A 55,650-nucleotide genomic window follows, 5' to 3' on the forward strand; every position below is an offset into this window, starting at 1 on the left:
GTCGACCGCATGCGCGAGTACGCGGAGTCGTCGCCGTCGATCGTCACCCCGCTCAACCCGTACGTCGGGTACGAGGAGGCCCCGGCACGGCATGTCATGCGAGGTGGTGGCGGGGATCGGTCAGCGACCCCAACCCGGCGTGGTGCCGCACTTGGCCTTCGCGTTGAGGCAGACCTTCACGAGCGCGCCGAGCGTCTCCGGCGTCCACGCGTTCATGAAGTCCCCGTGGATCGAGGACGGCAGGCCCGACGACAGCGCCAGGCCGTCACCGCCGAGGGAGTCGTAGCCGAGCATGAACGAGAGGTTGGGGACCGCGACCGGGTAGTCACCGGAGCACGTGCCGTTCTTGGCCGGCCCCATGTGCGACTTGTGGTCGGGCGAGTCGATGTGCTTGCCGTCCCAGCAATCCTGGAACGTCAGCTGGTAGATCAGGTTGCCGCCCGGGGCGCAGACGGGCCAGTTGCCGTCGGCGCTGCGGCCGGTCTCCGCGCTGCCGGCGCACCAGAACTGGCCGGAGGCACCCTTCGGCGTCGCCACCTGCCGCTTCGCGTCGCCCTGCACCACGCGCAGGCCAGGCGGGAACGGTACGACCTCCGACGGGTCCTTGAGCCGGGAGCCGTAGTACACGCGGAAGTTCTTCATCGGGACCGGCTTGCCGTTCTTCAGCAGGGTCGGTGCCCAGTAGGCGCTGTTGTCCCCAGGAGCGTCACAGGTCGTGGCGCTCTTGAGCAGGTCCTCCGTCGTGGTGTTCGCCGACACCTTCGGGCCGAAGAAGGTGTGCAGGTGGGAGGCGCCGACCAGGCCGGGCAGCACGATCGGGTCGTCCTTGGCCTCGTTGGCCACCGTGCAGTTGGTGTGGAACTCGGGGACCCTCACGATTCCCGCGGGGACCGCCTGGGGCGCGACCTTGTTGTAGACGTCCAGGGCCTTCTTCCACGCGGCCTGGTTCACCGGCACCCAGCCGACGGCGGGCGCGGTGGTGGTCGGGGTGGCGCTGGACGTCGGCTTGGGCGTCGCGGTGGTGGTCGGCTTCGGGGTCGAGGTGGGAGTCGGGGTCGGGTTCGTGGTGCCCGAGCCGGTGCCGAAGACCTGGAACTCCCACAGCGAGACGCCGTACCGGCCGGACCGCTTGGTCGCGTACAGCCGCACGAACCTGCCGGTGGCCGACAGGTTGATGGTCTGGACGCCGCCCTTGCCCGCCGTGGTGCTGTGCACCGTCTTCCAGGGGCCGTCACCGGCGGCGGCGGTCTGGATCTGGAACGCCGTCGCGTAGGCGTTCTCCCAGTTGATGACGATCTTCTTGATGGCGGTGGACCTGCCGAGGTCGACCGCGAGCCACTGTGGGTCGCTGAACTTGCTGCCCCAGCGGGTGCCGGCCTTGCCGTCGACGGCGGCCGCGGCCGACAGGTCACCGCGCTCCGCCGAGGAGGCGGTGGCGGTACGGCCCTGCGAGAGGGGCACCTCGGCCGCGGCGGCCGGAGAGGTGACGCTCACCATGGAGGCGCCCAGGAGGCCGACGAGAACACCGGCCAGCGACAGGCGGCGGACCTGGCGTACGACGGACCCGCGTCCGGCTCGGATGCCGCGCGAGGCGGTTGTGCTCATAGTGAATGAAGTCCTTGTCCTGTTGGGGAATCTCGGAGGGGACGTCTGGCGGCGCTCGCATGTGCCGCCATACAGGAGACCCCCAGGCCACGAGCGGATAACGGAAACTTCGGGAAGGCCCGAAACTTTTGTTGCCCGCCCCGTGCCAGGCCCGTCTACGGAGTACGCCTGGTCCGCGGCCTGGGGTCCGATCCCGCAGGGCAAGGTCGATCGATCTCAACGAGATCACCGCAGGTCGGAAGCCTGGCAGCTCAGAACATCGAGATATGAACGTGGTCGATGTGGTTGGCGGTGTTGCCGCCTCGGTTGGACATCATCTTCCATCCGGCGCCCGTACGGACGTCGTAGTACCTCTGCTGCCAGATGATGTACATGACCCCGAGGCGGTTACCGTTGTCGATGGCCCACTGGGCGAGGCGGTTGCCGCGCGCCAGGGCGTCGGCCGCGGGGACGCTGCCGCCGGAGCTCATCATGAAGTCGCAGGCCCGGCCGCTGCCGTGTTCGCCGGGGTCGCCGGGGCGCAGGCAGCCGTAGCCGTAGGGCATCGGGAAGTTCTGCAGCACGAGGTTGCGCATGGTGACCGTACGGGGGGTGAGGCCGCCGTTGCCCGAGGGGGTCTGGAAGCCGTACTTGGCCAGGAGTCTCTCGATCCTGACCCGCTGCCGCTTGAGGTCGGCGATGTCCTTCTTGAGCTTGACGATCTTCGCGTCGGCGGACTTCTCCGCGGTCTTGGCCTTCTTGACGAGGTCCCTGACCTTGTTGAGCTGGCTGGCTCGGCGGCTGGCCAGGTGGGACATGGTGGCGGCCTGGCTGAGGGCCTGGTTGGCGTCGCCCTGGAAGCTCAGCAGGCTGCCGTCGTCGAGGGCGCCGCCCATGTAGGCGGTCTGGGCGAAGCGCACGACGTCGGTCTCGGCCCTGGCCAGGGCGCGCCTGAGGCTTTTGGCGGTGGTCGTGGCCTTGCCGGCCTGGACCCGGGTCTCCTCCAGGCTCTGCACCTGACCGCGGTAGCTCTTGTTGATCGCGGCGGCCTCTTGGGTGAGCCTCTTGAGTTCGGCCTCGGGGTCGGGCCTGGCGGTCTGGAGGGGCGCGGCTCCGGCGACGGCGGGCGACAGGAGCATCACGGTGAGTGTTACAGCCAATGCGGCTGCGCGAGCCGTCCTCACGCTTCGTTCACCTCCGAAGCCCCCTCATAGACGGAGCGAAACTATAGAAGGCGATCTTGACGCTCGCCACCGGAACGAAGGAACTCGCGCACCATTGGTGAACTATATGCCCCTTTAGGGTGATTTAAATAAGCACTGCATGACATGCCACTCCTGTCACTCCGGCCAATCCTCGCACAGAACACACCACGCCGTCCGCGCCGGGAAGAGCATCACGAAGACCACCGTCAAGACCCCGCGAATGCCATCGCCGGGACCGTCACGAAGAGCGCCCCACGAGCGTCACGAAGAGCGCGACGAAGAGTCCGACCAAGAGCGTGACGAGGAGTCCGACGAGGACACGGCGAGAGCGCGGGAAGGGCTCCGAAGACGTCCGGCGACTCTTGTCATCAGCGGTAGAACATGATTCGGTCTCAAACAGCGTCTCAAGCACCGGCAGGGCGCGTCGCGTCCTCCCCAGCCGATGAGACCATCCGAGAATCGCGACTCTGGCCCGCCCACCAGGAGGCAACACATCATGCGCCAGCACGACACGCTCTTCATCGGAGGCGACTGGGTGGCCCCCGCGGGAACCGGCGTCATCGACGTCGTCTCCCCTCACACCGAGGAGGTCGTCGGCCGGGTCCCCGACGGCACCCCGGCCGACATGGACCGGGCGGTGGCCGCCGCCCGCCAGGCGTTCGACCACGGCCCGTGGCCCCGGATGACGATGGCCGAGCGCGCGGCCGTCGTCGGCAGGCTCGCCGAGATCTACGCGGCCCGCCAGGGCGAGATCGCCGAGCTCATCACCCTGGAGATGGGCTCCCCGATCACCTTCTCCCAGCTGGCGCAGGCCCCGCAGCCGCTCGGCATGCTCCAGTACTACGCCGAGCTGGGCAAGACCTTCCCCGTCGAGGAGGAGCGCCCGGGAACGTTCGGCAGCGTGACCGTCCGCCGCGAGCCGGTGGGCGTGGTCGCCGCGGTGGTCCCGTGGAACGTCCCGCAGTTCGTCATCATGATCAAGCTGGCCCCGGCCCTCGTCGCGGGATGCACGGTCGTGGTCAAGCCCGCACCGGAGACCCCGCTCGACTCCTACCTGCTGGCCGAGATGATCAAGGAGGCGGGCATCCCCGACGGCGTGGTCAACATCGTCGCCGCCGGGCGCGAGACGAGCGAGTACCTGATCTCCCACCCCGGTGTGGACAAGGTCGCCTTCACCGGCTCCACCGCCGCCGGGCGGCGCATCGCGGCGATCTGCGGCGAGCAGCTCAAGCGGTGCACCCTGGAGCTGGGCGGCAAGTCCGCGGCGATCATCCTCGACGACTGCGACCTGCCCTCCGCGATGGGCTTCCTCTCGATCGCCTCGCTGATGAACAACGGCCAGGCGTGCGTCGCCCAGACCCGCATCCTCGCCTCGCGCAACCGCTACGACGAGGTCGTGGACGCGGTCGCGGCGATGATACGGGGCATGCCGGTCGGCGACCCCGCCGACCCGGCCACCGGCATCGGCCCGATGGTCGCCAAGCGGCAGCAGGAGCGGGTCGAGAACTACATCAGGATCGGCATCGACGAGGGCGCCAAGCCGGTCGTCGGCGGCCTGGAGCGCCCCTACGACCGCGGCTGGTACGTGGCGCCGACCGTCTTCGCGGGGGCCACCAACGAGATGCGCATCGCCCGCGAGGAGATCTTCGGGCCGGTCCTGGCCGTGATCCCGTACGAGGACGAGAAGGACGCGGTCCGCATCGCCAACGACAGCGACTACGGCCTGGCGGGGACGGTGTGGACCGCCGACACCGAGCGCGGCATGGACATCGCCCGCCAGGTGCGCACCGGCACCTACGGCGTGAACCTCTTCATGATCGAGAACAGCTCGCCCTTCGGCGGTTTCAAGGGCAGCGGCCTCGGCCGCGAGCTGGGCCCGGAGGGGCTGTCCGCCTATCTGGAGTACAAGTCGATCGCCCGTCTGGGCTGAGGGGACCGCCCTCAGGTGTGCCCGTACGGCTCGCACCGTTCCGCAGCCACCCCCAGGTGTGCCCGTACGGCTCGCGACGAGCCGTACGGGCACACCGCCGGACGGCCGCCCAACGCACCCCCGCGACGCTGGGCGACCGTCCGGCCACGAGAAGTATGGCCCACGACGATCACCGAACGATGATTCGGTTTCGCGCACTTCTCCCGGCGGATTCCATCCGCTGCCGTGATAGACGTCTTTCAGCCGCGAAAGGTTCGGGAAACGACGGAAAGAGTTTGGCGGGCGATCTCGAACTCCTCGTCCGTGGGGATCACCGCGACCTTCACGGCCCCGCCGTCGGCGGAGACGAGCGTGTCGCCGCGGGCGTTGCGCACCGGGTCGACGACGATGCCGAGCGCCCCGAGACCCGCGAGCGCCCGCTCCCTGACCAGGGCGGAGTTCTCCCCGACACCGCCGGTGAAGGCGATGACGTCGACCGTGCCGAGGACGGCGTAGTAGGCGCCGACGTACTTGCGGAGCCGGTGGCAGTAGACCGAGAGGGCCAGTTCGGCGTCGGGGTCGCCCGCGGCCACCCGCTCCGTCACCGCGCGCATGTCGTTGTCCCCGCACAGACCGAGCATGCCGCTGCGCCGGTTGAGCAGCGCGTCGATCTCGTCGAGGGACATGCCCCCCGTACGCGCCAGGTAGAGGACCACCGCCGGGTCCAGGTCGCCGCTGCGGGTCCCCATCACGAGCCCTTCGAGCGGGGTCATGCCCATGGACGTGTCCACGCACCGCCCCGCGGACACCGCCGAGGCGCTGGCCCCGTTGCCGAGGTGCAGGACGATCACGTTGGCCTCGGGCCCGTCGGCGAGGAGTGCGGCCTGGCGCGAGACGTACGCGTGTGAGGTGCCGTGGAAGCCGTAACGCCGCACGCCCAGCCGCGCGGCCACCTCGCGGTCGATCGCGTACGTCGAGGCGGCCGGGGGGATCGTGGCGTGGAAGGCGGTGTCGAAGACGGCGACCTGCGGCAGGTCGGGGCGGAGCCGCCGGGCGACCTCGATGCCCGCCAGGTTCGCGGGGTTGTGCAGCGGCGCGAGCGGGATGAGCCGCTCGATCCCTCTCACCACCTCGTCGGTGACGAGGGTGGGCCGGGTGAAGTCCGTCCCCCCGTGCACCACCCGGTGCCCGATCGCGGTGAGTTCCGGTGAGTCGAGTCCCAGTCCTTCGGCGGCGAGCCGCTCGGCGACGGCCTTCAGCGCCGCCCGGTGGTCGGGTACCGGGGAGCCGGGCTCGCCGATGCGCTCCACCGTTCCCGAGGCGAGCCGCTCGGCGCCGGACAGGAGCCGGTACTTCAGCGAGGAGGACCCCGAGTTGAGGACGAGCACGTGGTCGGCACCCCCGTCCAGGCCGGAGACCTCGGTCGTCCGCGCGGCTCGTTCGCTCATTCGGTGACCTCCTGCGCCTGTACGGCGGTGATGGCGACGGTGCTCACGATGTCGGTGACCAGGGCTCCGCGCGACAGGTCGTTGACCGGCCTGCGCAGTCCCTGCAGGACGGGTCCGACCGCGACGGCTCCGGCCGAGCGTTGCACGGCCTTGTAGGTGTTGTTGCCGGTGTTCAGGTCCGGGAAGATCAGCACGGTCGCCCGGCCGGCGACCCGCGACCCGGGCAGCTTGGCGGCGGCGACCCTGGCGTCCACCGCCGCGTCGTACTGGATCGGCCCCTCGACCAGCAGGTCGGGTGCCCGTTCCGCGACCAGGGCGGTGGCGGCGCGGACCTTGTCGACGTCGGCGCCGCTGCCCGACTCGCCGGTGGAGTAGGAGAGCATCGCGATCCTCGGCTCGACGCCGAACCGCCTCGCCGTACGTGCCGAGGAGATCGCGATGTCGGCGAGCATCTCGGCGCCGGGGTCGGGGTTGATCGCGCAGTCGCCGTAGACGAGCACCCGGTCGGCCAGGCACATGAAGAAGACCGAGGAGACGATCGAGGTGTCGGGCACCGTCTTGATGATCTGGAAGGCGGGCAGGATCGTGGCGGCCGTGGTGTGCGCGGCCCCGGAGACCATGCCGTGCACCAGGCCCCGGTGCAGCATCATCGTGCCGAAGAAGTTGACGTCGGCGACCACGTCCATCGCCGGCTCGAAGGTCATCCCCTTGTGGGCCCTCAGCGCCGCGTACTCCTCGGCGAACGACTCCCGTAGCGGCGAGGTGAGCGGGTCGACGACGGTCACGCCGGACAGGTCGAGACCGAGGTCGCCGATCCGCCGCCGCACCACGTCCTCCCTGCCCAGGAGGGTGAGGTCGACGATGCCGCGCCGCAGGAGGATGTCGGCCGCCCGCAGGATGCGGTCCTCCTCGCCCTCGGGCAGCACGATGTGGCGCCGGTCGGCCCGCGCCCGTTCCAGCAGGGTGTGCTCGAACATCATCGGGGTGACCCGTTCCGAGCGGGTCAGCTCGATCCTGTCGGCGAGACCGGTCGCGTCCACGTGCGCCTCGAAGTGGCCGAGGGCCGTCTCGATCTTGCGGGGGTTGTCCGCGGTGAGCCGCCCCTCCAACTCGGCGAGGGTGGTCGCCACGGTGAAGCTGTCCTTCTTCGCCGCGAGCACCGGCACGCCGGGCGCGAGGCGGGCCGTGAGCTCCATCACGGCCTCGCTGGGCCGCTCCCCCACGGTGAGGACGACCCCGGCCGGTCTCGCCGTACCGGCGGCCTCGACGGCGAGCGAGACCAGCAGCAGGTCCGCGCGGTCGCCCGGCGTGATCACGAGCGCGCCGTCGACGAGGTGCTCAAGGAAGACCGGGAGCGTGGCCCCGCCGAAGACGAAGCCGAGCACGTCGCGGAGCAGGCCGTCCTCGGCGCCCTGGATGAGCTCGGCGTCCACGGCCCGCATGACCTGTCCGACGGTCGGCGCCGACAGTGAGGGGTGCTCCGGTACGGCGTAGTGGGGCACCGGCAGGTCGCACTCGATGACCGTGCCCTCGGGCACCCGGTTGGCGATCACCGCGAGCACGGTGCAGCCCAGGTCGGAGAAGACCTGGTAGCCGGTGCGCATCTCCGTCGCGATCTCCTCGGCGTCGTCGCCGTGCGCGCCCACCACCACGATCACCGGGGCGCCGAACTCGGCGGCGAGGCGGGCGTTGAAGGCGAGCTCGCGCGGCAGGTCGTCGGTGTCGAAGAAGCTGCCGAGCACCAGCATGGCGTCGCACTCGCGCTCCAGGGTGTGGAAGCGGGCGACCAGGCGGCCGATGAGCTCCTCGGCGCCCCGCTCCGCGTAGATCTCCGCGGCCTCCTCGGCGCTCACCCCGGTCGCCGAGGCCGCGGGGCGGTATCTGGCCCGGAGCAGCTCCATCACCCGGTCCTCACCGCCACCGGTGATCGGCCGGAACACTCCCGTGCGGTCGGCCCGCCCGCTCAGCAGCTCCATCATGCCGAGCTCGACGATCTGCCTGCCGTCTCCCCGCCCAAGACCCGCAACGTAGATGCTTCGCATGCGTCCTGTTCCGTCCCCTCGCCGCCGCCTCGTCGCTGCCCGTGCCGCCGCCTCGGGCCGGTGTCCGTACCGCTGCCTGGGCCACTACCCGCGGCCGTCGCCGCTGCCCGCCGCCGTCACGTCACCTTCGTCACGTCACCTTTGCCGCGTCGCCTCGTCACGTCGCCTTCGCCATACGGTCAATCTTCACGAGGATAGACATTCCGGAGGGCCGGAACGGGTCGCGACCCACCTCCCGACGCGACGGACCAGATCCGGTGTGGCCGCCGTCTCCGCGTGGCCGAAGCCGGGCTCGATCCACAGCTCCTTCGGCTCGTTCGCGGCCTCGTAGATCTGGTGCGCGTGGTCGAGGGGGAAGAACCGGTCCGCGTCGCCGTGCACGACCAGGAGCGGCACCGGTGAGATCTTCGCCGCCGCCTCGTACGGCGCCAGCGGGAGCGGGTCCCACACGCCCTTCATGATCCGGGTGCGCTTGCCGAGCCGCGCGGCGAGCCGCCCGGCCGGTCTCTCGATCGCCCAGTGCACCTGGCGCATCGGCCTGGTCCCCCGGTAGTACCACCGGGCGGGCGCGCTCACCGACACCACCGCCTCCACGCCGCCCAGCACCCCCGCGTGCCGTACGGCGACCGCACCGCCCATGGAGAACCCGACGGTCACCACTCTGCGGTAGCCGATCGCCCGCGCGTGCCGTACCGCCGCCTCCATGTCGAAGATCTCCCTGTCTCCCACGGTCGACATACCTGCGGAACGACCGTGTCCCCTGAAGTCGAACGCCACCACCCCGCCGAACCCGCTGAGCACGTGGGCGATACGGCGTGTGGCGCGTTCCCTGAACGATCCGGTGAAGCCGTGGGCGAGGACGATCCCGAGATCGTCCGCGCCGCGTGAGGGGGTGTGGGCGGCGTCTATCCGCAGGTTGTCCCGGGTTCTGAGCATCGCGGGAAACGAGGGTGCGAGAGGCATGGATCCGAGCTTAGGCAGTGCCTGTCGCGAACCCGCCGCGGCAAGGCCGAAACCGCGATCCGCGCTACCTCCCGCCGCCCTCCGCCGGGGGCCGGAGGGTGTCCTGCGGGCGAATTGACGCACTTCATCTGCCGGACGCGTGAGAGCGATTGTCCGGATCAACTAAAATGGGAGGGCCGCACAGTCCGCGGTCAGCCTCCACGATCACAGAGTGAGACTCCATCATGCCTTTGAACAGCCGCGACGACCTGCGGAACATCGCGATCATCGCGCACGTCGACCACGGCAAGACCACTCTCGTGGATGCCATGCTCTGGCAGTCGGGCGCCTTCCGCGTCAACCAGGACGTGGACGACCGCGTCATGGACTCCAACGACCTTGAGCGCGAGAAGGGGATCACCATTCTCGCGAAGAACACCGCCGTCAAGCACGGCGGCATGACGCTCAACATCATCGACACCCCCGGCCACGCCGACTTCGGCGGTGAGGTCGAGCGGGGCCTGTCCATGGTCGACGGTGTCGTGCTGCTGGTCGACGCCTCCGAGGGGCCGCTGCCGCAGACCCGGTTCGTGCTGCGCAAGGCGTTCGCCGCCAAGATGCCGGTCATCCTGTGCATCAACAAGGTCGACCGCCCCGACGCCCGGATCAAGGAGGTCGTGGACGAGGTCTACGAGCTCTTCATCGACCTGGACGCCACCGAGGAGCAGATCGACTTCCCGATCGTCTACGCCTCGGCCAAGGCCGGGCGCGCCTCGCTCAACCGTCCCGAGGACGCGGCGATGCCGGACTCCGAGGACCTGGAGCCGCTGTTCGAGGTCATCAAGAACACGATCCCGGCCCCGGTGTACGACCCGACGGCCCCGCTGCAGGCGCACGTCACCAACCTCGACGCCTCCTCCTACCTGGGCAGGATCGCGCTCTGCCGCATCCACCAGGGCACCATCAAGAAGGGCCAGCAGGTCGCCTGGTGCCGCACCGACGGCAGCATCCAGCGGGTGAAGATCACCGAGCTGCTGATGACCGACGCGCTGGAGCGCAAGCCCGCCGAGGAGGCGGGGCCCGGCGACATCATCGCGATCGCCGGCATCCCGGACATCATGATCGGCGAGACCCTCGCCGACCCCGACGACCCGCGCCCGCTCCCCCTCATCACGGTCGACGAGCCCGCGATCTCCATGACCATCGGCACCAACACCTCTCCGCTGGTCGGCAGGGTGAAGGGCTCCAAGGTCACCGCCCGCATGGTCAAGGACCGGCTCGACAAGGAGCTCGTCGGCAACGTGTCGCTGCGCGTCCTGCCGACCGACCGCCCCGACGCGTGGGAGGTGCAGGGCCGTGGTGAGCTCGCGCTCGCCATCCTGGTCGAGCAGATGCGCCGCGAGGGCTACGAGCTCACCGTCGGCAAGCCGCAGGTCGTCACCAAGCTCGTCGACGGCAAGGTCCACGAGCCGGTCGAGCGGGTGACCATCGACTGCCCTGAGGAATACCTCGGGGCGATCACGCAGCTGCTCGCCGTCCGCAAGGGCCGCATGGAGCACATGACCAACCACGGCACCGGCTGGATCCGCATGGAGTTCGTGGTCCCGGCCCGCGGCCTGATCGGTTTCCGCACCGAGTTCCTCACCGAGACCCGCGGCACCGGCATCGTGAACCACGTCTTCGAGGACTACGAGCCGTGGTTCGGCGAGCTGCGCACCCGCAACAACGGCTCGCTCGTCGCCGACCGGCCGGGCCCGGTGACCCCGTTCGCCATGCTGAACCTGCAGGAGCGCGGTGTCCTGTTCGTCCAGCCGACCACCGAGGTCTACGAGGGCATGATCATCGGTGAGAACTCACGCTCCGACGACATGGACGTGAACATCACCAAGGAGAAAAAGCTCACCAACATGCGCTCCTCGACGAGCGACACGACGGAGACGCTGATCCCGCCGCGTCAGCTCTCGCTGGAGCAGGCGCTGGAGTTCATCCGCGAGGACGAGTGCGTGGAGATCACGCCGGAGAACGTGCGCATCCGCAAGGTCGTCCTCGACGCCTCGACCCGCGCCCGCACCACCGCCCGCGCCAAGCGCGCCAACTGATCCTCATCCCCCGTCCCGCCGGGCCCCCGGCGGGACAGGGCGGTCTCGCCTCGTACGACCTCCCCGTCACGCTCGTCCGGCGCGGCCTCGGGCGGTACGCCTCCGTACGGTCCGGTCGCGCGTCGGACTGCCTCGCACGGCACGGCTTTGCCCGTTGAGACGGCGTGGTGCCCCCGGTTCCGGCCCCCACCTGGGGTAGGAAGCCTGTACCGGGCTCCCCGCCGTCTCGGGGAGCCCGGGACTCGTACGGGGGGATATCTCATGCTTCACAGAACCTGTTTCGCCCTGGCCGTCGCGCTCGGGACGACGGTGCCGGCTCCGGCCGCCCAGGCGGTATCGCAGATCTCACAGCTTTCTTCGCCGGGACCCCAGTCGTCGGCCAAGGCCGTCATCAAGAACACCGCGGGGAAGAACGTCGGTTCCCTGAGCATCGCGGAGCAGCCGGACGGCAAGTCCAGGCTGACGATCACCGTCGGCGGTCTGCCGACCGGATACCACGGCTTCCACGTGCACACGAAGGGCGTCTGCGACCCGAAGGCGATCGACCCGGTCACCGGCAGCCCCTTCGCCAGCGCGGGCCCGCACTTCACCATCCCGCCGGTCAAGCACAGCGACCACTCGGGCGACCTGCCCAACCTCCTCGTCGCCGCCGACGGCACCGGTGCGGCGACCGTCGTGACCGACCGGTTCAGGGTGGGGCAGCTCTTCGACGGCGACGGCAGTGCCGTCGTCATCCACGCCCTGCCGGACAACCACTCCAACATTCCCGACCGCTACAGCCACCCGGCCGACCCGACCCCCGGCACCGGCCCGGACGCGGAGACCCTCAAGGCGGGAGACTCCGGCGGGCGCATCGCCTGCGGTGTGATCACCGGGAACCAGTGACTCCCAACCGCCTTCCAAGAGCGGCCGGGCAGGATTCCCCGTAGAAAGGGGGGATCACCATGCAGGTCCTGACCGGCCGGATGCACCTGGCCCTGCTGCTCGCGTGGGTGGCCTTCGCCGCGCTCGTGACACTGCTCACCTGACGTCTTCGTCCGGTACGGCTCCGGTGGGGAGAAGGAGCCATACCGGACCCACCCGAATCGGGCCGCCAAAGGCCCCGGGGATGACTCCCCACGCCAGGGAACCGATCGCCCCGGCCGAGCACCGGTCAGCTGATCCGGCCGAGAACCCCCCATGCCGGGGAACCGATCGCCCCAGCCGAGCGCCGGTCGGCCGATCCGGCCGAGGACTCCCCGTGCCGGGGAACCGGTCGCGGAATCGCGCCCGATACGACGACCGGGCGTCAGGGACTCTCGCGCGGCAGCTCGACGGCGACCGTCAGACCGCCCTCCTCCCGGGAGCTCGCGGTCACGGTGCCGCCGTGGGCCTCGGCGACGACCCGCACGATCGACAGGCCCAGACCACTGCCGCGCTCGGAGCGCAGCCGGTCGCCGTGCAGCCGCCGGAACGGCTCGAAGATCGTCTCGATCTCGTAGTGCGGCACCGGCAACCCGGTGTTGGCCACCACCAGCTCCACCCGGTCGGCGCGAGAGCGGGTGGAGACCCACACCTCGCCGTCGGCGTGGTTGTGCCGGATCGCGTTCTCCACGAGGTTCTGCACGAGCCTCTCGACCAGCACCGGCTCACCGGCGGTCGGCGCGGGGTCCAGCAGCCGGTGGATGGCCACCTCGCGTTCTCCCGCCTCCTTGCCCGCCAGGTCGAGCACGTGCTCGACCACGTCGGTCAGGTCGAAGGGACGGCGGTCGAGGACCGCCTGCTCGCCCTCGGTCAGGGCGAGCAGACCGTCGATCAGCCGCTCGTGGCGGGCGTTGACCAGCAGCAGGGACTCGCCGAGCCGCTTGACGTCCTCCGTCGCGTCGGGCCTCCTGACCGCCACGTCCACGAGGGTGCGGTTGATGGTGAGCGGGGTGCGCAGCTCGTGGGAGGCGTTGGCGACGAAGCGCCGCTGACCGTCGAAGGAGCGGGCGAGGCGGCCGACGATGGTGTCGACGATGTCGGCGAGCTCCTTGACCTCGCCGTCGCGCCCGGCGTAGGTGATGCGGCCGCTGAGGTCATGGCTCTGGGCGATGTGCCGCGCGCTCGCGGTGACCTCCCTGACGGGGCGGAGCGCCCAGGCCGCGGCCCGCCAGCCGATCACCGTCGCGAGCCCGGCGCTCACGAACACCGCGAGGCCGCCCAGGGTGAGGACCTTGCTGATCGTGTCGGCCTGGTAGACGCGCCTCACCTGCGCGACGCGCTGCTCCGCCACCCGATACTCGGAATGCTCCGGGCTGTAGAACCGGCCCGCGACCTGGATGTACGCGGGATGTCGCAGCCCGTCACGGGGTTCCAGGCTCTGCCGTACGAGCAAGGCGAGTCCCGCGACCAGCATGACCCCGACGTAGAGGGTCACCGTGCCGCAGATGACGGCGAGCCGGAAACGAACGCTCATCCTCATGGAATGCGGTATCCCACTCCCGTGACGGTCTCGATGACCGGCGGGTCGCCGATCTTCCGGCGCAACTTCATCATCGTCGTCCTCACCGTGTTGGTGAACGGGTCGGTGTGCTCGTCCCACACCTTCTCCAGGAGCGTCTCGCTGGAGACCACCGCCCCTGCGGCGCGCAGCAGCTCGGCCAGCACGCCGAACTCCTTGCGGGCGAGCGGCACGTAACGGCCGTCGCGGAACACCTGCCGGTGCGCCCGGTCCAGGCTGATGCCGGCCCGCACCAGCACCGGCGGGTCGGCGGGGCGCACCCGGCGGCCCAGCGCGTGGACGCGGGCCGTCAGCTCCTCGAAGGCGAACGGCTTGGGCAGGTAGTCGTCGGCGCCCAGGGCGAGTCCCTCCACCCTGCAGCGCACGTCGCCCGCCGCGGTGAGCATGATGATCCGCACCTGGCCGCCCTCGGCGACCACGGTCCTGCACACGTCGTCGCCGTGCAGGACCGGCAGGTCCCGGTCCAGGACGAGCACGTCGTAGGCGTGCAGCCGCAGCCGTTCCAGCGCCGCCTCCCCGTCGTAGGCGACGTCGACGGCGAGCGCCTCCCCGCGCAGCCCCTCCGCGATCGAGTCGGCGAGCATTCTCTCGTCCTCGACGACCAAAACCCGCACAGTGTGCCTCCCCCTGGGCCGAATCGCGCCAGCGTGCCACAGGTCGCATAACGCGGGCATAACCGGATTCGGTGACGTCAAGGTTATCGATCACTCGCTGGACTGCTCCCACCGTGCCGGAATTCTCCGGCCCTGAATCGGGGGAACCATCCATGCTCGCCTCACCCGGCGGCGTCACGACCGTACCCACAGCGCCAGGACCGAGCGCGCCGGGTAACCGGCTCCTCGGCGGTCACCTGCCGTTCGCCGTCGCGATCGCACTGGCGGCGGGGCTCCGCGTCCTCGTCATGCTCGGCTACGACACCGCCCAGCTCTACTGGTACGACTCCTTCACCTACCTCAACACCGCGGTCCATCTGGAACCGTCCGGCGCGTTCCATCCGGCCGGTTACTCCTTCCTGCTCCGGCTGCTGCTGCCCTTCCACAGCGTCTTCCTCGTCGCGGGCCTGCAGCACCTGATGGGCCTGGGCACGGCCCTGATGATCTATCTGGTGCTGCGCCGTCACGCGCTCCCCGGGTGGGGTGCGGCGCTGGCCACCCTGCCCCTGCTGTTCAACCCCGCGTTCCTGCGGCTCGAACACGCCGTGCTCTCCGACACCCAGCTCATCTTCCTCATCACCGCGGCTCTCACGGTCCTGATGTGGCGGGCGAGGCCCTCGGCGCGGGCGGCCGCCGTGGCGGGCCTGCTGCTGGCGCTGGCCGGGCTCACCCGCACGGTCGCGGTGCCGCTGCTCGGTCTGGTCCTGCTCCACCTGCTCCTGCGGCGGGCCGGCTGGAAGCGGGTGGTGGCGCTGGCCGCCGCCGGACTGCTGCCGCTCGCCGCCTACGCGGGCTGGTACCAGCAGCACCACGGGCGGTTCGCGCTGAGCGGCTCCGACGGCGTGGCGCTGTGGGCGCGCACGATGACGTTCGCCGACTGCTCGGTGATCAGACCCCCGGCGAGGGAGGCGGTGCTCTGCCCGAACGGCACGGTGGTCGACGCCGCCTCCGAGTACGTCTGGGCCGCCGACGCCTCGCTCAACAGGTTGCCGGGAGGCCGGTTCGCCCACAACGACCTGGCCAGGTCCTTCGCGCTGCGCGCCATCGCCGCGCAGCCGTTCGACTATCTCCGCGAGGTCGTCCGCGACACCTCGCTCACCTTCGCCGCGACCCCGGTGCGCCATCCCCTTCGGGTCTCCCCCGCCCTCACGTTCCCTGTCGGCTCCTGGCCGCTGCCCGCCTTCCCGCTCATCGACCAGGTGCGCCGGGAGTACGACGGCGACATCCGGGGGATGTCGTCGGTCGAGCCCTACGGGAGCCTTCTCGGCGCCTATCACTACCCCGGGGTCCTGCACGGCCCACTGCTCGGCGCGCTCCTGCTGCTGGGCGGCGTCGGAGCCGTCGGGCGGCGGCGCCCGGCCCTGCTGCCGTGGGCCGCGGCCGTCTTCCTGCTTCTCGCCCCGGTCGCCGTGCTCGACTTCGACCACCGCTACGTGCTGCCGTCGGTCCCGATGGCCTGCCTCGCCGCGGCCCTCGCCGCGGCGGGCCTCAGCCGCCGAGTTCGCGCTTACGTCGCAGCAGGGCGGCGCGGTCGGCACGGGCCCTGAGCAGGACGGCCACCGCGAGCACGGTCAGCGTCGCGGCGACGGTGACCCCCGCCATGCCCGTCCAGGTGCCCTTCGCGACGGCGACCGTGGCCGTTCCCGCCGTCAGCAGGCCCGTCGCGGCCACCGCCAGCCAGGCGGCGATCACCCGGTCGAGGGCGAACAGCGGGGTCCTGCGGCTCAGTGCCCAGGCCCCGTAACCGGCCCAGGCCAGGCCGAGCGCGACCAGCGCGCCGAAGGCGAGGTGCGTACGGCCGGGCAGGGCGGGCTCGGTGGCCCACAGCAGGCCGACGAACAGCGCCCCGCCCAGGCCGCCGAGCAGCGCCACGACGTTGGCGATCCGGCGGCGCAGCGACAACGGGCCGGACAGCCTGGCGATCATGTCATCGGGGTTCATCGGTATCCCTCCTCCGTGAGCTGTTCGCGCAGCATGCGCCGCGCGCGGGACAGGCGTGACTTGACCGTGCCGACGGGGACGGCGCAGACCTGCGCGCAGTCCTCCAGGGAGAGGTCCTGCAGGTAGAACAGCACGAGGACCTCCCGCTCCCTGACCGGCAGGCCCGCCAGACCCGCGAGCAGGTCGGCGCTCTCCACGAGGGCATCGACGGGATCGGCGGGATCGGCGGACGCCCGTTCCTCCTCCAGCGGGATCTCGGGCCTGGCGTACTCCTCGCGGAGCCTGTCGGCCACCGCACGCCTCGCGATCGTGAACAGCCAGGGCGCGAACCTGCCCGGCTCCTTCAGGCGCGGCAGCCCGCGCACCACGGCCACCCAGACCTCCTGAGCCACGTCGTCGGCCCGCGAGGGTCCCAGCATGCGCCGTACGTAGTTCCACACCGGATCGTGCCAGGCCCTCACCAGCTCCGCGAACGCCTCACGCTCGCCGAGCCGGCACCGGACCACCAGCAGTTCGTCAGTCACCCTGCCTCCTCGCCCTGGACAGTCGGGAAACGGGTGCGAAAGGTTCACGCCTCTTCCGCCGGGCCTTCCACCGAGTTTCCTCCCCGGCGCGTCATCCCTCCCTTCGCGGGACTCTCCCGCGCCTTTCCCCCCTTTCTTCGCCGGACTCTCCCAGGAGCCTTTCGCCCCTTTCCTCACCGGCCTCCTCGTCGGCGGTGCGGTCGTCCCGGCCCGTGTAGTACTTCCTCCCCGGTCTGGGGCGTCCGCCGTACAACTCGGACAGCGTCACGAACCTGTAGCCCTTGGCGGCGAGTTCGTCCAGCATCCGGGGGACGGCCTGGATCGTGGAGAGGTGGATGTCGTGCATCAGCACGATGGAACCCGGCTCGGCCTGGGCCGCGCGCCGGGCGATGACCGCGGGGTCGTGGTCACGCCAGTCGAGCGTGTCGACGTCCCACATGATCTGGGCGAGCCCCAGATAGCGGCTCTCGGTGGCGACCCGGGTGTCGGTCAACCCGTACGGCGGGCGCATGAGGATCATCGCGACCCCGGTCGCCTGCTTGACGAGCCACTGGGTACGCCCCAGTTCCTCCCTGATCCCGGCCTGTGACAGCAGGGGCAGTTGCGGGTGGTCCCAGGTGTGGTTGCCCAGCTCGTGTCCCTCGGCCACCATCCTGCGCAGGGTTTTCTCGCCGTCTCCCAGGACCATGCGTCCGACGACGAAGAAGGTCGCCCTGGCCCGGTGCCTGGCGAGGATGTCGAGCAGGGACTCGGTGTAGGTCCCCGGCCCGTCGTCGAAGGTGAGCGCCACGCACCTGCTTCGCTCGCAGTCGATGCGGCGCGCCCGGGGAGAGACGGGGAGGTCCTCCCACGCCCAGTGCCGCCGTGCCGCGCCTGGTCCGAGCCCGGGGACGGTGGCGGGTTTCTCCGGCCCCGCGGGTCCCGTGGGGGCGGGAGAGGTCACGGTCGCCCGTTCCACCGAACCCACCATGGTGACCGGGGAGGTGCATCCCCAGAGCGCGAGCAGCGACGCCACCGGCACGATCCACACCCGCCATACCCGCATGCTTCCCCCCGAAAGCATCGCGGGGACGGCGAGCAGCCCGGCGGGGTCCCCCCGCAAGATCATGACCGGGTATTCCACCAGGATGAGGCATCGACCGCCGGTTACCCGTACCGACGCGCCACTTCACGCCACATCCGGAGAGATACGCATCTGGTGGCCGTCTCATCCGATGGGACCGGTTAGAGCTTCAAAGCTCCCAAGGCAGGCGGACCACACATATGCGGGCGGCCATGACATGGCGCGGCACGCGCCCGCCGGGCCTCGGAAACGTCGCCCGGGGCGGCTGTTCGGAGTTCTCAGGAACGGCCGGGCCTCGGCCGGACGAGGTGCGGGCCGGTCCGCTCGGCGGCCTCAGGAACGCTCTGGCATTGGCCGGGGTGCGGGCCGATCCGCTCGAAAGTCTCGGAACCGGTGAGGTGTTGGCGGGGGGCGGGCCGACCCGATCGGCGGCCTCAGGAGCGGTCGGGCGCCTCGCGGGGTTCGGTCACCACCATCATGAACCGCAGGGGGGTGTCCTCCTCGTTGGCGTACCGGTGCGGGCGGTCGGCGCTGAACACGACCGCGTCGCCCGTCTCCGCGATGTGGTTCTTGCCGTACACCGAGAGGGTGAGCCGCCCTTCGAGGACGGTCAGCATCTCGCGCGTGCCCGGGGGGTGGGCGTCGCCGTTGTGGTGGTCGCCGGGGGCGAGCCGCCAGTCCCACAGCTCCAGGATGGCGGGCGCGTCGGTGCCGACCAGCAGGCGCGCGGTGCTGGAGACGCCGTGCGGGAAGGTGACGACGTCGGCGCCGCTGACCACCCGGACCACGGGGGTGTCGGAGACCTCCACCATTCGCGCGACCGTCACCCCGAGCGCGTCGGCGATGCGGGTGAGCGTGCTGATGCTCGGGTTGGTTCTGCCCTGCTCGACCTGGACGAGCATGCCCCGGCTCACTCCCGAGCGCGCGGCGAGCTCGTCGAGGGTCATCTGCCGGTGCGCCCGCTGTGCCCGCACGTTGTTGGCGACCGCGGCGGTGATCGTCTCTGGATCCATGAGTTCAGTGTAGTGAACCCGATTTGCACTCTATTGCACTACATATATTGTACTTTCAGTACACTCCATTGAACCGAGGTGACCTGTGACGGCTGTGGTACTGGCGACGACCTGCGCGGTGGTGTACGGCGCCGCCGACTTCCTCGGCGGGCTGGCCACCCGCAGATCACGGGTGCTCGCGGTGGTGCTCCTCTCCCAGATCGCCGGGCTCGCCCTGATCGCCGCGCTGCTGCCGTTCCTGCCCGAGCGCCCCACGCCCGCGGCCCTCGCCTGGGGCGCGGCCTCCGGCCTCTGCGGCACGGCGGGGGTCGTGCTGTTCTACCGGGCGCTGGCGAGCGGCGTGATGTCGGTGGTGGCGCCGATCACCGCGACGTGCTCCGCGGCGCTGCCCGTGCTGTTCGGGCTCGCCGCCGGGGAGCGCCCCGAGCCGGTCGCGCTGGCCGGGGTGGTCCTCGCGCTGCTCGCGGTCCTGCTGGTGAGCCGCGGCTCGTCGGGCGGGGAGACAAGCGGAGGATACGGCCCGATCCTGGCCTCGCTCGCCGCGGGCGCGGGTTTCGGCGGGTTCTTCATCATCATCGCCCAGGCTCCGGCGGACAGCGGCATGTGGCCGCTCTTCGGGGCCCGCCTGATCTCGATCACCTTCATCGCCCTGTCGGCCCTCGCCGTCGGCCGCCTCTCGCGTCCCGGACCCGGCACGCTGCCCGTCATCATCGCGGCCGGAGCGCTCGACATGGCCGCCAACGTGCTCTTCGTGCTCGCCCAGCAGCGCGGGATGCTCAGCCTCGTCGCCGTCCTGGTCTCGCTCTACCCGGCGAGCACCCTGCTGCTCGCCCGCCGTTTCCTGGGAGAGCGGCTCAACACGGTCCAGGCGGTGGGGATCGGATTCACCCTCACCGCGGTCGCGCTGATCGCGTCCGGTTGACACGATGTCGCGAACTGACTCTGTTGTGTTGAAGCCGGGCGCTTGTTACGGTCATCCCCGTGCAGCCCGAGCGGGCGTTCCTCGACTCCGGCGGGCCGTTCGCGCACACGGCTGTCGCGTACGGTTCCGACTCCGGCCTTCTTGGACTCCTCCAGCCCCTGATCGCCGGCGCCCTCCGCGAGGGCCGGCGGATCCTGGTCGTCACGGGCGAGCGCGCACTCGACCTGGTCGGTGACGCCTTCGGTGCCGACACCCGCCTCATCGACCGCCGGCCCGCCGAGGAGTGGTACACCCACCCGACGCGGACCCTCGCCGCCTTCCACGACTACGTCCGGCAGCGAGAGCGGCCGCTGGTCATCGGGGAGCCGGTGTGGTCGGGCTGGACCGAGCGGCAGGTTCGTGAGTGGATCCGCTACGAGTCGGTGCTCAACGCCGCGTTCGCCGGGGTCCCGGTCAGCATGTGGTGCCTGTACGACGAGACGTCGGCGCTCGATCATGTCCTCCGCACCCACCCCACGGAGCTGACCGGCGCCGGCCTGCGAAGAAGTGATCGCTATGTCCCCCCGGAGCGGTTCGCCCTGCCGGGAGACGACCTCCCCCTCCCCGACGCGCCGCCGTCCGCGGTGGTCACCCACTTCACCCTGGACGAGCTGGGACGGCTGCGCGCGCTCGTCACCGACCATGCGAGCCGGGCCGGTCTGGGACGCGATCTGATCTCCTCACTCGTGCTGAGCGTCTCGGAGATGGCGGCCAACAGCGTGGAGCACGGGGCGGGACACGGCCGGGCGTCCATCTGGACGGCCGGCGGGGAGATCGTGTGCGAGATCGCCGACTCCGGCGGGGGTGACCTGGACGTCCCGCTGCCCGGCTACCTCCCGCCCGAACCGGGGTCACCACGCGGCTACGGGCTCTGGATCAGCCGCCAGCTCTGCGACCTGGTGCAGGTGCGCGGCGTGGGCGGGGAGCTGAGGGTGAGGCTCCACATCACGCTGGATTGACCGCTTCTTCGCCGACAGACCCGGACAGGCGGGACGCACGGGAACACAGGGACTCACCGGCCCCTCGGACGCGCGACGCCGGCCCATCCCCGGACACACGTACGGCCCGCCCTCGTGGGATGCGGGCCGTACGTGGCGCCGAAAGGCGGGAAGGATCGGGAGCGGAGAGGCCGTCAGGCGGCCTGGACCTCCTCGGACACCCGGAGACCGGCCTCCTCGCGGGCGTAGTCCTCGAGCATCGTGCGAAGCTGGCGCCGGCCCCGGTGGAGGCGGGACATGACCGTGCCGATGGGGGTGCCCATCCGCTCGGCGATCTCCTTGTAGGCGAAGCCCTCCACGTCGGCCAGGTAAACGGCCACCCGGAAGTCCTCGGGCAGGGAGCGCAGGGCGTTCATGACCGCGCTGTCGGGCAGCTGCTCCAGCGCCTCGGTCTCGGCGGACTTGAGACCGCTGGACATGTGGGACTCGGCGGCGGCGAGCTGCCAGTCCTCGATCTCCTCGGTGGCCGAGAGCTTGGGCGAGCGCTGCTTCTTGCGGTAGTCGTTGATGAAGTTGTTGGTCAGGATGCGGTGCAGCCACGCCTTGAGGTTGGTGCCCTCGCGGAACTGGTGGTAGGAGGTGAACGCCTTGGTGACGGTCTCCTGAACCAGGTCCTCGGCGTCGGCGGTGTTACGGGTCAGACGCATCGCGGATGCGTAGAGCTGACTGGTGACCGGCACGACATCGCGTTCGAACCAGTCCTGGCGCTGCTCTTCCGTCATCGTGATCATTGGACCCCCCTCGCGCTTTCCCCCCAAATACCGTCCGGCAAAGTGGTGACGCACCCCTTCTGACGGCGTATCCGATGCTCGCAGGCACCTCGTAAGGAGGCCGTTAAAAGCTCTACGTGGTCAGGGGATTGATCTTTGGCTGTGCCGATGGCGGGTGCGACACGCTCTACAGCCGGACAAGTCTCAGTATCGTAACATCGTTCTCCCGATTCGGTAGGAGATGTGTCTATCATCACATAACCCCAGGTAGCAGCCCATTTCGGGTGGCGGGAAACGTCGATCGCCACGGCCCGGGAACCCACCCCCGCCGGACGGCCGAGGCCGACCGGCGGGGCGAGGCCCGCACCCCGAGAAACTCCGACACCCATCTCCACGCCTCCCCGCTTCCCGCGCATTGGGGACTTAATCTCTCTCTAAGAGACGGATCGACACGCCCCCGGGTTCACCCGAACGCCCCCGTCTCGGCTCGCGGGCCCGCCACCGGTCACGGCGCCGGGCGGGAGGTCAGGCGGCCCTCGCCGGGTCGACCTCGAAGAACGTCGCCAGGTCGTCGAGGATGGAGTGCGCTCCCTGGATGCCGACGGCGCTCATCCAGGTGGCGTCGCTGACGTCGTGCTTGACGCCCTTGAGCCTGCCCCAGAGCGGGTTGGCCTCGAACTTCTCCTTAACCGGCTTCACCGCCGGGTCCTGGTAGGCCGCGACGAAGATGTGCTCGGCGTCGAGCTGGGAGATGTTCTCCTGGCTGATCGGAACCATGATGGTGTCGGTCACGGTCGGCTGGTCCTCGGGGCGCGGGAAGCCGACGTCCTTCAGCACCAGTCCCGAGTAGGAGTTCTCCACGTACAGGCGGACGGTCGGCTCGCCCGCGAAGCGGACGACGGAGACGGTGGGCAGCTCGCCGTCCTTGGCCTTGATGGACTCGCCGATCTTGGCGGCGCGGTCCCGATACTCGGTGAGCCTGCGCTCGGCGAGATCCTCCTTGCCCAGGGCCTCGCCCACGAGCTTGAGGTTCTCCTGCCAGATCGCCCCCGTGGTCTCACTGAAGACCGTCGGCGCGATCTGTGCCAGCTTGTCGTACAGCGCCTCGTGGCGGACCTTGGCGGAGACGATCAGGTCGGGCTTCAGCGCGACGATCCGCTCCAGGCTCGGCTGCTCCAGGGTCCCGACCGACGTGGCCTCCTTGGCGTGGCCGAGGACCGGGGCGAGATATCCGGGCAGCTTGTCGTCGATGCCCCGGTAGCTGGTGAACCCCACGACGTCGGTCTCCAGGGTCAGCACCGCGTCGACGAAGCTCTGGTCGAGGGCGACGACCCGCTTGGGCCGGGCCGGGATCTCGGTCTCCCCCATGACATGTTTCACCGTCCGGGGGTAGGCCGCCGCGTCGCTCGCCCCGGGGGCCGCGGACGCGCCCGCGGCTCCCGAGGTCTCCCCCGCACTGCCCGGGGTGGTCGAACCACAGGCGGCGAGACCGCCGGACAGCACCACTCCCGCCACTCCGAGGGCCAGGACGCGCAACGCTCTCATCTTCATCGGTTCCTTCGTCAAATTAAGGTCAGCCTTATTTAGCTTAGCCATACCTAAACTGGCATACTCGTACCGGCTCGGGCAAGAAAGGGGAGGTCAGGTGATCAACGCGGTGGCCGTCGCACGGCCCGCACCCCTCGCGGGGCCGAAGAAAACCCGTCGGCGACGCCTGCTCGTCCTCGCCGTATCGTTCGCCGTCCTCGCGGCGGCGGTCGTGCTGAGCCTCGCCGTCGGCGCCAAACCGGTGCCTCCCGCCGACGTCTGGCACGCGCTCACCGGCCCCACCGGCACCGAGAACGACATCGTCGTGCGGTCGCTGCGGATCCCCAGGACCGCCATCGGCGTCATGGCCGGGATCGCCCTCGGTGTCGCGGGCGCCCTCATGCAGGGCCACACCCGCAACCCGCTCGCCGATCCCGGACTGCTCGGCGTCACCCAGGGCGCCGCGTTCGCGATGGTCCTCAGCATCATCGCGCTGGGCGTCACCAGCCCGTACGGCTACATCTGGTTCGGTCTCGCCGGAGCCCTCGTCGCCAGCGCGGCGGTCTTCGCCCTCGGCATGGCCGGCGGCAGGGGCGGCCCCACCCCGGTGACCCTCGCCCTCGCGGGCACCGCGGTCAGCGCGTTCCTGTACGGGCTCACCTCGGCGCTCGTCCTCCTGGACGAGCAGGCCATGGACGTCTTCCGCTTCTGGCAGGCGGGCTCCATAGCGGCCAGGGGGGCCGACGTGGCCTGGCAGGTGCTCCCGTTCGTCGCCGCCGGCCTGCTCCTCGCCCTGTTCAACGCGCCCGGCCTCAACGCCCTCTCCCTGGGCGAGGACGTCGCCCGTGCGCTCGGGCAGAACATCACCCTCACCCGTGCCGTCGGCATCGCCGCCGTCACCCTGCTCAGCGGCGCCTCCGTGGCGGCCTGCGGCTCGCTCGCCTTCATCGGCCTGATCGTGCCGCACCTCACCCGGCCGCTCTCCGGCCCCGACCACCGCTGGCTGCTGCCGTACTCGGGCCTGGCGGGCGCCGCCGCCCTGCTCCTCGCCGACGTGGTCGGCCGCGTGGTGGCCTTCCCCGGCGAGCTGGAGGTGGGTGTGGTCCTCGCCCTCGCCGGGGCGCCGTTCTTCATCGTCCTGGTACGACGCAGGAAGCCGGTGCGGCTGTGACCGTCTCCGTCGCGCCCTCCACAGTGCCCTCCTCCCGACGACGCGCCCTGCGCGTCGGACCCGCCTCCTGGCCGCTCCGGCCGCGCTCCGTCGTCGCGGCGCTCGTCCTGCTGGCGATGACGGCGCTGTTCATGGCGCTCAGCATGCGGCTCGGCGACATCCCGATGAGCGTTCTCGACGTCCTTCACGCGATCACCGCCGACGGCCCGGACCATTTCGTGATCATGGAGCTCAGGCTCCCCCGCGCGCTCACCGGCGCCCTCGTCGGCGCCGCGCTCGCCCTCGCCGGGGCGATCACCCAGGCCGTCGCCCGCAACCCGCTGGCCAGCCCCGACATCCTGGGCGTCACCACCGGCGCGAGCGTGACCGTGGTCGCGGTCATCGTGGCGGCGGGAAACACCTGGGGCGGCACCAGCGGCGCCCTCGCCGAGGTGGGCATCCCCCTCGTCGCCCTGCTGGGCGGGCTGGCCGGAGCGCTGGCGGTCTACGCGCTGGCCTGGCGCGACGGCCTGGACGGCTACCGGCTCGTCCTGATCGGCATCGGGGTCTCGGCGATCTGCACCAACCTCAAGTACTGGCTGCTCACCGTCGGCGACGTCAACGACAGCAGCCGGGCCATGGTCTGGATCAGCGGCTCGCTGCACGGCCGGGGATGGGAGCACGTGGTGCCGGTCGCGCTCGCGCTCGCCCTCCTCGTCCCGGCGACACTGCTCGGCACCCGTTCGCTCGGCGCGCTGCGCTTCGGTGACGACACCGTGACCGGTCTGGGCGTACGGATGAACCTCGCGAGGGGGGTGATGATCCTCGCGGCCGTGCTGCTCGCGGCGACGGCGACCGCCTCGGCCGGGCCGATCGCGTTCGTCGCCCTCGCCGCCCCGCAGATCGCACTGCGCCTGGCCGGAGTGGCACAGCCCCCGCTCGTCGTCTCCGCCCTGATGGGCGCGGTCCTCACCACCGGCGCCGACCTGGTCGCCAGGACCGCGTTCACCCCCGTCGAACTGCCGGTGGGCGTGGTCACCGCGGTCCTCGGCGCCCCCTACCTGATCTATCTCCTCGTCCGTGTGCGCAGAAAGGCCCGCCAGTGAGGCTGCAAGCCGTCGACGTCAGGCTGGGGTACGGGGACCGCGTCGTCGTCGACGGTCTCGACCTCGGGATCGAGGCCGGGACGGTGACCACGATCATCGGGCCGAACGGATGCGGCAAGTCCACGCTGCTGCGCGCCATGGGACGGCTGCTCAGGCCGTCGGGGGGCGAGGTGCTGCTCGACGGCAAGCGCATCGACAAGATGCCCTCCAGGGAGGTCGCGAGGATCCTGGGCGTGCTGCCGCAGGCCCCCTCGGCTCCCGAGGGACTGACCGTCGCCGACCTGGTCGCGAGGGGACGGCACCCGCACCAGACCTGGTATCGCCAGTGGTCCTCCGACGACGAGTCCGCGGTCGGCGAGGCCCTCGCCATGACCGGACTGCTCGATCTCGGCGAGCGCCCGCTGGACGAGCTGTCCGGCGGGCAGCGGCAGCGGGCGTGGATCTCCATGGCCCTCGCCCAGGGCACCGATCTGCTGCTGCTCGACGAGCCGACGACCTTCCTCGACCTGGCCCACCAGATCGAGGTGCTGGAGCTGGTACGCAGGCTCCACGGAGAGCTGGGCCGCACCGTGGTGATGGTCCTGCACGACCTGAACCTCGCCGCCCGCTACGCCGACCGCCTGGTCGCGATGCGGGACGGCAGGGTCGTCGCCGCGGGCCCTCCGGCCGAGGTGCTCACCGAGACCCTGCTGGCGGAGGTCTTCGAGCTGGACGCCAAGGTCATCGAGGACCCGGTGACCGGCACCCCGCTCGTCGTCCCCATCGGCACCCTGCCGCAGCACCCCCCGCGCTGACCCTCCCTCACTCTCCGAGGAGCGTGTCCACGAAGACCTCGGGGTCGAACGGGGCCAGGTCGTCGGGTCCCTCACCGAGGCCGACCAGCTTGACCGGGACCCCCAGCTCGCGCTGGACGGAGATGATGATGCCGCCCTTGGCGGTGCCGTCGAGCTTGGTCAGGGCGATGCCGGTGATGTTGACGACCTCGGCGAACACCTGCGCCTGACGCATGCCGTTCTGACCCGTGGTGGCGTCGAGGACGAGCAGGACCTCGTCGACCGTGGCCTTCTTCTCGATGACGCGCTTGACCTTGCCGAGCTCGTCCATCAGACCGGTCTTGGTGTGCAGCCGCCCCGCGGTGTCGACGATCACCACGTCGGCCTTCTCCGCGATGCCCTCGGCGACGGCGTCGAAGGCGACGGAGGCGGGGTCGCCGCCCTCGGGCCCGCGTACGACCGCGGCTCCGACACGATTCCCCCAGGTCTGCAGCTGGTCGGCGGCGGCGGCGCGGAAGGTGTCGGCGGCGCCCAGCACGACCTTGCCTCCGTCGCCGATGAGGACGCGCGCCAGCTTGCCGGTGGTGGTGGTCTTGCCGGTGCCGTTCACACCGACCACGAGGACCACCGCGGGACGCTCGCCGTGCGGCGTGACGTGCAGCGTGCGGTCCATGTCGACGCCGATCTGGACGAGCAGCTGCTCCCTGAGCAGCGCCCGCGCCTCCTGCGGCGTCCGGCTGCCCAGCACCTTCACCCGGGTGCGCAACTCGTCGACCATCGCCCGGGTCGGCGCCACGCCGACGTCGGCGGTGATCAGGGTCTCCTCGATCTCGTCCCAGGTCTCGTCGTCGAGACGGTCGCGGGAGAGCAGCTCGAGGAGCCCCTTGCCCAGCGTGCTCTGCGACCTGGCCAGCCGGGCGCGGAGCCGTGCCATCCGTCCCGCCGACGGCGGAGGAATCTCGATCACCGGCGCGACGACGGTGACCTCCGGCTCGACCGGCCTGGCGGGCGGCGGCACGGTGGTCGTCGTCGTGTCGTCGTCCACGACCGAGCCCCGGCCGGGGGCCTTCGTCTCCTCGGGGATCGACGGCGCCTCCGGCGGCCGGACCGGCGGCGGCGCGGTCTTACCCCCTGACCTGAACAGCAGGAGCATGCCGCCGGCCGCCAGCAGGGCGATGACGACGATGATCGCGATTATGCCGAGATAGGCTTCCACAAGACCACAGTTTTCCAGACGCCCCGGGATGCTCCGACACCCCGGTGCTCGTGGACGTGGTCGAGGCATCGAGGCTTGAGCGACTCGGGAGGCCGGGAGCCGGGCTTCGCCCGTCGGGGGCGTGCCGGCCTCAGCAGGGCGTCAGGATCGGCCGGACTCCGCGAGCAGATGCACGACACCGGCCGGGTTCTTGATCCAGTGGGTTCTGGAGTCGAGGTTCTCCAGGGGCTCCACCTCGTCACACGGGTGGATGCCGATGCCGGCCAGCTTCCTCGTCGCCGCGTCCAGGTCGTCGGTGTGGAGTTGCAGCCACAGGTCGGGCCGACTGTAGTTGTCGACGCAGTCGAGCCACAGCGTGTTGGCACCGAACCGCACCGAATGGGTTCTCGAGACGGTCGGAGCGTAGGGGACGTCGTCCTCTTCGACGTCGAAGCCCAGAGTGTCGCGGTAGAAAGCCACCGTGGCCTCGTACTGCGCCTTGGGGATCTTCATGGCGATGTTCAGGCCGGCTGTGAATTCGGGCTTGCTCATTCTCGCGGGACTCCTTGGTTCGTGGCGGTGGTGTCCAGTGCGCGTTCCAGCGCGACCAGCCGGTCATCCCACCTGTGGGCGAGCCTGGCCAGCCACACCTGGGCCGTGTGAATGGCGGCCGGTTCCAGCCGGTAGGGATGGCGACGGCCGGTCGGTTCGCCGGAGCTGATCAGGCCCGCTTCGGCGAGCTGGCCGAGATGCTTGGCGATCGCCTGGCGGCTGACCGGCAACCGCCGCGCCAGATCGGTGACGGTCGCGGGACCCGCCCGGGCGAGCTCCTCCAGCAGCGCCCGCCGCGTCGGATCGGTGAGTGCCGCGAACACCGCGACGGCCTGCCGTTCCGCGTCAGGCGGCCGCATCGAGGTAGGTCTCCAGGTCGACGAGCTCCGTGTCCCATCCTTGGCTGTTGGCCTTGTGGGCGGATCGGGCCACATCGTCGGCGGCCTGGGTGAACCCGCTCTCCACAAGGCGTAGCCGAGTGCCGTCCGGTACCGGCTCCAGGGTGAAGTCCACGAGTGTCCGGGGTGTGCCGTGCCCCGGCAGGCCCTCGACGGCCCACCTGAAGGCGAAACGGTGCGGTGGGTCGACCACGGCGATCGTGGCGACGGATTCCTGGTCGAGGTCGTCCCAACGGAAGAACGCTCGCCCGCCGGGCCGCAGATCTATCTCCGCTGCCGAGCCGAACCATCGCGAGAGCCCTTCCGCGGTGGTCAGCGCGGCCCACACCCGCTCGACGGGGTGTCGCAGTATCACCACACGTTCGATCTCGTCCGGAACCATACCCCTCCTTCGCAACCTGTAGGTTGCCATTAAATGGCAACCTACAGGTTGCGATCGTTGCCCGCAAGCCACCTCCGCCCCCAAGGGGCGGTTCAACACCGAGGCAGTGCTCGACGCCGAGACGCGCGGAGCGTGTGGGGGCCGTGCGAAGCGCGTTCCTACGACAGGCGCTGCCGGCCGATCAGCACGGCGACCCCGTCCAACAGGATTCGCAGGCCGCTCTCGAAGAACCCGGTCAGGTCGAAGGTCGCGGGCGCCACGTGCGCGGGGAGGGCGCCGGAGGGCAGGCCGGCACGGAACCTCGGCAGGTAGGCCGAATACCACTCCCCGGTGGACAGGCCCGTATGCCGCTCCGATTCGGCCTGCGGCTCCAGGTTCGTGGCCGTCCCCCGGACGTAGTTGGACACCGCCCACCACACGAGCCTGCCGGCATCCGGCTCGATCCCCAGTTCGCGCACGACGCCCATCCCCCAGTCCCCGTATCTGAGCATGTTGGGCATGGGCTGCGGGTGGGTGAGCGAGACGAGCCGGGGCAGCCAGGGATGCCGCAGGTAGAGTCGCCACTGCAGGCGGGCCGCGAGTTCCAGCCGCGCTCGCCAGCCCGCCGGAGGTGTCGCCGGAAGCTCCAGCTCGCCGAACGCGGTGTCGACCATGAGAGCGGCCAACTCCTCCTTGCCGCGCACGTACCCGTACAGCGACATGGTGGGGATGCCGAGCGCGGTCGCGACGCTGCGGATGGACACCGCGTCGAACCCCTGGGCATCCGCGATGGCGATCGCCGTACGGACCATCCGCTCCCGCCTGTCGTCGTGGACGGTCGCAGAGGCGGGCCGTCGCCTTTCCTTCCGTTGCGGGGCGCCCGGCACGCGGGAGGGCGGAAACGAGCCGGGCGCGGGCTCCGCCACGACGGTGCCGACGCGGGAGATGGCCACCACCACTCCCTCCTGCCGCAGCGTGTTCAGCGCCTTGGCGGCAGTCGCGGGGGCCACCCCCCACTGCTCGGCAACCTGCCTGGTGGAGGGAACGCGGTCGCCTGCACGCAGCTCGCCGGCCTCGACGCGCCGCTTGATCTCACTGACGATCCGCAGGTACGGCGGCGCAGCGCCGGGCCGGTTCACGATCGATCGTCTCCTCACGCCGGAAGCGGCTGCTGTCCTAGTACAGAAAATGCGGCCATCCCCCGCGAAGAACGCCGTCACCTGCCTGGTGGAGGCGGTGAGAGCGATGAATTGTGTCCTAGTACAGGATCGATCGCCACCCATTGAACCGCTGATCCCCGCCTATACGCAGGGTACCGTCCCGGTCGTACGCCGTACCAACGGGAGGAAAGAACCATGCAGGACGCCACCAAAGACCGGCGCAACCGCTACTTCGAAGGCCACTTCGCCCCTGTCAAGGAGGAGGTCACCGTCTACGACCTGCCCGTGACCGGCCGTCTGCCCGCAGACCTGGAAGGCCGCTACCTCCGGATGGGGCCCAACCCGCTGGGCGTGGAAGATCCCGCCACCCACTTCTACGCCTTCGGCGCCGGCATGGTGCACGGCGTCCGCATCCGGGACGGCCGCGCCGAGTGGTACCGCAACCGCTGGGTCCGCTCGGCGGAGATCGCCGACGCCCTGGACAGGCTGCAGCGCGGGGAGGAGCCTCCCGCGTTCCTGCCTCCGTCCCCGAACGTCCACGTGATCGGCCACGCCGGCCGCACACTCGCCCTCATCGAGGCCGGCGGGCTCCCTCACGAGCTCGGCTACGAGCTGGACACGATCGGGGCGTGCCCGATGGCCGCCACGCCCGAGGGCTCCAGCGCCAACGCGCACTCCAAGGTGGATCCGCGCACCGGTGACCTGCACTCCCTGGCCTATGCGATCGGACGGCCGTTCGCGCAGTACATCGTCACCGACCCCGCCGGCACGGTCACCCGTGTGACGGACGTTCCACTGTCCGGTGAGACCCCGTTCCTGCACGACTTCGCGCTCTCGGAGAACTACGTCATCGTGTTCGACATCCCGCTGACGTTCAGCATGACAGCGATGCTGTTCCGATGGGATCCCGAGCACCAGGCGCGCGTCGGCGTGCTCCCCAGGACGGGCGGTGACATCCGCTGGCTGCCGGTCGAGTCCTTCTATGTCAGCCACATACTCAACGCCTACGACGACGGCTCCACGATCACGGTCGACCTGATCAGATCCGAAGGGCCGGTCGACGTCGCCGATCCGGGCGCGATCTCGCCCACGCTCGACCGCTGGACCATCGATCCGGCAAGCGGCAGGGTGGACCAGCACCGCATCGACGACCGGGCTCAGGACTTCCCCCGTGTGAACGACGCGTTCGCCTCGCGCCCGCACCGCTACGGCTACTCCGCGGTGAGCCCGATCTACGGCGTGCCGTTCACACCTGACGGCCCGCACCCCGACGAGGCGTTCACCAACGCACTCGTCAAGCACGACCTGCGGCGTGGCACGACGGAGGTGCACGGTTTCGCACGCGACGCCGCCGTCGGGGAAGCGGCGTTCGTCGCCAACCCGTCCGGTCGCGGCGAGGAGGACGACGGCTACCTGATGGCCTATGTCGCCGACCCCGAGCGAGGCGCCTCCGACCTGGTGATCCTGTCGGCCCAGGACTTCACGGGACCGCCCGTGGCCCGCATCCACCTGCCCGTGCGCGTCCCGCTCGGTTTCCACGGAAACTGGATCCCCGACGCCTGAAACCGAGCGGCGAACGCCTCGGTGAGTTCGCGCCGAGCCGGAGTACGCGAACCATGCCGGCAAGCCCAGGCCGGCCCGCCGGGTAGCGTCGTGGGCCGCCCGCCGCCGAACGGCACGACTGGATCCGCCAACCGTCGACAACGCTACAAATCCATACGATCACACTGCGGCATCACGGGCACAGGCTCGCGAACCGCACGCTCAGACGGACTCCCTCAGGCGCTGGCTGATGACCTGGGTGACGCCGTCCCCGCGCATCGACACCCCGTACAGCGCGTCGGCGATCTCCATGGTGCGCTTCTGGTGGGTGATGATGATGATCTGCGAGGTCTGCCTGAGCTCCTCGAAGAGGGTGAGCAGGCGCTGGGTGTTGGTGTCGTCCAGCGCGGCCTCGACCTCGTCCATCACGTAGAACGGCGAGGGGCGCGCCTTGAAGATGGACACGAGGAACGCCACCGCCGTCAGCGACCGCTCGCCGCCCGACAGCAGCGAGAGCCGCTTCACCTTCTTGCCCGGCGGCCTCGCCTCGACCTCGACGCCGGTGGTGAGCATGTTCTCCGGATCGGTGAGCAGCAGCCTGCCCTCACCGCCGGGGAACACCCGTGTGAAGATCGTCTCGAACTCGCGGGCCACGTCCGCGAAAGCTGCGCCGAAGACCTGCTCGACCCGGTCGTCGACCTCCTTGACCACGAGCAACAGGTCGCGGCGGGTCTTCTTGAGATCCTCCAGCTGCGAGGTGAGGAACGAGTGCCGCTCCTCGAGCGCCGCGAACTCCTCAAGCGCGAGCGGGTTGACCTTGCCGAGCTGGGACATCTGGCGGTCGGCCGCCCTGGCCCGCTTGAGCTGCTCGTCGCGGTCGTAGGGAACGGGGTCGCCGTCGGCCGTCGGAACCGGCTCGCCGGGGCCGTACTCGGCGATGAGGGTGTCGGCCTCGACGCCGTACTCCTCCACCGCCCGCCCCTCCAGCTGCTCCAGGCGGAGCCGCTGCTCGGTGCGGGCCACCTCGCTGCCGTGCGCCCGGTTGACCAGTTTGTCCAGCTCGCCGGAGAGCTCCCTGACCCGGATCCGCACGGCCTTGAGCGAGGCGTCGATCTGCCCGCGCGCGAGCTCCGCCTCGTCGCGCTCGCCCGCGGCGGCCTCCAGCGAGGTCTCCAGCGCGCGCAGCGCCAGCTCGGCGCCCCGGACGACCGCCTGGGCCGTCCCTGCCTGCCTGCGCCGCCACTCGCGGCGCTCGGCCGCCCTGGAGCGCTCCTCGCGCTCACGCTCGGCGGCGCGCGTCAGCTCCTCGGCCCTGCCCTCGATGCCCCTGACCCGCTCCTCCGCCGTCCGCACCGCGAGGCGGAGCTCCATCTCGTCCTGTCTCGCCGTCGCGCAGATCTCGGCGAGCTCGTCACGAAGGTCGGTGCTGGGCTCGATCTCCAGCTCCTCGGCGCCGTCGGCCGCGGCGAGCCGCTCCTCCAGCTCCGCGAGACCCGCCGCGTCGCGGTCGCGCGCCTCCTCGGCGGCCCGTACGCCCCCGGCCAGGCGTTCGCACTCGTCGCGGGCCGCCTTGGCGGCGGCGCCCAGCTGGGCGAGCCGCCTCGCCACCGCGGCGACCTTCTGGTCCGCCTCGCGTTGCCTCGCCCTCACCCGGTCCAGCGCGGCCTGCGCCGCGTTCACCCCCGCCTGCGCGTTCTGCACGCCCGTCTGCGCTTCGGCGACCCGCGCCTGTGCGGCCTCGACCGCGAGCTGCGCCTCCGCCTCGGCCTCCGCGGTCTCCTCCAGCTCCGTTCCCGCCAGCTCGGCGGCGACCCTGGCCCGGGCGAGGTCCGCGGCGGCCTCGTCGAGGGCGGCCCGCATCTGGAGCGCGGAGGTGCCGCCCCCGGAGCCGCCGCGGGCGGTGTGGGATCCCAGGAGATCACCGGCGCGGGTGACGGCCCGCAGCTCGGGACCCTGCTCGACCGCCTTGCTCGCGGTCGCGAGGTCGTCCACGACCAGCACCCCCGCGAGCAGGTGGGCGGCGGCGGCCCGCAGCTCGGGGGAGACCGTGACCAGGTCGATCGCCCACTCGGCTCCGGTCACCGGCACCGGCCCCGGCGAGCCCGACGTGACCTCCCCCGCCCCGCCGGAGGCGATGACGAGGGTGGCGTGGCCTCCTTCGTGGCCCCTGAGGAACTCGATGGCGTCGGCGGCGCTACGCAGTGAGTCGACGGCGACGGCCTCGGCCGCGGCCCCGAGCACCGCGGCGACGGCCACCTCCGCGCCCGGGCGCACGGACAGCATGGTCGCCACCGGGCCGAGCACCCCGGCCAGGTCGGCGGCGAGCAACGCGGCACCACCGTCGGCACCACCGGCCAGGCCCATCTCCAGCGCCTCGAACCTCGCCCCGAGGGCCGCCACCTCGCGCTGTGCCCGCTGGTCGGCCTCGCGTGCGGCGGTGAGGGCGGCCCTGGCGGCGCCGAGCGCGGAGTTCGGGCCCGCGACGGCCGCCTTCGCCTCCTCGACGCCGGCCCTGGCCGACTCGACGGACTCCCTCGCCTGCTCGACCGTCTCCAGGGCGATCTCCAGCTCCTCGGCGAGAGCGGGGTCGGCGGACGGCTCGGCGCGCTCCTGGCCCTCGTGCTCGGCCTGGGCCTCCTCGGCGCGCTGCTCGGCCTCCCGCAGCGAGTTTCTCAGCCTGCCGATCTCCTCCTCCGCGGCCCCCGCCCGGCTGCGCGCGGCCCCGACCTGCCCCCGCAGCCTGGCCAGGCCCTCGCGCCGGTCGGCGGCGGCCCTCGCCTCGGCGGCGAGTCTCCGCTCCTCGGCGGCGAGCGCGGCCTCGGTCTCGGCGCGTCTGGCCACCGCCTCGGCGAGCGACTCCCGCTCCCCTTCGAGCAACTCGGCCAGGACCCGCTCCTGTTCGCGGACCTCCTCGGCCTCGCGCTCGAAGTCCTCGGGGTCGCGCCCGCGCCGCTCCACGGCGGTCTCGGTGGCGTGCCGGTGCCTCTCGGCGGCGAGCCCCGCCAGACCCCTTAGGCGCTCGCGCAGGGAGGAGAGCCGGAAGAACGTCTCCTGGGCCGCGGCGAGGCGCGGCTGCGCCTCGGCCTCGGCGGACTCCAGCTCCGACTCGGCGACCTGGCCCTGCTCCAGCTCGGTCTCCACCTCGGCGCGGCGGGTGCGGACGGCCTCCTCGTCGGCCATCTCCCGTTCAAGGGTGGTCCGCAGGGTGAGCACGTCGTCGGCGAGCAGCCGGAGCCTGGCGTCACGCAGGTCGGCCTGGATGACGGCGGCCTTACGGGCGATCTCGGCCTGGCGGCCCAGCGGTTTGAGCTGGCGGCGCAGCTCGGTGGTGAGGTCCTGGACGCGGGTCATGTTGGCCTGCATCGCGTCGAGCTTCCGCAGCGCCTTCTCCTTGCGCTTGCGGTGCTTCAGGACACCCGCGGCCTCCTCGATGAACGCCCTGCGCTCCTCGGGTCCCGCGTGCAGCACCTGGTCGAGCTGGCCCTGCCCGACGATGACGTGCATCTCGCGGCCGATGCCGGAGTCCGACAGCAGCTCCTGGATGTCGAGCAGGCGGCAGGTGTCACCGTTGATCGCGTACTCGCTCTGGCCCGCCCGGAACATCAGGCGGCTGATCGTCACCTCGGTGTAGTCGATCGGGAGCATGCCGTCGGTGTTGTCGATGGTCAGCGTGACCTCGGCGCGTCCCAGCGGCGCTCGCGAGGAGGTGCCGGCGAAGATGACGTCCTCCATCTTGCCGCCGCGCAGCGACTTGGCGCTGTGCTCGCCCATGACCCAGGCCAGGGCGTCGACCACGTTGGACTTGCCGGATCCGTTGGGGCCCACGACGGCGGTGATGCCCGGCTCGAACCGGAGCGTGGTGGCCGAGGCGAAGGACTTGAACCCGCGCAGGGTGAGGGTCTTGAGATACAACGAACCCCCCATTCATGGCGCGGCCGCGCCGACCGGCGTGTCACGCGCCGCGTCCCGGGCGCCGGTGAACGCGTCCGCCCCTGTCAGACCACTGCCGGAGCACTGCCAGAGCACTGTCGGAGCACTGCCGGCCGACTGTCGGCCCACTGCCGCGGTCACGCGGGAAGACTACCGTTCTTCACCCGCACCCGCCCGCGCACCGCCTATCGTGCCCTGCATGGACGCGGAACGCGGCGGGGACGAGGCTCCATCCCACCCATCGGGCGACAGGGGACATCTCGGGCGACGTGCCTTCCTGGTGGGCGGCGGGCTGGCCGCCCTCGGCCTCGGTGGCGCCGCCCTGGCGGCCGGCCCCGACGGCATCCGGGGCGCGTACGCCCAGATCGTCTGCGGCGCGGTTCCCGAGCCCCCGGTGACCTCTCCTGGAACGCTCCAACGCAGCCGGGTCGACCGGCGACGGGTGATCATAGGGCTGCCGCCGGGGGCCGAGGACGGGCTCCCCGCGGTGATCATGCTGCACGGGGCCGCGGGTGACGCGCGCACGCCGTTCGACGTGTACGCGATCGACCGTTACCTGGCCGCGGGAGGCGGGCGCTTCGCGGTGGTCTCCATCGACGACTGGCCCTCCGCCGACATTCCCGGCACGCTACTGCCGTACCTGAACACGAACGGGATGGACACCACGAGGATCGGGCTGATGGGGTGGTCGTCGGGCGGCGCCGGGGCGCTGAGGCTCGCCGCGGAGCTCGGTCCCGAGCAGGTGGCCGCGGTGGTCGCGGCGTCGCCGACGGTGAGCGCGGCGCAGGCGCCGCTGCGTGAGCTCGTGGACATCCCGGTCTGGCTGGGCTGCGGTGAGCGCGACGCGTGGGCCAGGCAGACCCAGACCATGCTGAAGGGCCTGAAGGCGCTGGGTGCCACCGCCGAAGGCGGCATCACAGAAGGGTGCCAGGACACGGCCTACCGCCGCAGGGTGTTACCCGAGCAGCTTGCCTTCCTGGCACGACACATACAGCGCACGTAACGGATGTGACGTGCGTACCGCTATGACAAGGGACGCCCCGACGAGGCGTCCCTGTACAGTGTTGTTCCGCCCCGGCCCCCGTTAGGTGAGGGCCGGCTCACGATCCTGCAGACGGTTGAACTCCTCATCGCGGGTGTTGGCCGCGAGTTCGTCGTTCTGGGCCTGGAGCCGGGTGAGCTCTCCCTCGAGATCACGGATGCGCTGCTGGAGGCGACGCATTTCCGAAACCATACGAGGGTCGGGACCGCCGACGTGGCCGAGTAGAGCCTTCGCCATAGTAAAGGGTCCTCCACGCTGAGTGACCAGACTGGTTCGCGCACTTCTTTGCCGCGGGAGGGGTGCGCGTGGTTCTTTATCAAGAGTCGCACCGGTGAGGGAGACGGTCAAGCTGAACGCTCCAGGTGGATGCACCAGTAGGCACTCTCGACAGTCAACTATACCTCATTTTGGGCGGTTTGGGGAAGCGGTCAGCGCTCGACAAAACCTTCGACACCGCCCTTGGTCTCACTCCAGCGTTCGACGACTCCGGCGACCTGGCCGGGAGTCTCACCGCCCCTGAGGAGCTCGAGCAGCCTGGCACACGATTTCTCCGGGCCCTGCGCGACCACCTCGACCCGGCCGTCCTCGGTGTTGCGCGCCCAGCCGACCAGGCCGAGCTCAAGCGCCCGCGCACGCGTCCACCAGCGAAAACCCACCCCCTGCACCCGGCCCCTCACCCAGGCGGTGAGCCGTACCTCCGTCATGCCGCGACCTTCCTGGGCCTGGGCTGGCAGCGGGGGCAACTGTAGGAGGAACGGTTCATGAACGATTCGCGGACGATCGGGGAACCGCACCTGGAGCAGGGTTCGTCGCGCCGACCGTAAACCGCGAGGGAACGGTCGAAATAACCGCTCTCCCCGTTGACATTCACGTAAAGACTGTCGAAGGATGTGCCGCCCTCCGACAGGGCCGCGGCCATCACCCCCCGGGCGGCGGCCAGCAACTCGGCCACCTTCGGTCCGGTCAGCGTCGCGGTGGGACGGGCGCCGTGCAGCCTGGCCCGCCACAGGGCCTCGTCGGCGTAGATGTTGCCGACACCGCTGATCAGCGACTGGTCCAGGAGCGCCCGCTTGACCTCGGTCTGCCTGGCGCGCAGCCGGTGGGCGAACCCGTCGTCGTCGAAGTGCCTCTCGAACGGGTCGGCCGCGATGTGCGCGATCGGCTCGGGCACCGCCCGGCCGCCGGCCTGGGTCATCCCGGTCACCAGCACGTGGCCGAAGGTCCGCTGGTCGACGAAGCGCAGCTCGGGACCGCCGTCGGCGAAGCCGATCCTGACGCGCAGATGCTTCTCCGGCGCCGAGTCCGGCTCCACGACGAGCAGCTGACCGCTCATCCCGAGGTGGGCGAGGATCGCGTCCGAGCCGCCCAGGGGCAGCCACAGGTATTTGCCCCTGCGCTCGGCGGGGCCGATCGTGCGGCCCTCCATCCGGGCGGAGAACTCCGCGGCGCCGGGGACGTGCCGCCTGATCGCCCTCGGGTGGAGCACCTCGGCACGGGCGACGACCCGGCCGGAGACCCACCGCTCCAGGCCGCGGCGTACCACCTCGACCTCGGGCAGCTCGGGCATGCGTCCCTCCTCTGGCGACGGATCAGCCGACGGATCGGCTGGCCTCGCGCCGCTCGCGGTCCTCGCGGATGCGGTTCCAGGCGGCCTCCGCGGCCTGCTGCTCGGCTTCCTTCTTCGAGCGCCCCGCCCCCGAGCCGTACCCCTCGCCACCGACGCGGACGACCGCGGTGAAGGACTTGGCGTGGTCGGGACCGCTCTCCTCGACATGGTATTCGGGCACGCCGAGCGACTCGGACGCGGTGAGCTCCTGCAGGGAGGTCTTCCAGTCGAGCCCGGCGCCGAGCGAGGCGGAGCGGGTGATGAGGGGGTCGAAGAGCAGGTGGACGACGCGGAACGCCTCGTCCAGCCCCCTGTTCACGTAGACCGCGCCGATGAGCGCCTCAAGGGTGTCGGCGAGGATCGAGGACTTGTCGCGCCCTCCGGTGCCCTCCTCGCCCCGGCCGAGCCGCAGGAATCGGCCCAGCCCCAGGGTGCGGGCCACGTCGGCGAGGGCGCGCATGTTGACCACCGCGGCCCTGAGCTTGGCGAGCTGCCCCTCGGGCAGGTCGGGGTGGTTGCGGTAAAGGGTGTCGGTGACGACGAGGCCCAGCACCGAGTCTCCGAGGAACTCCAGGCGCTCGTTGGTCGGCAGGCCGCCGTTCTCGTACGCGTAGGAGCGGTGCGTCAGCGCCCGCTCCAGGATCGCGACGTCGAGGCGCACCAGAAGGAGGCGCTCCAGCTCTTCCTTGACGAACTCCACGGCGACAGGCTTGACGCTTGTACCCACGACTTCTCCTCGCACGTTCTCTCAGCGAATGCGCGATGGCGAAGGTAGGGAAAGGAAGATGCCCGAAGATGTGGTGGGCGCCGGGAGGGCACGCGTTCTACCGCGAACCCCGGCGTCCACCACAGCCGCGGGCGAACCGCCATCGCAGAGGGCGCAGACGTTGACACCGACCGGGACCCGTGGCGGGCCCGGTCGGCATCCGTCGGTCAGAATGCGATCAGGCGGAGGGCTCGATCACCTGACGGCGGTTGTAAGTGCCGCAGGTCGGACACGCCACGTGCGGACGCTTCGGCGAGCGGCACTGGGGGCAGCTCACGAGCGAAACCGCGGCGGCCTTCCACTGCGACCTGCGGGAGCGAGTATTGCTCCGCGACATCTTGCGCTTGGGGACAGCCACGTCAGCTCTCCTGATCGTTGTTATGTTCCGGAACCAGACCTTGCAGCTTCGCCCAGCGGGCGTCGATCACCTCGTGGCCGTGGTCAGGCTCGGCATCGGCCAGCCTGACACCGCACTCCACGCAGAGCCCGGCGCAGTCTTCACCGCAGACCGGGCTCAACGGCAGTGTGAGCACCACCGCGTCGCGAAACACGGGTTCGAGGTCGAGAAGCTCACCGTCGAGAAGCGAGTCACCCTCGGCAGCATCCTCTGCCGAGTAGAAGAACAGCTCCTGGAAGTCCACCTCGCTGCGCGAGATGACCGGTTCCAGGCAGCGTGCGCACTCCCCCCGCAGCGGGGCTTGCGCAGTGCCCGTGACGAGCACACCCTCCATGACCGCCTCAAGCCGGATGTCCAGCTCGACGTCGGCGTCCTTGGGGACGCCGATCATGTCGACGCCGATGTCCGCCGGTGCCGGGAGCGCGAGATTCATCCGGCGCATCGACCCCGGTCGCCGCCCAAGATCATGGGTGGAGATCACCCATGGGGCGCGGGGGTCAAGGTGCTGAGTCATTTCGCTCTCGTTAGGCATGGCGCATCATCGCCGTCGTGCAAGGCCGAAACAAGAGAATAGCAGGACCTAGCCCCTGAGCCGTTCGACCAGGAGTTCCTGTACGAGATCGGGAACCAGCCCGGCCACGTCCCCGCCGTACTTGACGATCTCCTTGATGCGGCTGGACGACAGGAACGAGACCTCGGGCCCGGTGGCCATGAACAGGGTCTCCACCCCGGACATCCGGTAGTTGAGCTGCGCCATCTGGAGCTCGTAGTCGAAGTCGCTCACCGCGCGCAGGCCCTTCACGATGGCGGGGATCTCCTGCTGCCTGCAGTAGTCGACCAGGAGCCCGTGGAATTTGTCCACGCGGACGTTCCCGTACTCCTTGGTGACCGTCTGGAGGGTCTGGATGCGTTCCTCCACCGTGAAGAGGCTCTTCTTCTCGATGTTGATCAGTACGGCCACGACGACCTCGTCGTACTGCCGGGAAGCCCGGCCGATGATGTCCAGATGACCGTTCGTGACGGGATCGAAGGATCCCGGACAGACAACGCGACGCAAGGTGGACCCCCTGCTCTAAGGATTCCCGGCGGCGCGACCGTACCAAACGGACGCTTCGCCGTAACGACGGACCCTCTCCTCTTCGTACCCCGCGGGCCAGACCAGACCCTTCCCCCTGCTCTCCCGCTCCACCGCGACCAGCGCGTCCTCGGCCAGCCAGCCCCGGTCGCGCAGAGACACGAGCATCGCGTCCACCTCCTCGCCGGCCAGCGCGTACGGCGGGTCGGCGAAGACGAGGTCGTACGGCCTCCCGGCGCCCCCTGTGTCTTCTGCGTCTCCGGCGTCTCCGGCGTCTCCGGCGTCTCGGGTGCCCCCCGGGCCCCTCGCCAGCAGGCGCTCCACCCTGTCGGCGGCGACCTCGGCCCCCGGCAGTCCCAGCGAGGCGATGTTCTGCCTGATCGTCCGGATCGCCTTCGCGTCCGACTCCACGAGGAGCGCGTGATGCGCTCCCCTGGAGAGCGCCTCAAGCCCGAGCGCCCCCGAGCCCGCGTAGAGGTCGAGCACCCGGCACCCCTCCAGCGGGCCGATCAGCGACCCCACGGTGGAGAAGATCCCCTCCCTCGCCCGGTCACTGGTGGGGCGGGTCCCCCGCCCCGGTGGCACGGCCAGCCGCCGTCCTCCTGCGCTTCCCGCGATGACTCGGCTCACCCGGCCATCCTCTCAGTGCCGTCCGCGCCGTCGTCCACGCCGCGGGCGCAGCGGCGCCGCACGCACCCCGGCGTGTCGCGACGCATCACATAACCGCAGGTCAAAAGGGTCCTGATAGGTGATCTAGGTCAAGAGTGGGCAAGGAGTGGCGACGAAAGCGTAAGGGTCGTTCCGTCCGGTGCCGGTCCCTTGCATGATGATTCCTGCGGCCTCCAAGTGACCCAGGGGGAGGCCGACCGGCGTGATCGTGAGCCCTTCCGCACGCCGGTGCTCTCGGCACCTGACCCGGGAGTGGGCCCAAGCGGGGACGGCATTCGGGGGGAGGCCGTCCCCGCAGTTGGGCACAGGGGCCGGTGAACGCCCCCGGTCCCGAGAAGAACCCGCGGACACCTCGTCACCCGCCCCATCAGGTCTTCTCCAGATATTCCGCGCGCTCGTCCGCGAGGAGCCTGTCGATCTCGGCGCGGAGCACGGGATGGCCGTCGAGCTCGGGGTCGGCCTCCAGCATCGCCTCGGTGTCCAGGCGCGCGGCGTGGATGACGTCCTCGTCACGCAGCAGCCTGAGCATCTTCAGCGACGATCTGCGCCCCGACTGGGCCACACCGAGCACATCACCCTCCCTGCGCTGTTCCAGGTCGACACGGGACAGCTCGAAGCCGTCCAGGGTGGCCGCCACCGCGTCGAGCCGTGCCCTGGCGGGCGTGCCCCCCGGAGAGTCGGTCACCAGCAGGCACAGGCCGGGCAGCCCGCCGCGCCCGACCCGGCCGCGGAGCTGGTGGAGCTGGGAGACGCCGAAGCGGTCGGCGTCCATGATGACCATGACCGAGGAGTTGGGGACGTCGACGCCGACCTCGATGACCGTGGTCGCCACCAGCACGTCGATCTCCCCCCTGGTGAAGGCCTTCATCACCGCCTCCTTCTCCTCGGGCGGCAGCTTGCCGTGCAGCACCTCCGTACGCAGCCCGTGCAGCGGCCCGTCGGAGAGCGTCTCGGCCACGTCGAGCACCGCGAGCGGCGGTCTGCGCTCGTCGTCGGCCTTCGACATGTCGCCCTCGTCGCCCTCCAGGTCGCCGATGCGCGGGCACACGACGTATGCCTGGCGGCCCAGCTCGATCTCCTCGCGCAGCCGCGTCCAGGCCCGGTCGAGAAAGTGCGGCTTCTCCGCGGCGGGGACCACGTGCGTGGTGATCGGAGCACGGCCGGAGGGCAGCTGGGAGAGCGTGGAGACCGTGAGGTCGCCGAAGACGGTCATCGCGACGGTGCGCGGGATGGGCGTGGCGGTCATCACGAGCACGTGCGGGCGGCCGCCCCCGGCCTTCTCGCGGAGCGCGTCGCGCTGCTCGACGCCGAACCGGTGCTGCTCGTCGACCACGACCAGGCCGAGGTCGGCGAACTGGACGCGCTCCTGCAGGACCGCGTGGGTGCCGACGACGATGCCCGCCGCGCCGGAGGCCGCGTCGAGCATGGCCGAGCGGCGGGCCGCGGCGCCCAGAGAGCCGGTCAGCAGGGCGACCGCGGTGCCGCCGAACATGCCGCCGGTGGCCAGGTCTCCGAGCATGGCCGAGATCGACCGGTGATGCTGCTGCGCGAGCACCTCGGTGGGTGCCAGCAGCACGGCCTGCCCCCCGGCGTCGACCACCTGGAGCATCGCGCGCAGCGCGACGATGGTCTTGCCCGCGCCGACCTCGCCCTGGAGCAGCCGGTGCATGGGGTGGGGCAGCGCCAGGTCGGCCGCGATCTCCTCGCCCACCTCGCGCTGCCCCTCGGTGAGCTCGAACGGCAGCCGCCCGTCGAAGTCGGCGAGCAGCCCGCCCGAGATCGCGGGCCGGGGCGTGGCGGGCCAGGAGGCCGCGGCCATCCGGCGCTGCAGCAGCACCGCCTGGAGCAGGAACGCCTCGTCGAACCTGAGCCGTTTGCGCGCCCTGGCCACGTCGGCGTGGTCGCGGGGGCGATGGATCGCGAGCAGCGCCTCCGACAGGCCGGGGAGCCGGTGCCGGGCGCGCAGCTCCGCGGGGAGCGAGTCGTCGAGCTCGCCCATCGTGTCGAGGACGACACCCAGTGCCCTGCGGATCGCCCAGGGCGTCACGTCCTTGCCCGCCGGGTAGATCGGCACGAGCGCGGCGGCGAACTCCTCCGCGCCCGCCTCGCTCTCCTCGATCATCTCGAACTCGGGGTGGGAGAGCTGCCACTTGCGCTTCTCGCCCTGGCCGAAGGCGCCGACCTTCCCCGCGAACATGCCACGCCTGCCCGGCTTCAGCCGCGTCTCCGCGATGTGGGACGTCTTGCCGAAGAACGAGAGATAGATCTTGCTGCCCCGGGCGTCGGCGACCTCGACCTCCAGCCAGGTGCCGCCCTTGTTGCGCATCGGCCTGCGCATGGCCCTGGTGACCTCTCCCACCACGGTGACGTGGTCGTCGACCCGAAGATCGTCGAGATCGGTCAGCTCGCCCCGTTCGGCGTAGCGCCGCGGGTAGTGCCGCAGCAGGTCGCCGACGGTGCGCAGGTCGAGAACGCTCTCCAGCAGCTTGGCCGTCTTGGGGTCAAGCGCCTTCGCCAGCGGCTCGTCGAAGCTCGTCACCCCCGTTTTCTACCGTGTCGAGGCGACAGAATTCACCCGCCACGACGTACCCGGGCACCCGGCGCCGTCTCACTCCACGCCGATGAGCAGCGGGTAGCCGCCCTGCCCGCCCTCGTAGCGGACCACCTCGATGTCCGGCCTGGTCTCGGCCAGATGCTCGGCCACGGCGCGGGCGAGCCCCTCCGGCGCGTCGGCCCCCTCCAGGACGGTCACCAGCTCACTGCTCGACGAGACCATGCGGCGTACGACCTCCAGCGCGGTCGCCACCAGGTCCGTGCCGATCAGCGCGGCGTCGCCGTCGACCACCCCCAGGACGTCGCCGGGCGAGGTCAGGCCCGCGCTCGTCATCACCTCGCGGTCGGCCACCCAGACGTGCCCGTGGCGGGTGTGCGCGGCGGCCTCGGTCATCGCCACCACGTCGTCGTCGAAGCGGCGCAGCGGGTCGTGGACGGCGAGCGCCGACAGGCCCTGCACCGAGGCCCTGGTCGGGAGTACGCCGACCACCAGGCCCTCCTCTCTCGCGACCTCCGCCGCGGCGGCCGCGACCTCGCGCGTCCCGCTGTCGTTGGGCAGCACCACGACCTCGGAGCCCGCCTCGCGGATGGCGGCGAGCACCGTCGCCAGCGGAGGACTCGATCCGGGCTCGCGCCGGACGACCACGGCCCCGGCCTCCTCGAACACCGCCGCCAGCGCGGGTCCCGCGGCCACCGCGACCACGCCCCTGCCCCGCGCGGCCGGATGGATCCTGCCCGAGCCGACCAGGTACGTCACCTTGATCCGGTGGGGACGGCCCAGCCTCGTCGCCGCCTCGATCGCCGCGCCGGCGTCGTTCACGTGGACGTGGACGTTCCACAGGCCGTCCCCGCCCACGATCACCAGCGAGTCGCCGAGCGCGTCGAGCTCCTCGCGCAGCGCGGCGACCTCCTCCTGGCCGGCGTCCAGCAGATACATGACCTCGTAGCCGGGCCCGTCTTCGCCCTCCCCCGCCGCGGTCTCGGGGACGACCCGGTGTGCCGGAGCCGGGATGTCCACCCGCCCGGTGTAGGAGTCGGTGACGACGGCGGCGAGGCTCTCCAGGATGATCGTCAGACCGGCGCCGCCCGCGTCGACCACCCCGCCGCGGGCCAGCACGTCGAGTTGCCCGGTGGTACGGCCGAGCGCGGAGCGCGCCTCCCCCGCCGCTCTCCTCGCGACCGAGGCGAGGTCCTCCCGCCCGTCGCGCACCGCCGTCGCCACGGCCGCCAGGACGCTCAGGATCGTGCCCTCGACCGGTCTGGAGACCGCGGCCCGGGCGAGTTCGGCGGCTCTGACCAGGCCCCGCCCGAGGTCCGCGCCGCGTCCCTCGGCCTCCCTGAGCACCTCGGCGAGGCCGCGCAGCGCCTGGCTGACGATCACCCCCGAGTTGCCCCGGGCGCCGAGCAGCGCCCCCTGCGCGAACGCCCGCCAGGTGGCCTCGGCACCGGCGTCGGCAGGCAGCCCGTCGAGCGCCTCCGCGGCGGAGAGCATGGTCAGGTGCAGGTTGGTGCCGGTGTCGCCGTCGGGTACCGGGAAGACGTTGAGCGCGTCGATCTCCTCGCGCGCCCTTCCCAGCGTCTCCGCCGCGAGCCGTGACCACCTGCGCACCGCGGGCGGGTCGAGAACCTGCAGCATTCCTGCCCTCCTGCTCTCCCACACCTGCTCACGCCCGTCCTGGAACGCGCCGACCGCCCCCTGGAGGTCGGAAGGCGGCCGATGTCCCGGCGCGAAACCCGCTTCTGCTCGCGCTCGTCCCGTGATGCGCTACGGTTGCCTCCGGAGATTATCCCCGTTCGACCGTTCGCCGCGGTTCGCGTTCGCGTGCAGGGCCGGACATCGGATATCCTCGTGTGGCCAGCCGGCCGTCCCGGCGTGCCCGATGATCGCCGCCAGTGCGGCGGATCGAGCCTCTCGACTGATATAAGGAGCGAACCGTGGCTTCCGTCTGCGACGTTTGCGCTAAGAAGCCGACCTTCGGCAACAACGTCTCCCACTCGCACCGCCGCACCCGCCGCCGCTGGAACCCCAACATCCAGCCCGTGCGCGCAGTGGTGAACGGCACGCCGAAGCGGCTGAACGTGTGCACCTCCTGCATCAAGGCCGGCAAGGTCACCCGCTAGCCAGACCTTCGCGAAGCCCGCCGCCCTCTCGACAGGGCGGCGGGCTTCGTCGTTCCCCGAGGGTTTCCCTCCCGTTCACGAGGTCCCTCCGATCCGGGCCCGCCCGTCCGGGGAACGCCCTGCCCCGGAAGCCGCCCCGCTTCCGAGGTCGTCCCCGTGTGAAAGGGCGTGGGGGTCCGTGAGGGTCAGGGGGAGACGCGCAGCCGCCAGGCGTGGTCCACGGGGCCGATGCCCGCTCCCAGCGGGAAACCGTGCGCGATCGCGCCGGTGACGTACGCCTTCGCCTTCTCCACGGCGGCCGGGACGTCCTCGCCGAGGGCGAGGTGGGAGGCGATCGCGGAGGCCAGCGTGCAGCCCGTGCCGTGGGTGTGCCGGTTGTCGTGGCGCTCCGCGCCGAAGCGGAACTCCCGGGTGCCGTCGGTCAGCAGGTCGATCGGGGCGCCCGGCAGGTGGCCTCCCTTGATGAGCGCCCACCTCGGCCCGAACTCCAGGACCGCGTCCGCGGCCCGGCGCAGGTCGGCCTCGTCCTCGACCTTCATCCCGGTGAGCTGCAGGACCTCCCACAGGTTGGGGGTGACCACCGTGGCCGTGGGCAGCAGGCGCGACTTCACCGTCTCCACGGCCTCGGGGGCGAGGAGCGCGTCGCCGTGCTTGGAGACCCCGACGGGGTCGACCACGACGGGCACGTCCAGCCTCGCCAGTACTTCGGCCACCGTCTCCACGAGTACGGGCGAGGCGAGCATGCCGGTCTTGACCGCCTGTGCCCCGATGTCACCGAGCACCGAGTCGAGCTGGGCACGTACCGCCTCGGGAGGAAGCTCCCAGTAGCCCTGCACGCCCATCGAGTTCTGCGCGGTCACCGCGGCGATCACACTCATGCCGTGTACGCCGAGGGCCAGCATGGTCTTCAGGTCGGCCTGGATGCCCGCGCCGCCTCCGGAGTCGGAGCCGGCGACGGTCAGCACGCGAGGGGGAGTCAAAACGGTCATGTTTCCCATCCAACCAGTCGCATCCGACCGGCGTCGTCCACCCGCGTGCCTCTGGACGTCGATGTCCGGCCCGATGACTCGTCGCCCACCGACGAGCCCGCCCCCGAGCCCCTCGTCGTCCACGCGGCGTCGCTCCGGCCGCGAAGCGCTCCCCTGGCCTTTCCCGTCCCCGGCGCGGGACCTCTCGACGCCGCTTCCCGAGACGACGCCGCTTCCCGAGACAGGGACGCCTCCCCCCGGAGGTTCTCGCCGCTCCAGAGCCCTCTGAGCGGCTCTCTGCCGGTTTACGGGGGAAACAGGATCCTTGACCGTCTACGGCTTCATTGGGGCCGTGTGGGCGGTTTGGAGGGCTGTGTCGTGAGCGCCCCCGGTCAGGCGACGGAGCACTCTCCCTGCTCGCTCCAGCAGCTCGCCGGGATCTCCGCGTCCCCGCTCGCGGTGAAGGTGACGACGAATCTCTCACCGGCCCTCAGGTTCTTCCGCGACTCGATCACCAGGTCGCCGTCGACCTGCTCCCAGCCGGCTCCCCGCACCGAGGAGATCTCACCGCTGACCGGCAGGCTCACCGTCAGGTTCGCGACGTTCTCGTTCGCGGCGACCACGAGTTCGACGGTGTAGGTCCGCGAGCTCTCCCGCACCACGCCGGCGCCGACCGTGATCGCGGCGCCCCCCGCGGACGGGGGCGCGACGAAGGTCGTCTCACTGGGCGCGGGATCGGGTCCGGCGCTGCTCAGGGGCTGCTCGGCGGGGGCCGGCGTCTGTTCGCCGACGACGAGGGGCTCGGGGGCGGAGCCGGGCTCGTCGGTGGGTGACGAGTCGTCGGGCCGGGCGTCGACGTCCAGGGGCGCGCGGGTGGCCTTCGGCGTCGGCGTGGGCCGTGGGGTGGAGGTGGTGCCCCCGTCTCCCCTGCGGGGGGAGGGCCGGTCAGGTGCGGCCGTGGGCCTCGCCTTCTCGTCCTCGGGCTCCGGAGTCTCGTCGCCCGGCTCCGCGGGTTCGTCCTCCGGCGCCGGTTCCTCGGTGGGCTCCTCGGCGAGGCCGGTGTCGTCCGCCTCCGGTAGCGGCTGGTTCGACGCCGCGACGCAGCCGGCGGGCGGGCAGTCGGCGGGGCTCTCCGAACCGGCCAGGGCCCGGACGCCGACCACGGTCCCGCCCAGCACCACGGCCACCGCGGCGACGATCAGCAGTGCCTTCCTGACCCGTCCGCCGGATCCCTCTTCGTCCTCGGGCCACGGGTCGAGCGCGGTGGAGGTCGCTGACGTCGCTGCCGTGTCGGACGGCTCGGACTCCGAGGTCCATCCCGATCCCAGGAAACCCGTCCGGGTCTCGGCGCTCACCGACTCCTCGGGACGGAGCCGGCGCCCGAGCGGCTCGTCCCTGGGACCCGGTTCCGGAGTGGGCTCCGGCCTGCGTTTACCCCGGTTCGGGAGAGCCTCTTCCCCGTTCGCGCCGTGGCGGCCCATGTGGCCCCTTTCTCGAGGGAATCTCGACCGCCCATCTTCATACCAGTTAGATAACCGTTTGTCGCAATTTTCACAAACATCACAGGAAGTGGTACATGTCACTCCCGGAAGTGATCCCAGCCTCCGTGATCAAGAAGAAGGCCCTTGACCTGCACACCTTCCCCCTCGACGACGTGACCCACCACGTTCCAGCCCTCCGGGAGCCCCAGGTGAGCGGGGAAGGTCGCGGCGAGGGCGTGGTCGTCGCCGCCGGAGAGAATCCACTCCAGCGGATCGACGCCGAGCAGCCGGGCGGCCTCCCGCATCACCGGCGGGACGGCGAACGCCTCCGGGTCGAGGACGAGCGCGGTCCCGGCCGCCGCCGCCACGTGGCCGAGATCCTGGAGCAGGCCGTCGCTCACGTCGAGCATCGCGGTCGCGCCGAGCGCGGCGGCCTCCGGGCCGCGTGCGTAGGGGGGCAGCGGGCGGCGGTGGGCGTCGATCAACTCCGTCGGTCCCGTCGATCCCGCGCGAAGCAGCGCGAGCCCGGCCGCGGCGTACCCGAGGCGGCCCGCGAAGGCGACCACGTCACCGGGACGGGCCCCCGAGCGCGTGACCGGTGCCCGGCCGCCCAGGTCGCCGAGAGCGGTGACGGCGACCACGACGAGGTCGCAGCGGGTGATGTCGCCGCCCGCCACCGCGGCGCCGACGAGATCACACTCGTCGCGGAAGCCGTCGGTGAGGTCGTCCAGCCAGCCGGTGGTGGCGTCGGCGGGCAGTCCGAGACCGACGACGAGACCGGTGGGGTCGGCCCCCATCGCCACGACGTCGGAGAGATTCTGCGCGGCGGCCTTGCGGCCGATGTCGTAGCCACTGGACCAATCGCGGCGGAAGTGCCTACCCTCAATCAACAGGTCGGTCGTGACGACGACCCGTCCGTCGGGAGCGCTCACCACCGCGGCGTCGTCCCCAGGACCGAGCAACACGGCCCTACCTCGTGGCAAACGTCCGGCAATACGTGCAACAACCCCGAATTCGCCGAGATCTCCGACTGTGATGACGCACCTCCCGTTCATCACAGGGTACGGTGGCCCTTCGGCACTGATCCAATCGCCCGGGAGGTCGCTATGGTGCAGGCCTACATCCTTATCCAGACCGAGGTCGGCAAGGCCGCGAACGTGGCGTCGGAGATCTCCGGTATCTCAGGTGTCACCCAGGCGGAGGACGTCACCGGGCCGTACGACGTCATCGTGCGCGCCGAGGCCCGCAACGTCGACGAGCTGGGCAAGCTCGTGGTGGCCCAGATCCAGGGTGTGGAGGGGATCACGCGTACGCTGACGTGTCCCATCGTCCACATCTGAGTTCGCGAATCGAGCCGGCGCCCGGTCTTACGTCCGGGTTCCCGGCTCCCGCATCCGACCCATGGAACGTGACATGCCACTGCGGTTCGCCCGCCGGACGGCGTGCGCCTGCGCCCTGCTGATCCTGGCGGGCTGCGGCGGCGCCGTCCGGGTCGAGCCTCCGACTCCCGAGGGGCCGGCCGCCGCCGCCTGCCAGGCGCTCGCCGAGCGGCTCCCGCGCACGCTCGACGGCGCGGACCGTACGGAGTCCACCCCCGCCTCCCCCTACGTCGCCGTGTGGGGGGAGGCGCGCATCGCGCTGCGCTGCGGGGTGCCGCGACCGGTGACGATGTCACCGACCGACCAGGTGCCCGAGATCGACGGGGTGGCGTGGTACGCCGACCCGGCCAGGCCGACGCTGTTCACCGCGATCGGCAGGGAGGCCTACGTCGAGGTGACGATCGCGCGGGAGCACACCCCGCAGAACGTGCTGATCGACCTCGCGGCCCCCATCAAGAGCGCCCTACCGCAGACCGGGTGAGCGTTCGAGCGCGAGCCGGATCAGCCGGTCGACCAGCTCGGCGTAGGGCACCCCGGTGGCGGCCCACAGCTGCGGCGCGACCGACATCGAGGTGAACCCCGGCATGGTGTTGATCTCGTTGACGATCAACCGCCCGTCGGGGGTGAAGAAGAAGTCGACCCGGGACAGGCCCTCGCAGCCCAGCGCCTCGAAGGCGCGGACGGCCATCGCACGCAGCTCCTCCGCGGTCTCCTGGGGGATGTCGGCGGGCACGGACAGCGACATGTCGTCCCCGAGGTACTTGGCCTCGAAGTCGAAGAACTCGTGGTCGCCGTGGACCAGCACCTCGCCGGGCAGGCTCGCCCTGGGCGCCTCGTCGCCCGGCGACTCCAGCACCGCGCACTCGATCTCGCGGCCCGTGACGGCGGCCTCGACCAGCACCTTGGGGTCGTGCTCGCGGGCGAACTCGATCGCCCGCTCCAGCTCCTCCAGGTTGGCGGCCTTGGAGATGCCCTGGCTGGACCCGGCGCGCGCGGGCTTGACGAAGACCGGCCAGCCGAGCTCCTGGACCTCCTTGAGGACCCGGCCGCGGTCGGTCCGCCAGTCGCGGTCGCGGATCGTGACGTACGGGCCGACGGGCAGGCCCGCGGCGGCGAGCACCAGCTTCATGTAGGACTTGTCCATGCCGACCGAGCTCGCCAGCACCCCGGAGCCGACGTAGCGGACCCCCGCCATCTCCAGCAGCCCCTGGATCGTGCCGTCCTCGGCGAAGGGGCCGTGCATCACGGGAAAGACGACGTCGACCTGGCCGAGCTCGACGGGAATGCTGCCGGGGTCGTACGCCACCAGCGAGCCGCCGCCCGCCGTCGACGCGGCGAGCGCGAGGGTCGCCCCCGCCGCGTCGACGGCGGGCAGCTCACCGCTGTCGATCTCGTAGCGCTGCTCCCCCGAGGCGAGCACCCACCGGCCGTCCTGGGCGATCCCGATGGGGACCACCTCGTACTTGGATCTGTCGATGGCCTCCAGCACGCTTCCCGCCCCGAGAATGGAGACGGCGTGCTCGGAATTGCGACCGCCGAAGACGACGGCGACCCTCGGTAGAGGTTCGTGCTGCTCACTCATGATGACCGAATCTACCCCCTGTTAGGGGGCAATCCAGCTGTTAGACGCGCCTACCTACCCGATGTGGGTAATGAGTCGAGCGCCTTGGTCACGTCCATGATCAGATCCTCGGCGTCCTCCAGCCCGATGGAGAAGCGGACCGCCGCCGCGTCGACCCCGGATCCCTCACCGAGCCGCCCGTGGGCGGCCGAGGCCACGTGCGCGGCCTTGGTGCGTGTCCCTCCGGCGGAGGTGGCGATCGGGACGAGCTTGAGCGCGTCGGCGAGGGCCACCCCCGCGTCGTAGCCGCCGCGCGGGGTGATCGTCACGCAGGCGCCGTATCTCGTGCCCTCGGGGCCTGAGTCGAACAGGTGCCTGGCGAGCTGGTGGCCGGGGTGTCCCGGCAGTCCCGGGTAGTCGACCCGGCGCACGGCGGGATGCTTGGCCACGGCGGCGGCGAAGACCATCGCGGTGGAGCACATCCGGCGGACCCGCAGCGTCAGGGTCTCCAGACCTCGGCGGAGCAGGAACGCGTCGTCGGGGGAAAGGGTGCCCCCGGTGTCGATCCTGACCTCGCGCAGCTGGGCGATGAGGTCGGGACGGCCCACCGCCACACCTCCGGCGCAGTCGTCGTGGCCGCCGAGATACTTGGTCGCGGAGTGGATCACCAGGTCGGCGCCGTGTTCGAGGGGACGGCACACGATCGGGGTCGCGAAGGTGGAGTCGACCACCAGCAGCGCCCCGGCGGCGCGGGCGATCCGGTAGAGGCCCCGGATGTCGGAGACGGCCATGGTGGGGTTGGACAGCGTCTCCGCATAGATGATCTTCGTGTTGGGTTTGATCGCCGCCCGCACCCGGGACAGCTCGCCGTAGTCGACGAAGTCCGCGCCGACCCCGAACCTGGCCAGCACGTTCGTGATCAGCGAGTGGGTCCCGCCGTACAGCGGGGTGGGGGCCACGATGTGCGCACCCGCGCGCAGGAACGTCATCAGGACCGCGTTGACCGCGGCCATCCCCGAGGCGAACGCCTGGCCCGCCACGTCCTCGGGCGCCGCGGCGCCCTCCAGGGAGGCCACCGCCGAGGCGAAGGAGGCCGTGGTGGGGTTGTCGGCCAGGCCGTAGGCGTATCCGGGACTTTTGTCGTCGAACGCCTCGGCGTACTCGGCGGAGTCACCGAAGTGCCACGCGGAACTGCGCCACACGGGAGGGCCGAGCGGGTCCTGCGGCGGCGGCTCGGGAGCGGGCAGGTGCACCGACCGGGTGTTCTCGCCCTTGCGTCTGCGCATCCGTCTGTTCATCGACCACGCCGTCCGTTCACAGGCCGTACCGTTCCGGCTTGGGAGTCCGCGACATCAGCAGCACCGCGGCCTCGCTGGGGGGCATCGCGTCGTGGACGACGGCCACCACCACCTCGGTGATCGGCATCTCCACATCGTGTTTTCTGGCCAGTTCGAGCACCGACTCGCAGGACTTGACCCCCTCGGCGGTCTGTTTCGTGGCGGCGATGACCTCGGTCAGCGTCATGCCTCGCCCCAGATTCTCACCGAAAGTACGGTTCCTCGACAATGGGGAGGTGCAGGTCGCCACCAGATCACCCATGCCCGCGAGGCCCGCGAAGGTGTGCGGGTCCGCGCCGAGCGCCGCGCCGAGCCGGGAGATCTCGGCCAGGCCACGCGTCATCAGCATCGCCCCGACGTTGTCGCCGAGTCCCATCCCCGCCGAGATGCCGACCGCCAGGGCGATCACGTTCTTGACGGCCCCACCGAGCTCGACCCCGATGACGTCGGGGTTGGTGTACGGACGAAACCAGGGCGGCAGGTAGCAGGCCTCCTGAAGTCGCTCCATCGCCCGCTCGTCCGTGCAGGCGACCACGGTGGCGGCCGGCTGGCCCCTGACGATCTCACCGGCCAGGTTGGGTCCCGACACCACCGCGACGCGTTCCTCGGGCACCTCGGCGACCTCGCGGATCACCTCGCTCATCCGCTTGGTGGTGCCCAGCTCGATGCCCTTCATCAGGCTGACCAGCACCGCGCCGGGCGGCAGGTGCGGCTTCCAGCGGGTCAGGTTCTCCCGCAGGGTCTGGGAGGGCACCGCGAGCACCACGAAGTCGGCGCCTTCGAGGGCCTCGGCGGGGTCGACGGTGGCGCGCAGGGTCTCGGGCAGCACCGCGCCCGGCAGGTAGTCGGGGTTCTCGTGCCGCCGGTCGATCGCCTCGACGATCTCCGGCTTGCGTCCCCACAGCGTCGTCCGGGTGCCCGCCCCGGCGAGGATCATGCCGAAGGTCGTCCCCCACGAGCCCGTGCCGAACACGGCCGCCTTGGTCATCGGTTCTCCTCGGGCGTGGAAACCTCCGCCTCGGGGCGGGCGAGGAGGCGCGCGGCGCCGTACGGCTCCGCACCGGGTCCGGCGATGACCAGGTCACCACCGGGGTGGCCTGCGGCGTCCTCACCCCCCGGACGGCGGGAAGGCGAAACGCCTGCGGAGTTGCTGTAGGACCTCAAGGGATTTCTCCTGGCGGGCGACCGATGGTGAATCAGGAACTCTCACGGGCGACCGTGGGAACCCCCTCCCCCTACGGAGGGGGGATGTCAACACCGTACGCCGAAGTCAGTTGTCGGACGGTCGCCTGAACGGCGTCTCGGGTGCCTTCTCCCCGCGAATCTCGGCCAGCTGGGCCGTGATCGCCGCCATGATGTCGGCGGTCGCCTCGCGCAGGACGTCGGCGGAGGGCGGCTCCCCCTCGCGTCCCGCGTACTTCGACAGGTCGACCGGTGGCCCCGTCTGCACACTGAACGTCTTGCGCGGCAGCAGGCGGGGCCTCTTCGCGCCGTACGGCAGGATCTCCTGGGCTCCCCAGTGGGCGACGGGGATCACCGTCGCGCCGGTCGCCAGCGCGAGCCTGGCCGCGCCGGTCTTGCCCTCCATCGGCCAGAAGTCCGGGTCGCGGGTGCAGGTGCCCTCCGGGTAGAACATCACGCACGCCCCGGCGGCGAGCCGCCGCTTCGACTCCTCCAGCGAGCGCGCCGCGTCGGCGCTCCCCCGGTAGACCGGGATGGCCTGCATGACCTTCACCAGGTGACCGACGAGCGGTACGGAGAAGAGACCCGACTTGGCGAGGATCACCGGCCAGCGGCCGTGGTTGTAGAGGAAGTGCGCGACGAGGATGGGGTCCAGCCACGACAGATGGTTGGTCACCATGATGATCCCGCCCGTCCTTGGGAGGCGGTCGCTGCGACGCCAGTCCTTCTTGACCAGGAGCCACGAGATCGGCTTGACGATGACGACGGCGAAGGCCACCCAGAATCGCGAAGGCCATCCGGGGCGTCTCATGGGCTCCTCCATCCGAGCGGGGTGCGCCTCAGTCTCCCGGTTCGCTCAGGGGGATGTCGAGGCGGGATGCTTAAGGCTATGTCTGCTTCGGAGAGCTCCGGCTGGACCCTGGTCGTCCCGGTCAAGACACTGGTCGCCGCCAAGACCCGCCTGTCGGCCGCGGCGGGCCCGCACCGGGCCGCGCTGGCCGTGGCGATCGCCTGCGACACCGTCGAGGCGGCGCTGAGCTGCGCGCTCGTCGCGCGGGTGATCGTGGTGACGGGCGACCCGGTGGCCGCCGAGGCGCTCGGCGAGGTCGGCGCGCACGTGGTCGGCGATCCGGAGGCGGGGCTGAACGCCGCCCTGCGGCACGGGGCCCTGGAGGCGGCGCGGCTCGCGCCCGGCGACCCCGTGGGCGCCCTGCAGGCCGACCTTCCCGCCCTGCGTCCTGCGGAGCTGGCCCGCGTGCTGATCGCCGCCGCGGAGTTCGACCAGGTGTTCCTGCCCGACGCCGCCGAGATCGGCACCACCTTCTACGGCGTACGGCCCACGGTGCCGTTCACGCCGGGATTCGGCGGCGAGTCGCGGGAGCGGCACCTGCGGCGCGGCGCGAAGGAGCTCTCCGTACAGGACGTGGAGTCGGTCCGCCACGACGTGGACACCCCGGACGACCTGCGTCTCGCGCTCGCCCTCGGCGTCGGCCCCCGCACGCTGGCGATGGCGCGGAGGATCTCGGCGTCGAACCGGGACGACGGTTAGGCTGGACGGATGCAGGCGACGGTGCGGGACTTCGACCCGGCGACCCGGTCGGGGTCGGTCTTCCTGGACGACGGGACCCAGATCCCGTTCGGGGCGGCGGCGTTCGACGCGGGGCCGCTGCGGCTGCTCAGGTCGGGCCAGCGGGTCAATCTCGTGATGGACGGCGACGACGTCACCTACGTCACCCTCTCGACCTTTCCGCTGCCCGGATAGTCCGGAAAGACGACCCTCGCGGCCCGGTCGCGAAGACGAGGACGACGAGGACGGGGTTTCGGGAAAACTCTCGGGCGCCCGGGCCGCCCGGCGCAAAAGCCGGGCGCCCGGACTCCCGTGACGGGAGTCCGGGCGCCCGTGCCCGGGACCTACCGCTTCTTCGCCGACTTCTTGCCGCCGTTGTTGACGAGTTCCTTGAAGTCGGAGCCAGGCCGGAACTTCGGCCCCCAGCTCTCGGCGACGTGAATCTCGGCACCCGTGGAGGGGTTGCGGGCGGTGCGGGCCGGCTTGTGCACCATCTCGAAGGCGCCGAACCCCGTGATCGAGACCTTGTCGCCACTCGCGACGGCGGTCTGGATGGCGTCAAGCACCGCGTTCACGGCCTCGGTGGCCGTCTTCTTGTCGCCCACCCGATCCGCGATGGCGTCGACGAGTTCCTTTTTGTTCATTAAGGTTGCTCCCCCTGCTTACCGATGTCCGGGA

54 protein-coding genes are annotated in these 55,650 nt (G+C 71.0%); 16 read left to right on the plus strand and 38 right to left on the minus strand.

What is annotated here, in order from left to right; translation table 11 throughout:
- Window positions 1-120: 120 nt before the first annotated feature.
- Both ABT352_RS35030 and ABT352_RS35035 read right to left on the minus strand, forming a co-directional pair.
- Window positions 121-1,605, minus strand: a complete 1,485-nt coding sequence (locus ABT352_RS35030; protein WP_350949316.1) for a DUF1996 domain-containing protein — start codon at window positions 1,603-1,605, stop codon at window positions 121-123.
- A gap of 251 nt (window positions 1,606-1,856) precedes the next feature.
- The gene (locus tag ABT352_RS35035; protein WP_350949317.1) at window positions 1,857-2,723 is read right to left on the minus strand and encodes a VldE C-terminal domain-containing protein; all 867 of its coding nucleotides are present in this window, start codon (window positions 2,721-2,723) and stop codon (window positions 1,857-1,859) included.
- A 562-nt stretch (window positions 2,724-3,285) separates the two neighbouring features.
- On the opposite strand from ABT352_RS35035, the gene ABT352_RS35040 reads away from it, so the two are divergent.
- The gene (locus ABT352_RS35040) at window positions 3,286-4,719 is read left to right on the plus strand and encodes an aldehyde dehydrogenase (RefSeq protein WP_350949318.1); all 1,434 of its coding nucleotides are present in this window, start codon (window positions 3,286-3,288) and stop codon (window positions 4,717-4,719) included.
- 239 nt (window positions 4,720-4,958) lie between these two features.
- On the opposite strand, the gene ABT352_RS35045 is transcribed toward ABT352_RS35040, so the two are convergent.
- From ABT352_RS35045 to ABT352_RS35055, 3 genes are all read right to left on the minus strand, one after another.
- Entirely contained in the window at window positions 4,959-6,146 is a 1,188-nt protein-coding gene (locus ABT352_RS35045) for an acetate/propionate family kinase (protein WP_350949319.1), read from the minus strand.
- Window positions 6,143-8,188 (minus strand): phosphate acetyltransferase, encoded by a 2,046-nt coding sequence (gene pta, locus ABT352_RS35050; protein WP_350949320.1) that lies wholly within the window; start codon window positions 8,186-8,188, stop codon window positions 6,143-6,145. The genes ABT352_RS35045 and pta overlap by 4 nt, the downstream gene beginning before the upstream one ends.
- A gap of 186 nt (window positions 8,189-8,374) precedes the next feature.
- Window positions 8,375-9,151 carry an alpha/beta hydrolase gene (locus tag ABT352_RS35055; protein ID WP_350949321.1) on the minus strand — a complete coding sequence of 259 codons (777 nt, stop codon included), beginning with the start codon at window positions 9,149-9,151 and terminating at the stop codon, window positions 8,375-8,377.
- Between the two features lie 224 nt (window positions 9,152-9,375).
- Here ABT352_RS35055 and typA point away from each other — a divergent pair, with 224 nt between their 5' ends.
- On the plus strand, window positions 9,376-11,229 hold the full coding sequence (gene typA / locus ABT352_RS35060) for a translational GTPase TypA (RefSeq protein WP_350949322.1): 1,854 nt from the start codon (window positions 9,376-9,378) through the stop codon (window positions 11,227-11,229).
- 261 nt (window positions 11,230-11,490) lie between these two features.
- Window positions 11,491-12,114, plus strand: a complete 624-nt coding sequence (locus ABT352_RS35065; RefSeq protein ID WP_350949323.1) for a superoxide dismutase family protein — start codon at window positions 11,491-11,493, stop codon at window positions 12,112-12,114.
- Window positions 12,115-12,517: 403 nt separating this feature from the next.
- Here ABT352_RS35065 and ABT352_RS35070 read toward each other — a convergent pair whose 3' ends face one another.
- Both ABT352_RS35070 and ABT352_RS35075 read right to left on the minus strand, forming a co-directional pair.
- Window positions 12,518-13,666, minus strand: coding sequence for a sensor histidine kinase (locus ABT352_RS35070; RefSeq protein ID WP_350949324.1), 1,149 nt, complete (start codon window positions 13,664-13,666; stop codon window positions 12,518-12,520).
- 2 nt (window positions 13,667-13,668) lie between these two features.
- Window positions 13,669-14,325, minus strand: a complete 657-nt coding sequence (locus ABT352_RS35075; RefSeq protein ID WP_350949325.1) for a response regulator transcription factor — start codon at window positions 14,323-14,325, stop codon at window positions 13,669-13,671.
- A 152-nt stretch (window positions 14,326-14,477) separates the two neighbouring features.
- Here ABT352_RS35075 and ABT352_RS35080 point away from each other — a divergent pair, with 152 nt between their 5' ends.
- Window positions 14,478-15,911, plus strand: coding sequence for a phospholipid carrier-dependent glycosyltransferase (locus tag ABT352_RS35080; RefSeq protein ID WP_350949326.1), 1,434 nt, complete (start codon window positions 14,478-14,480; stop codon window positions 15,909-15,911).
- Here ABT352_RS35080 and ABT352_RS35085 read toward each other — a convergent pair.
- The 4 genes from ABT352_RS35085 to ABT352_RS35100 form a co-directional block, all read right to left on the minus strand.
- Window positions 15,853-16,305, minus strand: coding sequence for a hypothetical protein (locus tag ABT352_RS35085; protein ID WP_350949327.1), 453 nt, complete (start codon window positions 16,303-16,305; stop codon window positions 15,853-15,855). The two genes, ABT352_RS35080 and ABT352_RS35085, sit on opposite strands and share 59 nt — an antisense overlap.
- Window positions 16,302-16,829, minus strand: coding sequence for an RNA polymerase sigma factor (locus tag ABT352_RS35090; protein ID WP_350949328.1), 528 nt, complete (start codon window positions 16,827-16,829; stop codon window positions 16,302-16,304). Before ABT352_RS35090 ends, ABT352_RS35085 begins: the two co-directional genes overlap by 4 nt.
- 91 nt (window positions 16,830-16,920) lie before the next feature.
- Window positions 16,921-17,937: a polysaccharide deacetylase family protein gene (locus ABT352_RS35095; protein ID WP_350949329.1), complete on the minus strand. Its 1,017-nt coding sequence runs from the start codon at window positions 17,935-17,937 to the stop codon at window positions 16,921-16,923.
- Between the two features lie 389 nt (window positions 17,938-18,326).
- Window positions 18,327-18,905: a helix-turn-helix domain-containing protein gene (locus ABT352_RS35100; protein WP_350949330.1), complete on the minus strand. Its 579-nt coding sequence runs from the start codon at window positions 18,903-18,905 to the stop codon at window positions 18,327-18,329.
- Window positions 18,906-18,990: 85 nt separating this feature from the next.
- Between ABT352_RS35100 and ABT352_RS35105 the strand changes: the two genes are divergently transcribed.
- Both ABT352_RS35105 and ABT352_RS35110 read left to right on the plus strand, forming a co-directional pair.
- Window positions 18,991-19,827 carry an EamA family transporter gene (locus ABT352_RS35105; RefSeq protein ID WP_350949331.1) on the plus strand — a complete coding sequence of 279 codons (837 nt, stop codon included), beginning with the start codon at window positions 18,991-18,993 and terminating at the stop codon, window positions 19,825-19,827.
- A gap of 59 nt (window positions 19,828-19,886) precedes the next feature.
- Entirely contained in the window at window positions 19,887-20,825 is a 939-nt protein-coding gene (locus tag ABT352_RS35110; protein ID WP_350949332.1) for an anti-sigma factor RsbA family regulatory protein, read from the plus strand.
- Between the two features lie 173 nt (window positions 20,826-20,998).
- Here ABT352_RS35110 and ABT352_RS35115 read toward each other — a convergent pair whose 3' ends face one another.
- Together ABT352_RS35115 and ABT352_RS35120 are read right to left on the minus strand one after the other, a co-directional pair.
- On the minus strand, window positions 20,999-21,595 hold the full coding sequence (locus tag ABT352_RS35115) for a sigma-70 family RNA polymerase sigma factor (protein ID WP_350949333.1): 597 nt from the start codon (window positions 21,593-21,595) through the stop codon (window positions 20,999-21,001).
- A 504-nt stretch (window positions 21,596-22,099) separates the two neighbouring features.
- Window positions 22,100-23,119 carry an ABC transporter substrate-binding protein gene (locus tag ABT352_RS35120; RefSeq protein ID WP_350949334.1) on the minus strand — a complete coding sequence of 340 codons (1,020 nt, stop codon included), beginning with the start codon at window positions 23,117-23,119 and terminating at the stop codon, window positions 22,100-22,102.
- 103 nt (window positions 23,120-23,222) lie between these two features.
- On the opposite strand from ABT352_RS35120, the gene ABT352_RS35125 reads away from it, so the two are divergent.
- The 3 genes from ABT352_RS35125 to ABT352_RS35135 are packed head-to-tail and all read left to right on the plus strand — an operon-like array spanning window position 23,223 to window position 26,151.
- Entirely contained in the window at window positions 23,223-24,272 is a 1,050-nt protein-coding gene (locus ABT352_RS35125) for a FecCD family ABC transporter permease (protein WP_502992926.1), read from the plus strand.
- Complete coding sequence (locus ABT352_RS35130; RefSeq protein ID WP_350949336.1) at window positions 24,269-25,357, plus strand: FecCD family ABC transporter permease; 1,089 nt, start codon at window positions 24,269-24,271, stop codon at window positions 25,355-25,357. The genes ABT352_RS35125 and ABT352_RS35130 overlap by 4 nt, the downstream gene beginning before the upstream one ends.
- On the plus strand, window positions 25,354-26,151 hold the full coding sequence (locus tag ABT352_RS35135; protein WP_350949337.1) for an ABC transporter ATP-binding protein: 798 nt from the start codon (window positions 25,354-25,356) through the stop codon (window positions 26,149-26,151). The genes ABT352_RS35130 and ABT352_RS35135 overlap by 4 nt, the downstream gene beginning before the upstream one ends.
- A gap of 7 nt (window positions 26,152-26,158) precedes the next feature.
- Here the strand turns inward: ABT352_RS35135 and ftsY are convergent, their stop codons facing one another.
- The 5 genes from ftsY to ABT352_RS35160 form a co-directional block, all read right to left on the minus strand.
- Entirely contained in the window at window positions 26,159-27,346 is a 1,188-nt protein-coding gene (gene ftsY, locus ABT352_RS35140) for a signal recognition particle-docking protein FtsY (RefSeq protein ID WP_350949338.1), read from the minus strand.
- A gap of 141 nt (window positions 27,347-27,487) precedes the next feature.
- A complete protein-coding gene (locus ABT352_RS35145; protein ID WP_350949339.1) occupies window positions 27,488-27,877 on the minus strand; it encodes a VOC family protein in 390 nt (129 codons plus the stop codon).
- On the minus strand, window positions 27,874-28,236 hold the full coding sequence (locus tag ABT352_RS35150; protein ID WP_350949340.1) for an ArsR/SmtB family transcription factor: 363 nt from the start codon (window positions 28,234-28,236) through the stop codon (window positions 27,874-27,876). Before ABT352_RS35150 ends, ABT352_RS35145 begins: the two co-directional genes overlap by 4 nt.
- On the minus strand, window positions 28,223-28,657 hold the full coding sequence (locus tag ABT352_RS35155; RefSeq protein ID WP_350949341.1) for an SRPBCC domain-containing protein: 435 nt from the start codon (window positions 28,655-28,657) through the stop codon (window positions 28,223-28,225). Before ABT352_RS35155 ends, ABT352_RS35150 begins: the two co-directional genes overlap by 14 nt.
- A gap of 158 nt (window positions 28,658-28,815) precedes the next feature.
- On the minus strand, window positions 28,816-29,775 hold the full coding sequence (locus ABT352_RS35160) for a GntR family transcriptional regulator (protein WP_350949342.1): 960 nt from the start codon (window positions 29,773-29,775) through the stop codon (window positions 28,816-28,818).
- A 216-nt stretch (window positions 29,776-29,991) separates the two neighbouring features.
- Between ABT352_RS35160 and ABT352_RS35165 the strand changes: the two genes are divergently transcribed.
- Window positions 29,992-31,359: a carotenoid oxygenase family protein gene (locus ABT352_RS35165; protein WP_350949343.1), complete on the plus strand. Its 1,368-nt coding sequence runs from the start codon at window positions 29,992-29,994 to the stop codon at window positions 31,357-31,359.
- Between the two features lie 201 nt (window positions 31,360-31,560).
- Here ABT352_RS35165 and smc read toward each other — a convergent pair whose 3' ends face one another.
- A complete protein-coding gene (smc, locus tag ABT352_RS35170) occupies window positions 31,561-35,250 on the minus strand; it encodes a chromosome segregation protein SMC (protein ID WP_350949344.1) in 3,690 nt (1,229 codons plus the stop codon).
- A gap of 217 nt (window positions 35,251-35,467) precedes the next feature.
- On the opposite strand from smc, the gene ABT352_RS35175 reads away from it, so the two are divergent.
- Entirely contained in the window at window positions 35,468-36,271 is an 804-nt protein-coding gene (locus tag ABT352_RS35175; protein WP_350949345.1) for an alpha/beta hydrolase-fold protein, read from the plus strand.
- A gap of 81 nt (window positions 36,272-36,352) precedes the next feature.
- Here ABT352_RS35175 and ABT352_RS35180 read toward each other — a convergent pair whose 3' ends face one another.
- The 10 genes from ABT352_RS35180 to ABT352_RS35225 all read right to left on the minus strand — a co-directional run bounded on the left by ABT352_RS35180 (window position 36,353) and on the right by ABT352_RS35225 (window position 45,012).
- Entirely contained in the window at window positions 36,353-36,547 is a 195-nt protein-coding gene (locus ABT352_RS35180) for a hypothetical protein (protein ID WP_089213397.1), read from the minus strand.
- A gap of 191 nt (window positions 36,548-36,738) precedes the next feature.
- Window positions 36,739-37,014, minus strand: a complete 276-nt coding sequence (locus tag ABT352_RS35185) for an acylphosphatase (protein ID WP_350949346.1) — start codon at window positions 37,012-37,014, stop codon at window positions 36,739-36,741.
- A complete protein-coding gene (gene mutM / locus ABT352_RS35190; protein ID WP_350949347.1) occupies window positions 37,011-37,877 on the minus strand; it encodes a bifunctional DNA-formamidopyrimidine glycosylase/DNA-(apurinic or apyrimidinic site) lyase in 867 nt (288 codons plus the stop codon). Before mutM ends, ABT352_RS35185 begins: the two co-directional genes overlap by 4 nt.
- A 22-nt stretch (window positions 37,878-37,899) precedes the next feature.
- Window positions 37,900-38,616, minus strand: a complete 717-nt coding sequence (rnc, locus tag ABT352_RS35195) for a ribonuclease III (protein WP_350949372.1) — start codon at window positions 38,614-38,616, stop codon at window positions 37,900-37,902.
- A gap of 244 nt (window positions 38,617-38,860) precedes the next feature.
- Entirely contained in the window at window positions 38,861-39,040 is a 180-nt protein-coding gene (rpmF, locus tag ABT352_RS35200; protein WP_012894381.1) for a 50S ribosomal protein L32, read from the minus strand.
- Between the two features lies 1 nt (window position 39,041).
- Window positions 39,042-39,593, minus strand: a complete 552-nt coding sequence (locus ABT352_RS35205) for a YceD family protein (protein WP_350949348.1) — start codon at window positions 39,591-39,593, stop codon at window positions 39,042-39,044.
- A 66-nt stretch (window positions 39,594-39,659) separates the two neighbouring features.
- On the minus strand, window positions 39,660-40,136 hold the full coding sequence (coaD, locus tag ABT352_RS35210) for a pantetheine-phosphate adenylyltransferase (RefSeq protein ID WP_350949349.1): 477 nt from the start codon (window positions 40,134-40,136) through the stop codon (window positions 39,660-39,662).
- A 15-nt stretch (window positions 40,137-40,151) separates the two neighbouring features.
- Complete coding sequence (locus ABT352_RS35215) at window positions 40,152-40,784, minus strand: RsmD family RNA methyltransferase (RefSeq protein WP_350949350.1); 633 nt, start codon at window positions 40,782-40,784, stop codon at window positions 40,152-40,154.
- A 406-nt stretch (window positions 40,785-41,190) separates the two neighbouring features.
- Window positions 41,191-43,362, minus strand: coding sequence for an ATP-dependent DNA helicase RecG (gene recG, locus ABT352_RS35220; RefSeq protein ID WP_350949351.1), 2,172 nt, complete (start codon window positions 43,360-43,362; stop codon window positions 41,191-41,193).
- Window positions 43,363-43,431: 69 nt separating this feature from the next.
- Window positions 43,432-45,012 carry a DAK2 domain-containing protein gene (locus ABT352_RS35225; RefSeq protein ID WP_350949352.1) on the minus strand — a complete coding sequence of 527 codons (1,581 nt, stop codon included), beginning with the start codon at window positions 45,010-45,012 and terminating at the stop codon, window positions 43,432-43,434.
- Between the two features lie 299 nt (window positions 45,013-45,311).
- Between ABT352_RS35225 and rpmB the strand changes: the two genes are divergently transcribed.
- On the plus strand, window positions 45,312-45,497 hold the full coding sequence (gene rpmB / locus ABT352_RS35230) for a 50S ribosomal protein L28 (RefSeq protein ID WP_012894387.1): 186 nt from the start codon (window positions 45,312-45,314) through the stop codon (window positions 45,495-45,497).
- Window positions 45,498-45,682: 185 nt separating this feature from the next.
- Here the strand turns inward: rpmB and thiD are convergent, their stop codons facing one another.
- From thiD to ABT352_RS35245, 3 genes are all read right to left on the minus strand, one after another.
- Window positions 45,683-46,495 (minus strand): bifunctional hydroxymethylpyrimidine kinase/phosphomethylpyrimidine kinase, encoded by an 813-nt coding sequence (thiD, locus tag ABT352_RS35235; protein ID WP_350949353.1) that lies wholly within the window; start codon window positions 46,493-46,495, stop codon window positions 45,683-45,685.
- Window positions 46,496-46,857: 362 nt separating this feature from the next.
- Entirely contained in the window at window positions 46,858-47,820 is a 963-nt protein-coding gene (locus ABT352_RS35240; protein ID WP_350949354.1) for a hypothetical protein, read from the minus strand.
- A 224-nt stretch (window positions 47,821-48,044) separates the two neighbouring features.
- Window positions 48,045-49,001: a thiamine-phosphate kinase gene (locus tag ABT352_RS35245; protein ID WP_350949355.1), complete on the minus strand. Its 957-nt coding sequence runs from the start codon at window positions 48,999-49,001 to the stop codon at window positions 48,045-48,047.
- A 51-nt stretch (window positions 49,002-49,052) separates the two neighbouring features.
- On the opposite strand from ABT352_RS35245, the gene ABT352_RS35250 reads away from it, so the two are divergent.
- Together ABT352_RS35250 and ABT352_RS35255 are read left to right on the plus strand one after the other, a co-directional pair.
- Window positions 49,053-49,286, plus strand: coding sequence for an Lrp/AsnC family transcriptional regulator (locus ABT352_RS35250; RefSeq protein ID WP_350949356.1), 234 nt, complete (start codon window positions 49,053-49,055; stop codon window positions 49,284-49,286).
- Between the two features lie 73 nt (window positions 49,287-49,359).
- Complete coding sequence (locus tag ABT352_RS35255) at window positions 49,360-49,806, plus strand: DUF3515 family protein (protein WP_350949357.1); 447 nt, start codon at window positions 49,360-49,362, stop codon at window positions 49,804-49,806.
- Here ABT352_RS35255 and ABT352_RS35260 read toward each other — a convergent pair.
- The 5 genes from ABT352_RS35260 to ABT352_RS35280 form a co-directional block, all read right to left on the minus strand.
- A complete protein-coding gene (locus ABT352_RS35260; RefSeq protein WP_350949358.1) occupies window positions 49,789-50,907 on the minus strand; it encodes a D-alanine--D-alanine ligase family protein in 1,119 nt (372 codons plus the stop codon). The genes ABT352_RS35255 and ABT352_RS35260 overlap by 18 nt on opposite strands.
- 50 nt (window positions 50,908-50,957) lie before the next feature.
- A complete protein-coding gene (locus ABT352_RS35265) occupies window positions 50,958-52,172 on the minus strand; it encodes a trans-sulfuration enzyme family protein (RefSeq protein ID WP_350949359.1) in 1,215 nt (404 codons plus the stop codon).
- 28 nt (window positions 52,173-52,200) lie between these two features.
- Window positions 52,201-53,211 (minus strand): NAD(P)H-dependent glycerol-3-phosphate dehydrogenase, encoded by a 1,011-nt coding sequence (locus tag ABT352_RS35270; RefSeq protein ID WP_350949360.1) that lies wholly within the window; start codon window positions 53,209-53,211, stop codon window positions 52,201-52,203.
- Window positions 53,208-53,387: a hypothetical protein gene (locus tag ABT352_RS35275; RefSeq protein WP_350949361.1), complete on the minus strand. Its 180-nt coding sequence runs from the start codon at window positions 53,385-53,387 to the stop codon at window positions 53,208-53,210. Before ABT352_RS35275 ends, ABT352_RS35270 begins: the two co-directional genes overlap by 4 nt.
- Before the next feature lie 106 nt (window positions 53,388-53,493).
- Window positions 53,494-54,216, minus strand: coding sequence for a lysophospholipid acyltransferase family protein (locus ABT352_RS35280; protein WP_350949362.1), 723 nt, complete (start codon window positions 54,214-54,216; stop codon window positions 53,494-53,496).
- Between the two features lie 78 nt (window positions 54,217-54,294).
- Between ABT352_RS35280 and cofC the strand changes: the two genes are divergently transcribed.
- Window positions 54,295-54,954 carry a 2-phospho-L-lactate guanylyltransferase gene (cofC, locus tag ABT352_RS35285; RefSeq protein WP_389777425.1) on the plus strand — a complete coding sequence of 220 codons (660 nt, stop codon included), beginning with the start codon at window positions 54,295-54,297 and terminating at the stop codon, window positions 54,952-54,954.
- Window positions 54,955-54,963: 9 nt separating this feature from the next.
- Complete coding sequence (locus ABT352_RS35290) at window positions 54,964-55,167, plus strand: hypothetical protein (RefSeq protein ID WP_350949364.1); 204 nt, start codon at window positions 54,964-54,966, stop codon at window positions 55,165-55,167.
- 149 nt (window positions 55,168-55,316) lie between these two features.
- Here ABT352_RS35290 and ABT352_RS35295 read toward each other — a convergent pair whose 3' ends face one another.
- A complete protein-coding gene (locus tag ABT352_RS35295) occupies window positions 55,317-55,616 on the minus strand; it encodes an HU family DNA-binding protein (RefSeq protein WP_350949365.1) in 300 nt (99 codons plus the stop codon).
- Window positions 55,617-55,650: the final 34 nt, after the last annotated feature.

Origin of the sequence: Streptosporangium sp. NPDC000563 (assembly GCF_040299985.1) — a bacterium.
Classification (GTDB): Bacteria; Actinomycetota; Actinomycetes; order Streptosporangiales; family Streptosporangiaceae; genus Streptosporangium.

Bases quoted from the DNA above. Each gene is read 5' to 3' on its own strand.
- ABT352_RS35175 (WP_350949345.1), top strand. From the start codon at position 35,468: ATGGACGCGGAACGCGGCGGGGACGAGGCTCCATCCCACCCATCGGGC.
- ABT352_RS35030 (WP_350949316.1), bottom strand. From the start codon at position 1,605: ATGAGCACAACCGCCTCGCGCGGCATCCGAGCCGGACGCGGGTCCGTC.
- ABT352_RS35100 (WP_350949330.1), bottom strand. From the start codon at position 18,905: ATGGATCCAGAGACGATCACCGCCGCGGTCGCCAACAACGTGCGGGCA.
- ABT352_RS35245 (WP_350949355.1), bottom strand. From the start codon at position 49,001: ATGAACGGGAGGTGCGTCATCACAGTCGGAGATCTCGGCGAATTCGGG.
- cofC (WP_389777425.1), top strand. From the start codon at position 54,295: ATGTCTGCTTCGGAGAGCTCCGGCTGGACCCTGGTCGTCCCGGTCAAG.
- ABT352_RS35080 (WP_350949326.1), top strand. From the start codon at position 14,478: ATGCTCGCCTCACCCGGCGGCGTCACGACCGTACCCACAGCGCCAGGA.
- ABT352_RS35145 (WP_350949339.1), bottom strand. From the start codon at position 27,877: ATGAGCAAGCCCGAATTCACAGCCGGCCTGAACATCGCCATGAAGATC.
- typA (WP_350949322.1), top strand. From the start codon at position 9,376: ATGCCTTTGAACAGCCGCGACGACCTGCGGAACATCGCGATCATCGCG.
- mutM (WP_350949347.1), bottom strand. From the start codon at position 37,877: ATGCCCGAGCTGCCCGAGGTCGAGGTGGTACGCCGCGGCCTGGAGCGG.
- ABT352_RS35120 (WP_350949334.1), bottom strand. From the start codon at position 23,119: ATGAGAGCGTTGCGCGTCCTGGCCCTCGGAGTGGCGGGAGTGGTGCTG.
- ABT352_RS35035 (WP_350949317.1), bottom strand. From the start codon at position 2,723: ATGCTCCTGTCGCCCGCCGTCGCCGGAGCCGCGCCCCTCCAGACCGCC.
- ABT352_RS35070 (WP_350949324.1), bottom strand. From the start codon at position 13,666: ATGAGCGTTCGTTTCCGGCTCGCCGTCATCTGCGGCACGGTGACCCTC.
- ABT352_RS35055 (WP_350949321.1), bottom strand. From the start codon at position 9,151: ATGCCTCTCGCACCCTCGTTTCCCGCGATGCTCAGAACCCGGGACAAC.
- ABT352_RS35095 (WP_350949329.1), bottom strand. From the start codon at position 17,937: ATGATCTTGCGGGGGGACCCCGCCGGGCTGCTCGCCGTCCCCGCGATG.
- ABT352_RS35180 (WP_089213397.1), bottom strand. From the start codon at position 36,547: ATGGCGAAGGCTCTACTCGGCCACGTCGGCGGTCCCGACCCTCGTATG.
- ABT352_RS35270 (WP_350949360.1), bottom strand. From the start codon at position 53,211: ATGACCAAGGCGGCCGTGTTCGGCACGGGCTCGTGGGGGACGACCTTC.
- ABT352_RS35185 (WP_350949346.1), bottom strand. From the start codon at position 37,014: ATGACGGAGGTACGGCTCACCGCCTGGGTGAGGGGCCGGGTGCAGGGG.
- pta (WP_350949320.1), bottom strand. From the start codon at position 8,188: ATGCGAAGCATCTACGTTGCGGGTCTTGGGCGGGGAGACGGCAGGCAG.
- ABT352_RS35115 (WP_350949333.1), bottom strand. From the start codon at position 21,595: ATGATCACGATGACGGAAGAGCAGCGCCAGGACTGGTTCGAACGCGAT.
- ABT352_RS35290 (WP_350949364.1), top strand. From the start codon at position 54,964: ATGCAGGCGACGGTGCGGGACTTCGACCCGGCGACCCGGTCGGGGTCG.
- ABT352_RS35155 (WP_350949341.1), bottom strand. From the start codon at position 28,657: ATGGTTCCGGACGAGATCGAACGTGTGGTGATACTGCGACACCCCGTC.
- ABT352_RS35165 (WP_350949343.1), top strand. From the start codon at position 29,992: ATGCAGGACGCCACCAAAGACCGGCGCAACCGCTACTTCGAAGGCCAC.
- ABT352_RS35255 (WP_350949357.1), top strand. From the start codon at position 49,360: ATGCCACTGCGGTTCGCCCGCCGGACGGCGTGCGCCTGCGCCCTGCTG.
- ABT352_RS35225 (WP_350949352.1), bottom strand. From the start codon at position 45,012: ATGCTGCAGGTTCTCGACCCGCCCGCGGTGCGCAGGTGGTCACGGCTC.
- ABT352_RS35295 (WP_350949365.1), bottom strand. From the start codon at position 55,616: ATGAACAAAAAGGAACTCGTCGACGCCATCGCGGATCGGGTGGGCGAC.
- ABT352_RS35265 (WP_350949359.1), bottom strand. From the start codon at position 52,172: ATGCGCAGACGCAAGGGCGAGAACACCCGGTCGGTGCACCTGCCCGCT.
- ABT352_RS35085 (WP_350949327.1), bottom strand. From the start codon at position 16,305: ATGAACCCCGATGACATGATCGCCAGGCTGTCCGGCCCGTTGTCGCTG.
- ABT352_RS35205 (WP_350949348.1), bottom strand. From the start codon at position 39,593: ATGACTCAGCACCTTGACCCCCGCGCCCCATGGGTGATCTCCACCCAT.
- ABT352_RS35040 (WP_350949318.1), top strand. From the start codon at position 3,286: ATGCGCCAGCACGACACGCTCTTCATCGGAGGCGACTGGGTGGCCCCC.
- ABT352_RS35045 (WP_350949319.1), bottom strand. From the start codon at position 6,146: ATGAGCGAACGAGCCGCGCGGACGACCGAGGTCTCCGGCCTGGACGGG.
- ABT352_RS35065 (WP_350949323.1), top strand. From the start codon at position 11,491: ATGCTTCACAGAACCTGTTTCGCCCTGGCCGTCGCGCTCGGGACGACG.
- thiD (WP_350949353.1), bottom strand. From the start codon at position 46,495: ATGGGAAACATGACCGTTTTGACTCCCCCTCGCGTGCTGACCGTCGCC.
- ABT352_RS35260 (WP_350949358.1), bottom strand. From the start codon at position 50,907: ATGAGTGAGCAGCACGAACCTCTACCGAGGGTCGCCGTCGTCTTCGGC.
- ABT352_RS35280 (WP_350949362.1), bottom strand. From the start codon at position 54,216: ATGAGACGCCCCGGATGGCCTTCGCGATTCTGGGTGGCCTTCGCCGTC.
- ABT352_RS35250 (WP_350949356.1), top strand. From the start codon at position 49,053: ATGGTGCAGGCCTACATCCTTATCCAGACCGAGGTCGGCAAGGCCGCG.
- ABT352_RS35150 (WP_350949340.1), bottom strand. From the start codon at position 28,236: ATGCGGCCGCCTGACGCGGAACGGCAGGCCGTCGCGGTGTTCGCGGCA.